Raw genomic sequence first — 42,610 nt, forward strand, 5'->3', positions numbered from 1 at the left:
CAACCTTGAACTCGCGACGCATACGGTCAACGAGAATGTCGAGGTGAAGTTCGCCCATGCCTGCGATGATCGTCTGGCCGGATTCCTGGTCGGTCTTGACGCGGAACGACGGGTCTTCAGCTGCCAGGCGGTTGAGCGCGAGGCCCATCTTTTCCTGGTCGCCCTTGGACTTCGGCTCGATCGCGATCTGGATGACCGGTTCCGGGAATTCCATGCGCTCGAGGATAACCGGCTTCAGCGGATCGCAGAGCGTATCGCCAGTCGTGGTTTCCTTGAGGCCAGCCAGAGCAACGATGTCGCCCGAGAAGGCTTCTTCGATGTCTTCACGGCTGTTGGAATGCATCTGCAGCATACGGCCGACACGCTCGCGCTTGTCCTTGACCGTGTTCATAACCGAGACGCCCTTTTCGAGCTTGCCCGAATAGATACGTGCAAAGGTCAGCGAACCGACGAAGGGGTCGTTCATGATCTTGAACGCGAGCATAGCAAGCGGCTCGCTGTCATCGGCATGACGCTCGATTTCAGCTTCGGTCTTGAAGTCGATGCCCTTGATCGCCGGGATGTCCAGCGGCGACGGCAGGTATTCGACAACGGCGTCGAGCAACGGCTGTACGCCCTTGTTCTTGAACGCTGTGCCGCAGAACATCGGATGGAACTTGACGTCGATGGTGCCGCGGCGAACGAGTGCGCGGATCTTTTCGTTGTCCGGCATGATGCCGTTCAGGTAGTCTTCCATCGCCTGTTCGTCGACTTCAACGATCTGTTCGATCATCTTTTCGCGATATTCGACGGCCTTTTCCTTCAGGTCGTCCGGGATTTCAACGACATCCCAAGCCGCACCCAAGGATTCATCGCGCCATACGAGCGCGTTCATCTCGATCAGGTCAACGACGCCCTTGAATTCGGATTCTGCACCGATCGGCAGCTGCATGACGACAGCGATGGCGCCGAGACGGGTCTTGATCATCTCTACCGAGCGGTAGAAGTCAGCACCGGTCTTGTCCATCTTGTTGCAGAAGATCATCCGCGGGACGTTGTACTTCTCAGCCTGGCGCCAGACGGTTTCCGTCTGCGGCTCTACACCGGCGTTGGCATCGAGAAGAGCAATCGCACCGTCGAGCACGCGCAACGAACGTTCGACTTCAATGGTGAAGTCAACGTGGCCGGGGGTGTCGATGATGTTGAAGCGGCGCATCGTGCCGTCGCGACCCTTCCAGTAGGTCGTGGTGGCAGCGGACGTGATGGTGATACCACGTTCCTGCTCCTGCTCCATCCAGTCCATCGTAGCAGCGCCGTCATGGACTTCGCCGATCTTGTGAGACTTACCGGTGTAGTAGAGGATGCGTTCGGTGGTCGTGGTCTTGCCGGCGTCGATATGCGCCATGATACCGAAGTTGCGGTAGTCTTCGATTTTATATTCGCGAGCCATAATGGACTGCCTTTCAATATTCGATCGGTTCAGATTACCAACGGTAATGCGAGAAGGCGCGGTTTGCGTCGGCCATCTTGTGCGTGTCTTCGCGCTTCTTGACAGCGGAGCCACGGTTGTTGGACGCGTCCATCAGTTCGCCCGACAGGCGGTCGATCATGGTGGTCTCGTTGCGCTTGCGAGCGGCAGCGATCAGCCAACGGATGGCGAGGGCCTGACGGCGCTCCGGACGAACGTCAACGGGAACCTGGTAAGTTGCACCACCAACGCGGCGCGAACGCACTTCAACATGCGGCGCGACGTTGTCGAGCGCCTGATGGAAGATTGCGATCGGCTCTGCCTTGGCCTTAGCCTGGACCACATCGAAAGCACCGTAAACGATGTTTTCAGCGACCGACTTCTTGCCGTGAAGCATGATGGCGTTCATGAACTTGGTGACGACGAGATCGCCGAACTTCGGGTCCGGATTGATTTCGCGCTTTTCTGCACTATGGCGACGGGACATACTAGTTTGTCTCTCAACGGTTAGGACGCTTTACCACGCGGAGAACCTCGCGCAGCGCCGTTAAATCTATAAGGCCGAATTACTTCGGACGCTTGGCACCGTACTTGGAACGGCGCTGCTTACGGTTCTTGACACCCTGGGTATCGAGAACGCCGCGGATGATGTGGTAACGAACGCCCGGCAAGTCCTTTACGCGGCCGCCACGGATCATGACGACAGAGTGTTCCTGCAGGTTGTGACCTTCACCCGGAATGTAGCCGATGACTTCGAAGCCATTGGTCAGACGGATCTTGGCGACCTTACGCAGAGCCGAGTTCGGCTTCTTCGGGGTCGTCGTATAAACGCGGGTGCAAACGCCGCGCTTCTGTGGGTTTTCCTGCAGAGCAGGTACCTTGTTGCGCTTTACCTGTGCCTGACGCGGCTTGCGGATCAGCTGGTTTACGGTAGGCATATAACCATCCCTTGCAAATTTAGTCTCTCAAGCCCTTGCGAGCCCACGGTTTTGCCGTTTCCGGCGGCGGCCGCACATTTTCTTCATGCGCAAAATGTGGCCCGATCCGTTTCAAGCGGATGGACCACAAAAGACAGAGGACGCATTCCGAAAAATGCGTCATGCGTGCAGCATTCGTGTCGTCAACGTGCGTAAAGAACCTTGTTTGAGGCGAACTTCAGGACGCGGCGTCCCAAAAAACCCGGCCTCACATGGGCTCTGATGGCCGGGGGAATACTGTTTTCCCCCTCTTGCGTCAAGTCTCTATCGAAAATTAATGGCCGGAAGGCCTGTAGAGCAGGCCTTTGGCGGTTATCCGCATGGGAAAAACGGCGGCGCCTGTCGAATTGGCTTGGCTTGATCCGGGAAACTTCTAGATAAGGAGTTGGGCAAGGTCAATTCACCCTACCCTGCCCCTGGACGATTCGATCCACAGAGAATCGTGACACTCGAACAAGAAGACCAGACGCCATGATCACCAGTCCCGACAACGACAACAATCGCGACGAGCCGATGGTGTTCATCATCATCGCAAAGGCATACGAAACCGAAGGCGGCGAGCCGATCGATCTGCATGTGCTGTTGACGGCGCCGGACGACGATTCAGCCGTGCGGCTGGCACTCAATGCCCTGTCGGAGGAAGGTTTCCTCGAAGCCGACCTCGACCAGATCGGCATGATCACCGGCGAACCGGATGAAGAGCCGCATGCATCCGCCTACCAGGGCGCGCTCGAAGGCGAAGTGGCGATCATCCGCTTCAACTGACCGAGCCGCAGTTTGCAGACATCGACAAGGCCACCCGGATGTTTCCGGGTGGCCTTTTTGCATTGGCGAGCGCGCAGAACGCGTTGTTTGCTGTGCGCCCATGACTGCGAGCGCCTGCTGCAGGTTTTACACCTTGCCGGGGTGGAAACAGCGCCGTCAGCGCCAGTGCCGACCACCTGAACGGAAAAAGGCGCCCGGGAGACCCGGGCGCCTATCATCTGTCAAACTGGCAGATGCGACGTAGTCGCACCGGCCGATTGCGGCTTATTCGGCAGCAGGTGCCGCTTCGCCTGCGAGGTTCTGCAGCATCGGTGTTGCAACGTCCGCGCCGGTGCCCTTCTTGCGTTCCTCGATGATGAGTTCATCGCGCGAAGTGGCAATGCGGCGGATCTGCGTCATGGTGCCACCGGTACCAGCCGGGATGAGACGGCCGACGATGACGTTCTCCTTGAGACCCTGCAGCGTGTCGGTCTTGCCGGCGATCGCAGCTTCCGTGAGAACCTTTGTGGTTTCCTGGAAGGATGCGGCCGAGATGAACGACGGTGTCTGCAGCGATGCCTTGGTGATACCGAGAAGAACAGGATCGCCGTAGGACGGCTTCTTGCCTTCTTCGATCAGGCGGTCGTTGTTGTCGTCCATTTCGATCCGGTCGACATTGTCGCCAACGATGTAATGGCTATCGCCAGCATCGGTGATTTCAACCTTCTGCAGCATCTGGCGAACAATCACCTCGATGTGCTTGTCGTTGATGACAACGCCCTGCAGACGGTAGACTTCCTGGATTTCGTTGACCAGGTACGAAGCGAGTGCTTCGACGCCCTTGATCGCCAGGATGTCGTGCGGTGCCGGGTTACCGTCGAGGATGTAATCACCCTTTTCGATATAGTCGCCGTCCTGAAGGTGGAAGGGCTTGCCCTTCGGGATCAGGTACTCGACCGGTTCGACACCGTCTTCCGCCGGCTCGATGATGACGCGACGCTTGTTCTTGTAGTCGCGGCCGAGGCGGATCGTACCATCGATCTCAGCGATGATAGCGTGATCCTTCGGACGACGAGCTTCGAACAGTTCCGCAACACGCGGCAGACCACCGGTGATGTCCTTGGTCTTGGCGCTTTCCAGCGGCGAACGTGCAAGCACGTCACCCTGGGAGACCTTCGTACCAGGTTCAACCGACAGGATCGCGTCCACCGAGAGGAAGAAGCGAGCATCGCTGCCACGCGACATCTTCAGGACATTGCCTGCAGCGTCCTTGATGACGATGGCCGGCTTCAGATCCGCACCGCGCGGGGTCGAACGCCAGTCGATAACCTGACGCTTGGTGATGCCGGTGGATTCGTCGGTGGCTTCGAGAACCGAGAGACCGTCGACGACGTCCTCGAAATGCACGATACCTTCGACTTCCGTCATCATCGGGCGTGTGTACGGATCCCACTCGGCCAGACGCTGGCCGCGCTTCACCTTGTCGCCGTCATCAACGAAGACCTTCGAACCGTAAGCGACGCGCTGCGAGGAGCGCTCGACGCCACGTTCGTCAAGAATGGTCACAGCCAGGCTACGACCCATGGCAATCAGATTGCCATCGGAATTGCGCAGCATGTTGCGGTTCTTGATCTGAACGGTGCCTTCGTACGAGGCTTCGAGGAACGACTGGTCGACCACGGTTGCCGTGCCACCAAGGTGGAACGTACGCATCGTGAGCTGGGTACCCGGTTCACCGATCGACTGCGCCGCGATAACACCAACGGCTTCGCCCATGTTGACAGGCGTACCGCGGGCCAGATCTCGGCCGTAGCAGATCGAGCAAACGCCGGTCTGAACTTCGCAGGTCAGGGCCGAACGGATACGGATCGACTGAATGCCAGCCTTTTCGATCTCGATGACATCGGGCTCAAGGATCATCTTGCCGGCATCGACGATACGCTCACCCGTCAACGGATGATCGATGTCGTCCAGTGCCGTACGTCCGAGAACGCGGACGCCGATGGAGGCCACGACCTGACCGGCATCGATGATCGCCGTCATGGTGAGGCCCTTGTCGGTGCCGCAATCCACGAGGTTGACGATGCAATCCTGCGCGACGTCAACGAGACGACGGGTCAGGTAACCGGAGTTCGCGGTCTTCAGAGCGGTGTCTGCGAGACCCTTACGGGCACCGTGGGTCGAGTTGAAGTACTCGTTAACGGTCAAACCTTCCTTGAAGTTCGAGATGATCGGCGTCTCGATGATTTCACCCGACGGCTTGGCCATCAGGCCGCGCATGCCGCCCAGCTGACGCATCTGGTTCGGAGAACCACGCGCACCCGAGTGTGACATCATGTAGATGGCGTTCATCTGCTTCTGGCGACCCGTTTCCGGATCGAACTCGACAGCCTTAATGCGGGCCATCATGTCCTCGGCGACCTTTTCGGTTGCCTTGCCCCAAGCGTCAACGACCTTGTTGTACTTTTCGCCCTGGGTGATCAGGCCGTCATTGTACTGCTGCTCGTATTCCTTGACCAGATTTTCGGTATCGCCGACGATCTTGGCCTTGGTTTCCGGAATGACCATGTCGTCCTTGCCGAACGAGATGCCGGCCTTGCACGCATGGCTGAAGCCGAGCTGCATGATCCGGTCGCAGAAGATGACCGTGTCTTTCTGACCGCAGTGACGATAGACCGTGTCGATCATCTTGGAGATGTTCTTCTTGGTCATTTCCTGGTTGCAGGTGTCGAAAGGCACCTTGAAGTTCTTCGGCAGAAGTTCGCCGATGAGCATACGGCCAGGCGTCGTTTCGAAAATCTTCGAAACGGGCTTGCCTTCTTCGTCAACGGTCTTGAAGCGGCCACGGATCTTCGAGTGCAGTGTCACGATCTTGTTTTCAAGCGCGTGATGCAGTTCCCCGATGTCGGAGAAGGCCATGCCTTCGCCCGGCTCGTTCTGGTTCATGATCGACAGGTAGTAGAGACCCAGAACCATGTCCTGCGACGGAACGATGATCGGTGCACCGTTGGCCGGGTGCAGGATGTTGTTCGTCGACATCATCAGAACGCGGGCTTCAAGCTGGGCTTCAAGCGACAGCGGCACGTGAACGGCCATCTGGTCGCCGTCGAAGTCGGCGTTGAAGGCCGTGCAGACGAGCGGATGCAACTGGATGGCCTTGCCTTCGACCAGCGTGGGTTCGAAGGCCTGGATGCCCAGGCGGTGGAGCGTCGGCGCACGGTTCAGCAGAACCGGATGCTCGCGGATGACCTCGTCGAGGATATCCCAAACTTCCGGCTTTTCCTTTTCAACCAGCTTCTTGGCCTGCTTGACGGTCGAGGAGTAACCCTTGGCGTCGAGGCGGGCATAGATGAACGGCTTGAACAGCTCGAGCGCCATCTTCTTCGGCAAGCCGCACTGGTGCAGCTTCAGTTCCGGACCGGTCACGATGACCGAACGGCCGGAATAGTCAACGCGCTTGCCGAGAAGGTTCTGGCGGAAGCGGCCCTGCTTGCCCTTGAGCATATCGGACAGCGACTTCAGCGGACGCTTGTTGGCACCGGTGATGACGCGGCCACGACGACCGTTGTCGAACAGTGCGTCCACAGATTCTTGCAGCATGCGCTTTTCGTTGCGGATGATGATGCCCGGCGCGCGCAGTTCGATCAGGCGCTTCAGACGGTTGTTACGGTTGATGACGCGGCGATAGAGATCGTTCAGGTCGGAGGTCGCGAAACGGCCACCGTCCAGAGGAACGAGCGGGCGCAGGTCCGGCGGGATGACCGGAACGACCTTCATGATCATCCATTCCGGGCGGTTGCCGGATTCCATGAAGTTCTCGACGATCTTCAGGCGCTTCATCAGCTTCTTCTGCTTGAGATCCGAGGTGGTCTCAGCCAGATCAGCACGCAGGTCGCCAGCGATCTTCTCGAGGTTCATCGAGGCCAGCATCTCGTAGATGGCTTCAGCGCCGATCATGGCGGTGAACTGGTCCTCGCCGAACTCGTCGACAGCGATCATGTATTCTTCTTCGGAAAGAAGCTGGTTTTCCTTGAGCGAGGTCAGGCCCGGCTCAGTGACGATGTAGTTTTCGAAGTAGAGAACGCGCTCCACATCCTTCAACGTCATGTCGAGAAGGGTCGAGATACGCGACGGAAGCGATTTCAGGAACCAGATATGGGCAACCGGTGCAGCGAGCTCGATATGGCCCATGCGCTCACGGCGAACGCGCGACAACGTCACTTCGACGCCGCACTTTTCGCAGATGATGCCCTTGTACTTCATACGCTTGTACTTGCCGCACAAGCATTCGTAGTCCTTGATCGGTCCGAAGATACGCGCGCAGAAAAGACCGTCGCGTTCAGGCTTGAACGTACGATAGTTGATGGTTTCCGGCTTCTTGATCTCGCCGTAGGACCACGAAAGAATCTTTTCCGGGCTGGCAATCGAAATCCGGATGGAATCGAAGTGCTGCGCCGGTACCGACGGGTTGAAAAGGTTCATGACCTCTTGGTTCATGCCTGTCTCCTTCATGGGGCAAAAGAGCCCTCAATTGGGTATCGGTTTCAGCAAATTCCCGGGATGCTGGACCGAACCCTTAAATGACAATAACCGCGAAATGCGGCAAAACTTCCCACCCTGTCCGGACCCGGCCAGGGAGGGAATGGCGTGCGAGAAATTCCCGCACGCCCTTGTCAACTTTTACTCTGCCGCGTCGGGCAGCTGACCGCCGGTCGCTTCGTCGAGCTTGGAATTCTCCAGTTCGACGCTGAGGCCCAGCGAGCGCATTTCCTTGACGAGAACGTTGAAGCTCTCGGGAATGCCCGCTTCGAAGGTATCGTCGCCACGGACGATCGCCTCGTAGACCTTGGTACGGCCGGCCACGTCGTCCGACTTCACCGTCAGCATTTCCTGCAGGGTGTAGGCGGCGCCGTAGGCTTCCAGCGCCCAGACTTCCATTTCCCCGAAGCGCTGACCGCCGAACTGCGCCTTACCACCGAGCGGCTGCTGGGTGACGAGCGAGTAAGGACCGATCGAACGGGCGTGGATCTTGTCATCGACCAAGTGGTTCAGCTTGATCATGTACATGTAGCCAACGGTCACCTGACGGTCGAAAGCTTCACCGGTACGGCCATCATACAGAACAGACTGACCCGACGGGTTGAGACCCGCTTTCGTCAGCATCTCGGACACGTCACTTTCATGCGCACCGTCGAAGACCGGGGTCGCGATGGAGACACCGCGCTTGGCTTCTTCGGCAAGACGAACCAGCGATTCATCGTCAAAGGACGAGACCTCGTTGTGCTGTTCCGAGGCATAGATCCCAGTCAGCTCGTTGCGCAGGTCGGTGATGTCGAGATGCTTGCGATAGTCCTCAAGCATCTGGCCGATCTTCTTGCCCATGCCGGCGCAAGCCCAGGCAAGGTGGGTTTCGAGGATCTGACCGACGTTCATGCGCGAAGGCACGCCGAGCGGGTTCAAGACGATGTCCACATGCGTGCCGTCTTCGAGGAACGGCATGTCTTCGACAGGCACGATACGCGAGACAACACCCTTGTTGCCGTGACGGCCGGCCATCTTGTCGCCTGGCTGGATCTTGCGCTTCACAGCGACAAAGACCTTGACCATCTTCATGACGCCCGGAGGCATTTCGTCGCCGCGCTGGACCTTCTCGACCTTGTCCATGAAGCGCTGTTCGAGGCGCGACTTGGATTCGTCATACTGACCGCGAAGGGCTTCGAGTTCGGCCTGGGCCTTCTCGTCCTCGACGGCGAACATCCACCACTGCGAGCGGGGATATTCGGAGATGACGGAGTTCGACAGTTCGCCGCCCTTCTTGTAACCCTTCGGACCGGCAATCGAGACGTGGCCACGCAGCATGTCGAGCAGACGCCCGTAGACGTTACGGTCGAGGATCGCCTGTTCGTCGTCACGGTCCTTGGCGAGGCGTTCGATTTCCTCGCGCTCGATCGCCATCGCACGTTCGTCCTTCTCAACGCCGTGGCGATTGAAGACGCGAACTTCGACGACGGTGCCGAACGTGCCCGGAGGCATACGCATGGAGGTGTCGCGAACGTCGGACGCCTTTTCACCGAAGATGGCGCGCAGAAGCTTTTCTTCCGGCGTCATCGGGCTTTCGCCCTTCGGGGTGATCTTGCCGACCAGGATGTCACCCGGCTGAACCTCGGCACCGATGTAAACGATACCGGCTTCGTCGAGGTTACGCAGCGCTTCTTCCGAAACGTTCGGAATGTCGCGGGTGATTTCTTCCGGACCGAGCTTGGTGTCACGGGCCATGACTTCGAATTCCTCGATATGGATCGAGGTGAAGACATCTTCCGAGACGATGCGCTCCGACATGAGGATCGAGTCCTCATAGTTGTAGCCGTTCCACGGCATGAATGCGACGAGCGCGTTGCGGCCGAGAGCCAGATCGCCGAGGTCGGTCGACGGACCGTCCGCGATGATGTCGCCCTTGTTCAGGATGTCACCGACGGTGACCAGCGGACGCTGGTTGACGCAGGTGTTCTGGTTGGAACGCTGGAACTTCTGCAGGCGATAGATATCAACGCCGGACTTCGACGGGTCGAGGTCTTCGGTGGCGCGGATAACGATACGCGTCGCATCGACCTGGTCGACCACGCCGCCGCGACGGGCACCGATGGCGGCGCCGGAGTCACGGGCCACGATCGGCTCCATGCCGGTACCGACGAACGGGGCTTCGGCACGCAGGAGCGGCACGGCCTGACGCTGCATGTTCGAGCCCATGAGGGCGCGGTTGGCGTCGTCGTTTTCCAGGAACGGGATGAGCGCTGCCGCAACAGACACGAGCTGCTTCGGCGAAACGTCCATCAGGTTGATGGTGTCGCGCGGCGACAGCATAACTTCGCCAGAGTGACGGCAAACGACGAACTCTTCGACGAACACGCCGTCGGCGGTCAGCTCGGAATTGGCCTGGGCGACGTAGTACTTCGCTTCTTCCATTGCCGACAGGTAGACCACGTCCTTGGTCACCTTGCCGTCGATGATCTTGCGGTACGGGCTTTCGATGAAGCCGTACTTGTTGACGCGGGCAAAGGTGGCAAGCGAGTTGATCAGACCGATGTTCGGGCCTTCCGGCGTTTCAATCGGGCAAATACGGCCGTAGTGGGTCGGGTGAACGTCGCGGACTTCGAAGCCGGCGCGCTCGCGGGTCAGACCACCCGGTCCAAGAGCCGAAAGACGGCGCTTGTGGGTGATTTCCGAAAGCGGGTTCACCTGGTCCATGAACTGCGACAGCTGCGAAGAGCCGAAGAATTCGCGGACGGCAGCTGCTGCCGGCTTGGCGTTGATCAGGTCCTGCGGCATGACGGTGTCGATCTCGATCGACGACATGCGTTCCTTGATGGCGCGCTCCATGCGCAGCAGACCCAGACGATACTGGTTCTCCATCAATTCACCGACCGAGCGAACGCGGCGGTTGCCGAGGTTGTCGATGTCGTCGATTTCGCCCTTGCCGTCGCGCAGTTCGACCAGCATCTTGACCACGGCCAGGATGTCGTCCTTGCGCAGGACACGAACGGTGTCTTCGACGTCGAGGTCGAGGCGCATGTTCATCTTGACGCGGCCAACGGCGGACAGGTCATAACGCTCGCTGTCGAAGAACAGCGAGTTGAACATGGCTTCGGCCGAATCCATCGTCGGCGGCTCGCCCGGACGCATGACGCGGTAGATATCGAACAGAGCGTCCTGACGGTTCTCGTTCTTGTCTGCGGCCAGCGTGTTGCGGATGTAGGCGCCCACGTTGATGTGGTCGATGCCCAGAACCGGGATTTCGTCGAAACCGGTTTCGAGGATCTGCGGCAGGGTCTTCTCGTCGATTTCCGCACCGGCTTCCATGTAGATTTCGCCGGTCGCCATATTGACCAGGTCTTCTGCGAGGAAGTTGCCGTACAGGTCTTCGTCGGCCGCGCGCAGAGCCTTGAGGCCCTTGTCGGTCAGCTGACGGAGAAGACGCGGGGTGAGCTTCTTGCCACCTTCGACCACGACTTCACCGGTGTCGGCGTCGATCATGTCGGTGATGGTCTTGGCGCCCTTCAGCGTTTCCGGGGTGAACGGAATGCGCCAGCCCTTGCCGTCGCGAACATAGTTCGACTTGGTGTAGAAGGTCGACAGGATTTCTTCGCCGTCCATGCCGAGCGCCATCAGCAGCGAGGTCACAGGGATCTTGCGGCGACGGTCGATACGAGCGTGGACGATGTCCTTGGCGTCGAACTCGATGTCGAGCCAGGAACCGCGATACGGGATGACGCGGGCGGCAAACAGCAGCTTGCCGGACGAGTGGCTCTTGCCCTTGTCATGGTCGAAGAACACGCCCGGCGAACGGTGCATCTGCGAGACGATAACGCGCTCGGTGCCGTTGACGATGAACGTGCCGTTGTTGGTCATGAGCGGCATGTCGCCCATGTAGACCGACTGTTCCTTGATGTCCTTGATCGAGCGGGCGCCCGTATCCTCATCAATATCGAACACGATCAGGCGCAGCGTGACCTTCAGCGGTGCAGCATAGGTCAGGTCGCGCTGGCGGCATTCGTCAACGTCGAACTTCGGCTGTTCGAATTCGTAGGAGACGAATTCCAGCATCGATGCACCGGAAAAATCGGTGATCGGGAATACGGACCTGAAAACGGCATTCAGTCCCTCGTCGGGACGGCCACCTTCCGGCTCGTCAACCATGAGGAACTGGTCATAAGATGCCTTCTGAACCTCAATAAGGTTCGGCATTTCTGCGACTTCTGGAATTTTTCCGAAAAACTTGCGTACGCGCCTGCGACCGTTAAAGGTAAGGGTCTGAGCCATCGTCGCTCCTTGTCAGTTTGCACCCGGGCCTGCAACAGACGGTGACCGCTGGCCAGGCGGTTCCGTCAAAAAATGGATCACTCAATCTCGTCTCGAGATCCGGGCGGCCGGCCGGTTTGCCGGGTGCGCGGGTCAAGACCATCCTCTTGAGAACCCATTACCCAGGAACCGTTTTCATACGGTTCCTGGGTAATATGTTCGGAGGAAACCGGCGAGAGAAGGAAACCTTCTCCCGCCGCATTCCGATATTACTTAACGTCGACCTTAGCGCCGGCGTCTTCAAGCTTCTTCTTGAGGTCAGCAGCTTCAGCCTTCGAAACAGCTTCCTTGACAGCCTTCGGAGCGCCTTCAACGAGGTCCTTGGCTTCCTTCAGGCCGAGACCTGTGATAGCGCGGACTTCCTTGATGACGTTGATCTTGTTTGCGCCGGCATCCGTGAGGATGACGTCAAACTCGGTCTTTTCTTCTTCAACAACAGCAGCAGCGCCGCCGCCAGCAGCAGCAACAGCTACAGGAGCAGCTGCAGAAACGCCCCACTTTTCTTCGAGCAGCTTGGAAAGCTCAGCAGCTTCCAGAACGGTCAGAGCCGAGAGGTCGTCAACGATCTTTGCGAGATCAGCCATTTTACTATTTCCTTATAGATGTTCGGTTCGAAACGAACGAGTTAGGGTATGAACAGCGAAAAACCGCCTTACGCGGCTTCGTCCTTCTTTGCATAGGCCGCAAACACGCGGGCAAGCTGAGCTGCCGGTGCCTGTACCACACCTGCGATACGCGTAGCCGGTGTCTGGATCATGCCCAGCAGCTTCGCACGCAGCTCGTCCAGCGAAGGCAGGGTCGCAAGCGACTTGACTGCATCGGCGGTGAGCGTGGTTGTTCCCATGGCGCCACCGAGAACAACGATCTTGTCGTTGGTCTTGGCGAAATCCATGACGACCTTCGGAGCCGTGATCGGATCATTGCTGAATGCAATCAGCGTCTGACCCTTGAAGAGATCGGTGATCCCTTCGGCTTCCGTGCCCTGAAGAGCGATCTTGGCCAGGCGGTTCTTCGCGACTTTGACGGTGCCGCCAGCAGCACGCATTTTTGAACGGAAGTCGTTCATCTGCGCAACCGTGACACCAGCATAGTGGGCCACAACAACCGAACCGGAAGCCTTGAAGACTTCGTTCAGTTCTGTGACGAATTCGCGTTTTTCCGCTCTTTCCACTGTCTGTCTCCAGTTGATGAGACCGCAATCTGCAGGCCTCACCGGGTTTGCCTTTTGCCTCAAGGGATCCAACTCATCAGATCCCGAGCGACGCTTGAGGATCCTGCCCCCTCGCATCAAAGCTTTGCTTCAATGCCAAGGCGAATAAGGCTCGAACCGAACTTCAAGACGTCTACAGACGTTTAAAATCGGGTCTTACCCCGTCTCATGCAGGTGAATATTAAGGCCACGAGGGCCACCCACAATCTCGGACAGGAGTGTCTGGTTTTAACGCCAGACATTCCCGGCCCCGAAAGGCCGGAAACTTGATTGACCGGGGCGCGAAGCCCCGGCCGAAATGGATTAAACCGTAACCGTCGAAGGATCGATCTTGACGCCCGGACCCATGGTCGAGGAGATCGCTACGCGCTTGACGTAGTTACCCTTGGCGCCAGCCGGCTTTGCCTTGACGACGGCGTCAGCAAAGGCCTTGATGTTTTCTTCGAGCGCCTTGGCGTCGAAGGAAGCCTTGCCGATACCGGCATGGATGATACCAGCCTTCTCGACGCGGAACTCGACAGCACCGCCCTTGGAAGCCTTGACGGCGCCAGCGACGTCCATGGTCACAGTGCCGACCTTCGGGTTCGGCATCATGCCACGCGGGCCGAGAACCTTACCGAGACGACCGACGAGCGGCATCATGTCCGGGGTTGCGATGCAACGATCGAAATCGATCTTGCCACCCTGGACGATTTCGACGAGATCTTCAGCGCCGACGATGTCTGCGCCAGCAGCCTTGGCTTCATCAGCCTTGGCGCCACGTGCGAAGACAGCAACGCGAACGTCGCGGCCGGTGCCGTTCGGCAGGTTGACAACGCCACGAACCATCTGGTCGGCGTGACGCGGGTCAACGCCGAGGTTCATTGCGATTTCGACGGTTTCGTCGAACTTGGCAACCGCACGTTCCTTGACCATCGAGATGGCGTCGGAAAGAGCAACGAGTTTGGTCGGATCTACGCCTTCGCGGATCTTCTGAATACGCTTTGCAAGCTTTGCCATGTTAAGCCACCACTTCCAGGCCCATGGAGCGGGCAGAGCCCTCGACCATTGCCATTGCGCCATCGACGTCGGCTGCGTTCAGATCCTTCATCTTACCTTCGGCGATCGTACGGACCTGAGCCTTGGTGATGGTACCGATCTTTGCACCCTTGCCCGGTGTCTTCGAACCGGAGGTGATCTTTGCTTCCTTCTTCAGCCAGTAGGTAACCGGCGGCTGCTTCATGACGAAGGTGAAGGACTTGTCCTGGTAATAGGTAATGACGACCGGGATCGGCATGCCCTTTTCCATTTCCTGCGTGGCGGCATTGAACGCCTTGCAGAATTCCATGATGTTAACGCCACGCTGACCAAGCGCCGGGCCGATTGGCGGGGACGGGTTAGCCGATCCTGCCTTGACCTGAAGCTTGAGCTGGCCTGCAACTTTCTTAGCCATATCTCTCTGCCTTTCATAAGGAACCGATTTCCCGGCTCCGGTGTGCCGGTTTTATCCGGCGGCTGCGGTTGCGTGGTACGTCTGGTCAGTCCGGCTTAGAGACTGCCATCCTCCCACGCGGTTCGGGGAGTTGCCTCCCCTTCTCCACTCAGACCTTTTCGACCTGAGCGTATTCGAGTTCGACCGGGGTCGCGCGGCCGAAGATGGAGACTTCCACCTTGAGGCGCGAACGCTCTTCATCGACATCCTGAACAACGCCGTTGAACGAGGCGAAGGGACCGTCGGAGACGCGAACCTGCTCGCCGATCTCGAAGGTAACGGAAGACTTCGGACGCTCGACACCTTCCTGGACCTGGCCCAAGATACGCTCGGCTTCGAAATCAGGGATCGGAACCGGCTTGTTGTCGGAACCGAGGAAACCCGTAACCTTCGGGGTATTCTTGATCAGGTGATAGGCTTCGTCCGTCAGATTCGCCCGGACCATGACATAGCCAGGAAAGAACTTGCGTTCACTATCAACCTTGCGGCCGCGACGAACCTCGACGACCTTTTCGGTCGGCACGAGGATCTTTTCGAACAAGTGAGTGAGACCCTTCTGACGGGCCTTGTTCTCGATGTCCTCAGCGACCTTCTTTTCAAAATTCGAGTATGCGTGGACGATATACCAACGTGCCGCCATGTCCGTCTCCGTCCGTTTTAGTTGCCGAGGCTCAGCACAAGGCTGAGAAGCCAGCCAATGAGCTGGTCAGCGCCGAAGAAAAACAGCGCGGCGAAAACGACCATCGCCAGAACCATGAGCGTCGAAATCACGGTCTCGCGGCGCGAAGGCCACGTGACTTTGGACGTCTCGGAGCGCACCTGCTGCAGAAACGCGAATGGATTAGACTTGGATGCCATTTAATGCCCACGCATTTACGGCGCGTAAAGCTGAATATCTCAGCCCCACGCACCGCGTGTCTGTTTGAACCCTACATAAAGACCGATTCCCTTTTTCACAAGAGGGAAACGGACCTTCAGCAACTTTTTGGCTTACGCCATCAATCATAGCACGTCGCGAAGCTATGCGCGCCGTGCTGAAAATGGCAGGGGCAGCCGGGCTTGAACCGACGACCTGCGGTTTTGGAGACCGCCGCTCTACCAACTGAGCTATACCCCTAAGCCGTCCTGCGGATTGAACATAACCGTTCTGTCCGAGGCATGGCGCACCCTTTAAGACGGCAAACTCCGATTGGCAAGAGGCTTTTTATGCCTTTTCGACAAAGCCCCCCCACTTCGCGCGCCACAATCACCACCGAATCCGGCCTGCACCGGTCCGGCGGCTGAAACGCACACGCATGGTTGACCAGCATGTCGCGACCGAGACCCGCTCCAGATCCGCCTCAGCACCGCCGTGAGTCGTATTGCCGCCTGTGCCGCAGCACCGGTCGCCGTCAAAATTTGATTCGAAGGCACCGCCCCACGCCCTCGCCTGCCGAATTCAAAAAACCACGCGAAGCGGAGAAACGCAACTGAGCCGAGGCACCAGCTGCTCGCCGACGTCGCCACCGCCCCAAGCCCAAGCCCAAGCCCGCAGCCTGCAGCCTGCGCAAACGGAGGCTTTTTTCGCCATCCATAATACTACTAAGACAATTAGATTATTTCCTAAATATCTACCAGATGGTGAAAATTGCACCCTATGGAGCGTTACCCACAGCATCGATGTCGTGGCTTTTCCGCGATCGTCCGCCTGCCCGGCGCGCGAACATGAGGCTCGCTTGCCTGCACGGCGCAATTGGCGAATAGTGAACGAATCCGATGCCCGATTGCCTGCGATGGGAGCCTTCATGATCCGTATCCACAATGCCGCCCTGCCCGCCTCGGAATTCGAAGACGCCAATCTCAGCGGGTCACGGTTCATCGACGTCAATCTGGAAGAAGCCGTGTTCAGCGACGTCAATCTCGACAATGTACTGATCAGCGATGCACGGGCCTATCATGCGACATTCCGCAAGACGTCGATGGAAAGCGCCACGTTCGAGAATATCGACATGCGCTCGGCGGCGCTGCGACATGTCGATCTTGATGGAGCCTCCATCCGTTTCGCCAGCCTGGTCAACCTGTCGATCGCCGAATGCGATGTCAGGGGCATGAGCATCAACGGCTATCTGGTCACGGATCTGCTGAAGCTGGTGGAGATGTCGCAGTCAGGAACTGAGGCAGACGAATAGCTGCAGGACTTGGTTAGACGTTCGCGCAGGGACGCATTGGCTTCCAATCGGCATTTTGATCGTTGCGACCATCCGCTGAAACACGCGTAGCCCAGAGGCGGCAATTTGCTCCGCCAAACCCATGGCCAAAACGAAAAAAGCCCCGCCGTTGCCGGCGAGGCTCTTCATTCATTGGGTCAATCGATTACTCGATGATCGAGGCAACGATGCCGGCGCCGACGGTGCGGCCGCCTTCGCGGATCGCGAAGCGCAGCTTTTCTTCCATCGCGATCGGAACGATCAGCTCAACCTGAACCGTGACGTTGTCGCCAGGCATAACCATTTCCGTGCCTTCCGGAAGCGACACGATGCCGGTCACGTCGGTGGTGCGGAAGTAGAACTGCGGACGGTAGTTGGTGAAGAACGGTGTATGACGGCCGCCTTCTTCCTTGGTCAGGATGTAGGCTTCTGCCATGAACTTCTTGTGCGGCTTGACCGAACCCGGCTTGCACAGGATCTGGCCACGCTCGACGTCGTCGCGCTGGATACCACGAACCAGGGCACCGATGTTGTCGCCAGCCTGGCCCTGATCGAGCAGCTTGCGGAACATTTCAACGCCGGTAACCGTCGTCTTCTTGGTGGCGCGGATGCCGACGAACTCGACTTCTTCACCAACCTTGACGATGCCACGCTCGACGCGGCCGGTCACAACCGTACCACGACCCGAGATCGAGAACACGTCTTCGATCGGCATCAGGAACGGCAGGTCGATCGGACGCTCAGGCGTCGGGATGTAGGCGTCAACAGCAGCCATCAGCGCGCGCACGGCGTCTTCGCCGATCGTCTTGTTGCTGTCGTTCAGAGCGGCCAGAGCCGAACCCTTGACGAACGGAATGTCGTCGCCCGGGAAGTCGTAGGACGACAGAAGTTCGCGCACTTCCAGTTCGACCAGTTCCAGCAGTTCTTCGTCGTCGACCTGGTCAACCTTGTTGAGGAACACAACGATCGCCGGAACGCCAACCTGACGGGCGAGCAGGATGTGCTCGCGGGTCTGCGGCATCGGGCCGTCGGCAGCCGAGCAAACCAGGATCGCGCCGTCCATCTGGGCCGCACCGGTGATCATGTTCTTGACGTAGTCGGCGTGGCCGGGGCAGTCAACGTGGGCGTAGTGGCGAGCCGGCGTCTCATACTCGACGTGTGCCGTCGAGATGGTGATGCCACGGGCCTTTTCTTCCGGAGCGGCGTCGATCTGATCGTAGGCCTTGTATTCACCGAAATACTTGGTGATCGCAGCCGTCAGAGACGTCTTGCCGTGGTCAACGTGGCCGATCGTGCCGATGTTAACGTGCGGCTTGTTGCGTTCAAACTTACTCTTTGCCATTTGAATGCTTCCTATGAACGAAAAGGGGTTTCCCCGGGCGAACCGGTTTGGTCCCGCCGTTTAAGGCTTTCGAGAGGATTGCGCAAGCGTTAAATGCTCGCTGCGGATGGGGGCAAAAAACCGCCAGATCGGGGCGCTCAGCGAAAAACGAAACCATGTTTTCCGTAACGGAAAGCGAATGGATAAAATCGTTTTATTTCAAGCTGCTGCGTAGAAAACTTGGAGCGGGTAACGGGAATCGAACCCGTGTATTCAGCTTGGAAGGCTGCTGCTCTACCATTGAGCTATACCCGCAGTGTGTGATCCGAGGACGAATGGTGGAGAGAGTTGGATTTGAACCAACGTAGGCTGAGCCAACGGATTTACAGTCCGTCCCCTTTAACCACTCGGGCATCTCTCCAGTTTTTCGTCCGGATCAAAGCGACCAAGCTTTTCATTCCAGACCGGTGGAGCGGCGCCCCCTCGGTCTGCGGCGGGTATATGACTGCCCAATTCCCTGATGTCAACACAATGACATAGGAAAAATTCCGAAAAATTTCGGAGCCCCAGAAATGCGCGGTTTTCGCGTCGGGTCTATCCCCAGATGCATCCGAGCGTTATAAGGCTGCATGGCAAAAGACACTCCCGACGACAAATCCTCCCGCGACACTCACTATGCTACGCTGCGCCGCCAGGTGCGCGATGCAAAGCGCGAGCGTGGCGAAATTCCAACCCCGCAGCCGCAGAAGCGACGCAAGAGCAATGCCGACTGGACACCGCCGCCGGTGGCGCCCGACCAGGTGCATCTCTACGGCCTGCATACGGTGCGTGCAGCGCTGGACAATCCCGAGCGCAAGCTGATCAAGCTCTCGGCGACGCAGAATGCGCTGGTCCGGCTCGAAATCGAATCGGTGGCCGCCCTCGGCTTCCCGGTCGAGATCGTTACCCCGCAGGATCTCGACAAGATCCTCGGTCCAGAAGCCACACACCAGGGCGTGATGCTCGAGACCCGCCCCCTGCCCGTGCGCCGGCTTGAAGCGCTGAAGGAAAGCCCGCTGCTTCTGGTGCTCGACCAGGTGACCGACCCGCACAATGTCGGCGCGATCATGCGTTCGGCGGTAGCCTTCGGCGCCGGTGCGGTGATCACCACCATGCGCCACAGCCCGACCGAATCGGGCGTGCTGGCCAAATCGGCCTCGGGCGCACTGGAAATGATCCCTTATATCCAGATCACCAACCTGTCGGATGCGCTGGCCGAACTGCACAAGCTGGGCTTCTTCTCCATCGGGCTTGATTCGGACGGCCCGCAACCGATGGAGAGCACGCTGACGGGCGACAAGATCGCGCTGGTGCTCGGCGCCGAAGGCAAGGGCCTGCGGCAGAAGACGCGCGATACCGTGTCTGCGCTGGCACGTCTCGACATGCCGGGCGCGATCAAGTCGCTGAACGTCTCCAATGCGGCAGCGATCGCGCTTTATGCCACGCGCCAGCATCTGGCGAAATGATTGTCGTCTTCGCCGTTCTCGACGGAACGCTGCTCCATCGCGACAGTCATTCCGTCGAGGCGGCGGATACGAAATCGCGTTCGCCGGCGAGCGCGGTATTCATCCCCGCGGTATTCATCCCATTGAAGCACCGGTCATGGCGAACCGGAAGCGGGCGCCAAACGCCCTGCCCGACCTAAATCATCCAGAAGGCGGTGCGCCTCGCAGCGGACGATCAGAACCGCGACCGCAAACCTGCCGCCAATCCGGGACGGAAGCGGACCGTCGCCAGATAGCCGAGACCGAGAAAAGCAACCAGCACCAGGCCTTGGGCGATGGCAAACGGCGGCTCCGAGCCGTTCGGCGCCAGAGCGTTCAGCGTCGGCACCTTGAGGAAGGCCTGCACCACCAGAACGAAGGTGTTCAGATAGAGCGAGACCACCGAACAGATGACAAAAGCCGGCCGCCAGTGGCCCGACAGATGCCCGCGATAGAGGGCATAGACGGCGACGATCAGAAACACTGCGGTGATGATGCCAACGCCGATGGCCGGCGTGAACACTGTGTAGGGAAAGAGAAAGCCGGTCACCACCGTTGCAATCGTGGTGGCGAGGAAAAGCGCTGTCCATCCGGAGCGCAGTTCGGACCTCAGCCAGCCCTGCAGCGCGACGAAACCCGCCGCGATGCCGATCAAACTGAGAAGAACGTGAAAAAACGTGAAAGGCGTCATACCGAAGATCATCATGAAGCTCCGTGCCAAGATTACCGCCGCTCCATTACGCACGCAATTTTGACGATTGTCTATTGCAAGACATCGCCCCTGCGTCACGTCTCTCGCAAGATCTTGATGGAGAAACAGGCCCTCTTGATAATCAGGCCTTCTTGAGAAACTCGGTGCGCAGCACCAGGCCCTTGATCTTGGCATGGCGGCATTCGACTTCATCTTCATTATCGGTCAGGTGAATGCCCTTGATCATCGTGCCGCGCTTTAGCGTCTCGGACGTGCCCTTGACCTTGAGATCCTTGACCAGGGTGACGCTGTCGCCCTCATTGAGAACCGTTCCATTTGAATCACGGACTTCCATCAGCCTTGCTCCTGTACGAGAAAGCCGGGCTCTAGCATGCCGGTTCGCCAGGCGTATATGACAATTGTCAAGGGATCATGCGGCGGCGACGTGTTGCGGAGGCTTTGCCCGTGCCAGCGTCGGCGAGCGATGCCAGACCCGACACCATCCCAGTTGCCGCATCCTGTCAAAATTCATTCAAAGATTTATGGTTAACTATTGGTCAACGGAATGCGTCGTAGACAGGGAACCGAGTGCGGCACGTCGTCGTTTCTGCGAGACCCTGGAGGAAACATCATGCTGGCATTGCTCACCTCACTCCGCATCGCCGAACGCGCTGTCGCAACGGCCAGTCCCGACACGGGAACATATGCCGATGGCGTGGCCCGCCCGGCCGTCATCGAGCTGCAGGTCCAGGGACGCAGCCAGAAAGCCTTTGCCCGCGACTACGGCGCCAATCGCCAGATTGCACCAGAATTCATCGGCTACGCCTGATCTTTCGATCCACGAAAGCGTCACCTTGGCGACAGTCAGCAGTTTGCTTTAAAACTGCATGGAAAAGCCGATCAGGGGGCCGTGCTGGGTCACATCCCACTTGAACGTGTCGCCGGTGAAATCCTCCGTTTCGAAATCCTGCGAGGTTACCCGGTAGCCGAGGCGCAACACCGTCGGATGATCGAGGACGAAGGTGCGATAGCCTAAAAATGCCTGGGCGCTGTAGGCGATCTTCGAACCTATATCGAAACCGCCAATGTCGGCCTCCGCCCACAGGTTCCAGCGTTCATCAAGATCGGCGGTCAATCGGACGCCGACAAATGGATCGGTCCAGGTCGCCTGCTTGGTCGCCGACAAGCCCAGGGCCTGCACGGTTGCTTCTAGTTTTGTCCAGCGCAGGCCGACCGTCGGCTCCAGGGCAAAAACGCGAGGTTTATCGAACACCGTGCGCCCGCCAAGTTCGTGCTCGTAGGCGCGGTAGAATGCGCCGACCGCCAGCGTCGTCGTGGTTATGCCGACAGCCAGCTCATTCGAGAACAGTTCTTCTTCCTGGCTCGTCTCCGCATACTGGCCGTCGAAGTAGAAGCCAAACTGCCCATTGGTGACTTCGACATTGCCCATGATCGCCAGATCGAGGTGTTTCAGTGTCTCGGAGAACGGCACATCGACATGCGTATCGAACCCCGCCAGCGACGCGTCGCCGTCCAGCGACAAAGCCCAGACATAAGGACTGACGATCAGCTTCCAGTCTCCGGGCAGAGCCGAGGCTTTGGCGGCATCGCCGGCTGTGTTGAGCGTGGCCTCCTGTGCTGTTGCCTCCTGTGCTTTGACCTCCTGTGCTTTGATTGGCGCCCCGAGCAACAGCAGGGCGGCAACGCAGGCAAGAGCACGAGACAAATTGGCGATACACCTGAACACAAGCCTAACCTCCCGATGAAACCGCGGCCAGTACAGGTCACCGCGGGCGACCTGCATTACATCGGTCCCGATCCTGAACACTAATTCGAGAAAATCAATCGCAACGGACAACAATAATAAAGATGAAAATATAATTTTATTTTTTGACAACAATCAAAAGACAGACGCAAATACACTCCGTCATTTATTGGATTGAAGACAAAAACAATATTGATATCATGCCGGGAAACCGGAGTAGTTCACGGTCCATAGGGGTGTCGACATGCCAGTACGCTTTGGACGTAAATATGGAACGCTGATCGAACCCGAGACCTGCAAGTGTTGCGATCCAAGTCTGAATGCGCTGACGATAAGGATGAATGCGGATCTGTCGAGGCGCGGCTTTTTCCTCGGCGCTGGCGCGCTTTTTGCTGCCGCTGGGCTATCGGGCATTTCCACCACCGCCGAAGCCCAGACGGGTGGAGCCGCGGGCATCCTGTTTGAAAATGTCCGTATTTTCGACGGTGTGTCCGAAAATTTGTCGGAACCGTCCAACGTCCTGGTTGTCGGGAATACGATCAAATCGATCTCGGCCGCGCCAATCGCTGCCCCTGCCGATATCTCGCTTACCCGGATTGCCGGTGATGGCCGGACGCTGATGCCGGGCCTGATCGATGCACACACCCACATCATGTTTGCCTCGGTACCGCAGGCGGCCGTGCTGACCTCCGATATCGGCTTCATCAATGTTGCCGCCGTCAAGGAAGCCAATGACACATTGATGCGTGGCTTTACCTCGATCCGCGACATGGGCGGCCCCGCATTCGGCCTGAAGCGTGGTATTGACGCAGGCTTGGCGGCAGGGCCACGCATATGGCCGTCGGGTGCATTCATCTCGCAGACCGGCGGGCACGGCGACTTCCGCATGCCCAACGAACTGCCCGCGCAACCCGGCGACTTTTCCTACAGTGAAAAGGTGGGCGCCGCGGCCATTGCCGATGATCCGGGCGTCGTCCGCAAGCGAACGCGCGAACAACTGGCGCTGGGTGCATCACAGATCAAGCTCATGGCCGGCGGCGGCGTGTCATCCTTCTATGACCCGCTCGATGTGACCCAGTTCACCCTGGAAGAAATGCAGGCGGGCGTCATCGCCGCCGAGAACTGGGGGACCTATGCCACGGTGCATGCCTATACACCGAAAGCGGTGCAGCAGGCGATCAATGCCGGGGTGCGATGCATCGAACATGGCAATCTGCTCGATGACACAACTGTCGCGATGATGGCTGAGAAGGGCATCTGGTGGTGCCTGCAGCCCTTTCTCGACGATCAGGATGCAACGCCGTTTCCGGAAGGCTCCGCCAATCGGAAAAAGCAGATCGAAATGTTCAGCGGCACGGACAATGCCTATGCACTGGCGAAGAAACACAAGATCAAGACCGGCTGGGGCAGCGACACGCTTTTCGACGCCAAGCTGGCCAAACGCCAGAATGCGCAAATGGCCAAGCTGGCCCGCTGGTACAAACCGGCCGAAATTCTCAAGATGGCCACAGCGGACAATGGCCAGATACTGGCATTGTCAGGATTGCGCAGCCCTTACGAAGGCAAGCTCGGTGTGGTGGAGGAAGGCGCGCTGGCGGATCTGTTGCTGGTCGATGGTGATCCGCTGGCCAATATCGGGCTGATCGAGGATCCCGCGCAGAATTTCGTCATCATCGTCAAGGATGGCAGGATACACAAGAACATCGCTGGCTAGAGCCGATTGCACAAGACGGCTATCGACCGGCGGTATTTCAGCGGAGATGACGTTGACGTGGGCTTCAGCTCCCGGCCGTCTGCAGCTATGCGCCGCCAAGCCGGCCAATGGAATTTCGGCCACGCCGCATAAGCGCAAATGCCAAAATACCCAGCCAAACTGAAGAGAAAAAGTGGTGCCCCCGACAAGGTTCGAACTCGTGACCCCCTGATTACAAATCAGGTGCTCTACCAACTGAGCTACAAGGGCAGTGGCGCCGTCTTTAAGGGCAAAATGATTGGCCGTAAAGCAAAAAATTGCAGGATGGTTAGAAGAAATGGTTAGCGGGCGCGATTGGCGCCCGAGGGCTAAAAGCCAGTCGGGAGAACTGTTTGGCGGAGCAAACGGCTTGTGGTTCCAACGGTTTGTCATGTACCACTTGCGCCTGTTCAAAAGGGTCTGCCATGTCTCGATCGTTCCGGTCACTGTCGTTTATCGCCTCCAACACGGACGAAGCGCAGGCTTCGCGCGATGAACTGATTCGGCTCTACGGCCATGTCGCCCCAACCGAGGCAGATGTCATCGTGGCGCTTGGCGGCGACGGCTTCATGCTGCAGACGCTGCATGACACGATGAACAGCGGCAAGATGATCTACGGGATGAACCGCGGTTCCGTCGGCTTCCTGATGAATGATTTTTCCACCGACCGGCTGGACGAGCGCATTGCGCAGGCGGTCGAGAATGATTTCCACCCGCTGCAGATGACCACCAGCAATGCCGACGGCTCGATTTCGTATGCGCTGGCGATCAACGAAGTGTCGCTGTTTCGGCAATCCTACCAGGCGGCCAAGCTTCGCGTCGTGATCGACGGCCAGGTGCGGTTGGAGGAACTGATCTGCGACGGGCTGATGGTGGCGACGCCGGTCGGCTCGACGGCCTATAATCTTTCGGCGCATGGACCAATATTGCCGCTGGAGGCGCCGCTGCTAGCGCTGACGCCGGTCAGCGCCTTTCGTCCCCGGCGCTGGCGTGGTGCGCTCCTGCCGAACAGGGCAAAGGTTGTTCTGGAGGTGCTTGAGCCGGAAAAGCGGCCGGTGAATGCGGTGGCAGATCATTCCGAGGTCAAATCTGTGCTCAGGGTGGAGGTGGAGCAATCGGAGGACACGACGGCGCATATCCTGTCGGATCCAGACCGTTCGTGGTCGGACAGGATTCTCGCCGAACAGTTTGCCAATTGATGGTGTCGATTTATGGTGGTCGTATGAAAATCTCTGTGCTCGTCCAAAGCTGCCTGCTTGCGCTGTTACTGTCAGTGTCGATGACGGTAGCCGTGCGGGCCGACGAGATCGGCCAATTGCCTGTGACGGCGACCTTCGTGGTCAGCGGCGGTTTCTGGATTACCGGGCCAGAGGGTGCAGCGGTTGCCGGGGCGGAGGCAACCGCAGACAACGCGTCGGATGCTGACGGCGCGCGCGGCTATTACAAGCTGGTGGCGATCCGCCAACCGGACCGGACGGCGAAGATCTACCTGCAGACGATTGCTGCTGACGAGGCCGGTCCGCGGCTGGTGCAGAGCGTCGAACTGGAAGAATTCACCGCTATTCGTCCCTATGTAACCGGCATCATGCCGGAGAGCATGACCGGCGTCGGCGAGGAACCGGGCTTCATGGCTACCGTCTACCTGAAGACCAGCCCGCAGGCCGACAGAGCCGAGGAATGGACCGTCCTGATCGATGACCTCGGCGATATCCGCGTCGAACGCGCCAGCAACTGATCGCAACACCGGATCCGATTCGATAGGCCGGATAGGGTCATCAGCGTGGACTATCAGCGTCGGGCAAAGGCGCGCAGAAAAGTCCTGACCGCATTGCGCGCCAGGCCGTCCAGTTCGGCCTCCGGGATCGGAATGCCCAATTGCAGGTCGGCACGCACATCCGACATGATCAGCGCCATGAACTGGCGGGCGGCAAGCGATGGATCATCAACATCGAGATAGCCGGCATGGGCCAGTTGGGCAAAGCGGGCGGCCATCGCGGGATGCTTGCGGCCCGGCCCGTATTCGCGCCATGAAGTGAACAATTCCGGATGGCGAACACCTTCCAGCGATAACAGGCGCAAAAGCCAGCGACCATTCGGCTCGCAGACGGCAACGCGCAGCAGGCGTCCGGCAAAACCGACGAGATCATCCTCGAGATTGGTCGGCTGGTCTGGAAAAGTCTCCAGCACCGAGAAAAAACCGGCACTGGAGCGCTGTGTCACTTCTGCGACCACGGCCTTGAAGACTTTCTCCTTGTCACCAATCTGATTGTAGACCGTCTGGCGGGACACATCGGCACGCACAGCGATCGCGTCGATGCTGGCGCCCTGGTAGCCGCTTTCGGAAAAAATAGCGGCGGCCGCATCGATGATGGCATCGCGCTTGGTGCGTGGTCCAGTTTCCAGTGCCGACAGATTCGGGGCATGCGTTCTTGTATCCATGGCTTACCATAGAGGTGCTTGACAGATTGGACAATTGTGTCCAATATTTTTTACATAGCGCCCCAACATATTCACGGACGGCGCTACGTCCTGCTCAACACCATACCCCTTTCCGTTTATGATCCTCCCCCGACGCTCCCTGACCGGGTGACGCAAAGGCTATTTCCTGATGTCTGACAAAACAACTGCTTCGCTGCCGATCGTGCTCGGTCTCCTGACCGCGGTCGGCCTCTTTGCCATCGACATGTATCTGCCATCGCTGCCGGAAATCGGCAACGCGCTGAATGCCGACGACAGCGCCGTGCAGGCCAGCCTGATTTCCTTCTTCGTCGCCATGGGCCTGTCGCAGCTGATCTATGGACCCGTGTCCGACATGATCGGCCGCAAGAAGCCACTCTATTTCGGGCTGGCACTGTTTGCTCTCGCCGGTGTCGGCTGCGCGCTTGCGCCGAGCATCGAGTGGCTGGTTGCGTTTCGCGCCCTGCAGGGTGTCGGTGCCTGCGCCGGTGCCGTTCTGTGTCGGGCGATCGTGCGCGACCTTCTGACCGGTGTTGCGGCTGCACACCTGATGTCGCGGCTGATGCTGGTGTTCAGCGTCTCGCCGATCCTCGCCCCGCTTGCCGGCAGCCTTGTGACCACCGTCGGTAGCTGGCGAGCGATCTTCTGGGTGATGGTCCTGGCGGCCGGCCTCGGCATCGTGCTGGTGGCGACGCTCTTGCCGGAAACACGCAACGCCGAGGCACGCAGCCAGAGCAGCTTCAAAAGCGCGATTGTCAGCTACGGCACGCTGCTGCGCGACCCGCACTATCTCGGGCTGGTGTTCATCGCCTCCTTCGGCATGTCGAGCTACATGATCTATGTCGCGAACTCGTCCTTCGTGCTGATCGACCACTACGGCCTGTCGCCCAGACTCTACAGCGTCGTCTTCTCGATGAACGCGATCTCGTTCATCGGCGCCTCGCAGATGAACGGCCGACTGTCGCGGCAGTTTGGCCTCAAGCGACTGATCCGCACGGCGGTGACCGGCTTCGCTCTGGCCTCGCTGACCCTGTTTGCCCTGTTCCAGCTTGGTCTCGGCAGCCTGCCGCTGATGTGTGCCCTGCTGTTTGTCGCCTATGGTTTCCTCGGCATGGTCATTCCGACCTCGGCGGTCCTGGCGCTCGACGGCCACGGCAAGATTGCCGGCACGGCCTCTGCCCTGATGGGCACACTGCAATTCGTCACGGCATCCAGCGTGATCGGGATAGCCAGCATCTTTGCCGACGGAACAGCCCTGCCGATGGTTGCCACGGTGGCGGCCTGCGCCACGGCGGTGCTGGTGCTTGCGACATTGACGCTGCGGGAAAGGCCGAAGCCGGCGACAACTCCTAAAGCAATTAGCGAAACGCCTTAGTATTCCGAAGAAGCACAAAAAAGAGCGGCGTGGTGAAGGCCCCGCCGCTCTTTTGTTTGACCCGGTGACCTTTCAGTCAATCCGATCAGTCGATATCGGAGACGGCATCCGCCTTGCCGCTGATGCGGTGGGCAAGTGCTGCTTCCATGAACTCGTTCAGGCCACCGTTCAGGACATAGTCCGGATCCGTGCTTTCAACGCCGGTGCGCAGGTCCTTGACCAGCTGGTAGGGCTGCAGGACGTAGGAGCGGATCTGGTGTCCCCAGCCGATATCCGTCTTCGAGGCGGCTTCGGCATTGGCGGCATCTTCGCGCTTCTTCAGCTCGGCTTCGTACATGCGGGCACGCAGCATATCCCAGGCCTTGGCCTTGTTCTTGTGCTGCGACCGTTCCTGCTGGCACTGCACGACGATGCCGGTCGGGATATGCGTGATACGCACGGCCGAGTCGGTGGTGTTGACGTGCTGGCCGCCGGCGCCGGACGAACGATAGGTGTCGATACGGCAGTCGCTTTCGTTGATGTCGATCTGGATCGAATCATCGACGACCGGATAGACCCAGACGCTCGAGAACGAGGTATGGCGGCGGGCGTTCGAATCGTAGGGCGAGATGCGCACAAGACGATGCACGCCCGATTCGGTCTTCATCCAGCCATAGGCGTTGTGGCCCTTGATATGCACGGTCGCCGACTTGATGCCGGCTTCTTCGCCGTCATGCACTTCGAGAACCTCGACCTTGAAGCCCTGTTTTTCGGCCCAGCGGATATACATGCGCAGCAGCATGTTGGCCCAGTCCTGCGACTCGGTACCACCTGCGCCGGAATGCACTTCGATATAGGTGTCGTTGCTGTCGGCTTCGCCCGACAGCATGGCTTCGACCTGGCGGCGGGCCGCTTCGACCTTGAGCAGCTTCAGCTGCTCCTCGGCATCCTTGACGATGCTTTCATCGCCCTCTTCCTCGCCCATCTCGATCAGCTCGATATTATCCAACATCTGCTGTTCGAGACGCTTGACGCCGGAAATGCTGTCATCCAGCTGCTGGCGCTCGCGCATCAGCTTCTGGGCTTCCTGGGCGTCATTCCACAGGTTCGGGTCTTCGGCCTTGTTGTTCAACCAGTCCAGTCGTCTTACCGCCTGATCCCAGTCAAAGATGCCTCCTCAGCAGGCTTATGGCCTGCTTGATTTCGTCGACTACATTCTCGATTTCATTACGCATAAGTCTGGTTCTCAACCTCGAAGGAAAACGGGTCCGATGGGGAGCGGTTAAAAAAACGTGGCCCTCGAATAGTTGCGCCCGGCCTTTCTGTAAAGGGCCGGGCGCAAGCATCCAGGGTCAATGGGTCAGAACAGGCCGCCGGAACCCGACGTCACGGCCTGGTTTGCCTGGGGCGACGCTTTCAGAATTTCCTCCGGCGGCGCGTAACCGTCCATGCCGATGACCGACAGCGTGTCAGCCGGCCCGGTTCCGGGCTTGAAGGCCTCCATGATCGTATCCGGCTCGCCTTCCAAGGCAAACATGCCGGTGGTGCGATTGACAGCGACAACACTCATGCCTTCGGGCACCAAGAACTTGCCCGCAGGCTTGCCGGCGACGGCGCCCTGCATGAAATCATTGAACACCGGTGCCGCGAGCGATCCACCGGTCGAACCACGGCCGAGCGGCGCCGGCGTGTCGAAGCCGATGAACACACCGGCCACGAGGTCCGGCGTGTAACCGACGAACCAGGCGTCCTTTTCGTCGTTCGATGTGCCGGTCTTGCCAGCGACCGGACGGTCGAGCTTGATCTTGCCGGCGGCCGTGCCGCGGGTGACGACGCCTTCCAGCATCGAGGTGATCTGGTAGGCGGTCATCGGATCGAGAACCTGCTCGCGGTTATCGACGATATTGGGTTCCTGCTGGCCGCCGAAGCTATCAGCATTGCAGCCCTCGCAGATGCGATCCTCGTGGCGGAAGATCGTCTTGCCGTGGCGGTCCTGGATACGGTCGATCAGCGTCGGCTTGATCTGCTTACCGCCATTGGCGAACACGGCATAGGCAGAGACCATGCGCAGAACGGTGGTTTCACCGGAACCGAGCGACATGGCCAGAACCGGGTTCATCTTGTCATAGACGCCGAAGCGTTCGGCATATTCCGCCACCAGGTTCATGCCCATGTCATTGGCAAGGCGCACGGTCATCAGGTTACGCGATTTTTCAATGCCCATGCGCAGCGTCTGCGGACCGGCGGAACCGCCGCCGTAGTTCTGCGGGCGCCAGACCTGGCCACCGGAGACAAATTCGATCGGCGCATCGAGGATGACCGAGGCCGGCGTGTAGCCGGTATCGAGAGCTGCCGCGTAGACGAAGGGCTTGAAGGAGGAGCCGGGCTGGCGCATCGCCTGGGTGGCGCGGTTGAACTCGGACTGGGCATAGGAGAAGCCGCCGACAAGGGCCAGAACACGGCCCGTGTGCGGATCCATGGCGACCAGGCCGCCCTGGACCTTGGGCGGCTGGCGCAGGCGATAGCGATTGCTCTCGCCGGCAACCGGCTCGACATAGACGACGTCGCCGACCGACAACACACCCTGCGGCGACTTTGCCGACTTGCGGTCCGCCGAGGCCGAGCGATAGGCCCATTCCATGTCCTCCGGTTCGATGCGACCGCGGGCGCGCTCGGCGACGACCTTGCCGCCGCCTTCCTTGGCGGGCTGCAGGCCGATGTCGACGCCATCTGTCGATGAATCCAGCACGATCGCGATCTTCCATTCCGGAACGTCGGCAAGACCTGCAACGTCTGCCAGCGGCACACCCCAGTCGCCCTCGACCGGGATCTGCTTGATCGGACCGCGGAAACCACGACGCTGGTCGTAGGTCAGAAGCGCCGACTGCAAGGCCCTGCGCGCCTGGATCTGCATTTCCGGGTCGAGCGAGGTGCGGATCGACAGGCCACCTTCATAAAGCGACTTGTCACCGAACCGTTCGATGATCTGGCGGCGCACTTCCTCGGAGAAGTAGTCGGAGGCGAACAGCGAGGAACCGGAGCGACGCAGATTGACGCCGAGCGGCTGCTTCTTCGCCTCGTCACCTTCTTCGCGGGTCACGAAACCGTTTTCGACCATGCGGTCGACCACCCAGTTGCGGCGCTCGATGGCGGCATCTGCGCGGCGGAAGGGATGATAATTGTTCGGCCCCTTGGGCAAGGCTGCCAGATAGGCCGTCTCGGCAATTGTCAGTTCGGTGACCGACTTGTCGAAATAGGTGAGCGCGGCGCCGGCGATGCCATAGGCATTCAGGCCGAAGAAGATCTCGTTGAGATAGAGTTCGAGGATCTTGTCCTTCGAATAGGCCTGCTCGATGCGGAAGGAAAGAATGGCTTCCTTGATCTTGCGGTCCATCGTCTGGTCGGACGAGAGCAGGAAGTTCTTGGCGACCTGCTGGGTGATCGTCGACGCGCCGACCGGACGGCGGCCGGACCCGAAATTCTGCAGGTTGACAAGAATGGCGCGACCGAGACCATAGATATCGACACCGGGATGATTGTAGAAATTCTTGTCTTCGGCCGACAGGAAGGCTGCCTTGACGCGGTCGGGGATCGCCTGGATCGGCAGGAAGAGACGGCGTTCGCGCGCGTATTCCGCCATCAGGGCGCCATTGCCGGCATGAATGCGTGTCGTCACCGGCGGCGCGTAGCTTGCCAGAACCTCGTAGTTGGGAAGGTCCTTGGTCATCCCGTTCAGATAGATGGCAACGCCCCCGGCCACAATAAGGGCCAGCACGGATGCCAATCCGAAGAGATATCCAATCAGTCTGATCATGTTTTCGCTACCGGCTTTTGCTTCGGGTTCAGCGCGCCGCGAAAAGCTTCGCACACCCCGTGGCGTTTTGCACGTCGAGCGATGCTTGGCAAGACATGCGAGGCTCCTGCACGGGCCGGACGATTCGCAGATCAATCCGGTCGCGCGTATTCGATTTCGAGTAACGGCGGGAATGTGAGGAAAATAGGGCCGTTAGCCAGACTTTGTCATGGCCTGCACCGCCGTCCACAGCCGCACCCTCATCCGCCATTGGCCAGAACGGGCGCGCGGTAGCGCCGGATCGCCTCGACCATCAGACCTGCAACCTTGTCGCGCCAGACCGGATCGAGCAGCAGTTTCTCGTCTTCGTTGTTGGACAGGAAACCGAGTTCCAGCAGGATCGAGGGCACATCATGGGCCTGAAGCACGCGGAAGCCGGCATAACGGTGCGGATTGTTGATCAGGCCGATCTGCCCTTCAAAAGAGCCGACAACCGCCTGGGCCATGGAGATCGAAAAAGCCTGCGTTTCGCGACGGGTGAGATCGAGCAGGATATCGGTGACTTCGGACGGCTCGTCGGAATGCGCGACGCCTCCGATGGCATCGGAGAAGTTCTCACGCTCGGCCAGTTGTGCCGCCATATGGTCGGATGCCTTGTCGGAGATCGTGTAGACGGTCGCGCCACGGATATCGCCCTGGCGCAGGGTGTCCGCATGCAGCGAGATCAACAGGTTCGCGCCCTTCTGACGGGCCAGCACGACCCGCTGGGACAGAGACAGGAACTGATCGCCGTCGCGCGTCATCACGGCGTGGATGCCCGGTTCTTTCTGCAGTTTTTCCAGCAGGATCCGCGCAAAAGCCAGCGTGATGTCCTTTTCCGGCGTCTTTGTCGTCGCACCTGCCGCACCGGCATCGATCCCGCCATGGCCGGCATCGATGGCAATGACATATTCGTCCTGAGGCGCACCTATGGCCGCGACCTCATCCGCCGCGACGGCCGTCGCCTCAGTCTGCGCATCCCAGGCCTGCTCCTTGACCAGCCGGTCGAAATCCTGCTGCGGGATCAGCTCGGCATCAAGCACAAGGCGAAACCCCTTGCCATCCTCATTGGCGAGGACTTCGGCCGAAACCAGCTTGGCGGGACGCTGGGCGGTGAGCACAAGGCGCGCGGAACTTGCGTCCATGGAGCCATAGCGGATGTCACGAAACAGGCCTGTTGCCTTCAAGTCACTTTCGGCAAACGCAAAGGCGGTCGCCGGCAAATCGACAACAATGCGATCTGGATTGGCGATATACCGGGCCTCGAATGTGGGTCGCGTGTCGAAATCAAGCACGACACGGGTGCGGGCATCGTCGCCGGCAACACGGGCAGCATAGGCGACCATCAGTGTGGACGCCTGCGCGGACACTGCGCCTGCAGTTTGCCCCCCTGCCCCGAATGCTGCGCCAAACATCAAGACGACGCCCGCGATTCGTCCGAAACGCGAGGCATTCTCCGCTGCCGATTGCACAAATGCTAAAATCAAGCCTGTTCCCCAGGTTGGCTGCCGCCGAAAGTGACACCCGTCACAGAAGCGCGACCGCCTCTTTTTACGCTAACGACCACCCGCAACACTCCATTCAGAATGAATTCACGACAGAAAATACGAATAAAAGGCCACTTTCGATCGGGAATCGCGGCACACGAGCGAATTGATCTAATTGACTGCCATTATGGCATAAATTCGTTTGCTCTTGCTATTGTGACACAGAAAACATACAAGTCACGTGAGGGAAAAAGTGCAAACGGGATAGAAATTCCGCCACGGCTGCCAACCTCTGACAATGGAATTGGCGCCTGTTTAGCCGGACGTTCATCTGCCGTCTCCGCATTTTTTCCTGAAACTGGTTTAACAACGCCGGCATATCCGGCAAACATCGGTGGCTCCCCACCAAAAGCTCTTGAATGAGCATCCATCGGACCCCGAGGGGTCCATATCATTGTCGTTGACGTACGGTTTTTGATGTTTTTGCAACAGGTTGACATGACCACGAACGGACCGGGATCGACAGATCACCCGATGCCCGTTCGGATGTTGCAAACCCGGTCCTCCGTGCGTCCACATTCATATCCGGCGCACAGTCCGCTTGGTTCCAGCCGCTTCCCAGTTCAGCGCGCGGATGGGCCACCGACCGAGGGCGCCGAGGAGCACAGCTTAAATGGCAGACAAAATGCTTATCGACGCGTCTCACGAAGAAGAGACGCGGGTTGTCGTCGTACGCGGTAACCGCATTGAAGAATTCGATTTCGAATCCCAGCACAAGAAACAAATTCGCGGCAATATCTATCTGGCAAAAGTAACGCGGGTCGAACCTTCGCTGCAGGCCGCCTTTGTCGATTACGGTGGCAACCGCCACGGCTTCCTGGCATTCGCCGAAATCCACCCCGATTATTACCAGATCCCGCTTGCGGATCGACAGGCTCTGCTTCGTGCCGAAGCCGAAGAGCATCGCAAGGAAAATGACGTCGAAGGCGACGAACCTATGGATCAGCCTGTGAGCGCTGATCCGGCATATCAGGATCAGCCCGACATCGGTATTCCCTCCAACGAAGCCCTTGCTGCGACCGACGCCAATTTCGAGGCTGTCGAAACCGTTACCGAAACTGAAGTCGTAGCCGTTGAAGCAGAAGCCGAGGTTGCCGAAGAGGCGCCGAAGGCAAAGCCGAAGCGTGTTCGCAAGCCGCGCGCCAAGAAGGCTGCCGCCGGCGAAGAGGCCGCAGCATCCGACGACACCGCCGGTGATGATGACGCCTCGGGCGGCACGATCGCCGCCATGGTCGAAATGGACGAAATCTCCGAAGAAGCCGGACGTCGCCGCGGCCGCGATGACGACGGTGATGATGATGATGATGACGACGATCACATCGAAGAAAAGGAAGAGATCGAATCCGTCGGCGCCGAAGATGCGATGGAAGAGGTTCCGGACCGCATTCAGCGCAAGCCGCGCAAGCTTTACCGCATTCAGGAAGTGATCAAGCGCCGGCAGATCCTGCTGGTTCAGGTTGCCAAGGAAGAGCGCGGCAACAAGGGTGCGGCTCTGACCACCTATCTGTCGCTGGCCGGCCGTTATTCGGTCCTGATGCCGAACACGGCACGCGGTGGCGGCATTTCGCGCAAGATCACCAATCCGGCTGACCGCAAGCGCCTGAAGGAAATCGCACGCGGTCTCGAAGTGCCGCAGGGCATGGGCGTGATCCTGCGCACCGCCGGTGCCAACCGCACCAAGGTCGAGATCAAGCGCGACTTCGAATATCTGATGCGCCTGTGGGAGAACGTCCGCACGCTGACGCTCGCATCGACCGCCCCCTGCCTCGTCTATGAAGAAGGCTCGCTGATCAAACGCTCGATCCGTGACCTGTATAACAAGGACATCAGCGAGATCGTCGTGTCCGGCGAAGAAGGCTATCGCGAAGCGAAAGACTTCATGAAGATGCTGATGCCGAGCCACGCCAAGGTGGTTCAGCCTTACCGCGACCTGCATCCGATCTTTGCGCGCTCGGGCATCGAAGCGCAGCTCGACCGCATGCTGCAGCCGCAGGTGACACTGAAGTCCGGCGGCTACATCATCATCAACCAGACCGAAGCGCTGGTCTCGATCGACGTCAACTCGGGTCGCTCGACCCGCGAATATTCGATCGAAGACACCGCGCTGCAGACCAACTTGGAAGCGGCGGAAGAAGTCGCCCGCCAGTTGCGCCTGCGCGACCTTGCCGGCCTGATCGTCATCGACTTCATCGACATGGAAGAAAAGCGGAACAACCGCTCCGTCGAGAAGAAGCTCAAGGATTGCCTGAAGAACGACCGCGCCCGTATCCAGGTCGGCCGGATCTCGCATTTCGGCCTGCTCGAGATGTCGCGCCAGCGCATTCGTGCCTCGGTACTGGAATCGACGACCCAGGTCTGCCCGCACTGCCAGGGCACAGGTCTGATCCGCTCGCAGTCATCGGTTGCCCTGCATGTCCTGCGCGGCATCGAGGAATTCCTGCTGAAGAGCACGACACACGACATCATCGTGCATTCCACGCCGGAAACAGCGCTCTACCTGCTGAACCAGAAGCGCGGCACGATCGTCGATTACGAACAGCGCTTCGGCGTTTCGATCGTCGTCGAAGCCGATCATGCCGACCACAGCGGTTCGCAGCACTTCACCATCGAACGCGGCGACGCTGTCGAAAATCCGGTGAAGATCGAAAGCCTGATGTCGCTTCTGCCGGAGCCGGAAGAAGACGAATACGTTCCGGAACCCGAGGACGAGGATGACGAAGAGCTGGTGGCAGCACCGGTTGCAGCTACGGTTGCTCCGCAGGCTGACGCATCGGCCAATGGCGACGAACAGGGCAATCGCAAGCGCAAGCGCCGTCGTCGCCGTCGCGGCAAGAACGGCCAGAATGGCGAAACCAACGGCAGCCAGGCTTCCGGCATGGATGACGAGGGTGACGAGGACGACAGCGACGAGGGTGACGACGACGCGGCCGAAGGCGGCAGCGAAGCCGTGGCCGCAGATGCCGACGCCAACGGCGACGACAGCCAGAAGCGCAAGCGCCGCCGTCGCGGCAAGCGCGGTGGCCGTCGCAACCGTCCGGGCGAAGAAGGCTCGCTCGAGGCCAGCGATGACAATGGCGAAGACGGCGACGACGGCGAAGAGACCGACGGCGTAACCGAAACCGCCGAAGAAGCAGCTGACGAACGGGTTGTCGAGATCTCTCCGTCGATGGCTTCTGTCGATGCGACGGAAGAGGCTCCTGCGGCCCCTGCCCCGAAGGCGCGCCGGACCCGCAAGGCTAAGGTTGCTCCAGAGACAGTCGAACCGGCCGTTGCCGAAGCCGCTCCGGCGGTCGTGGTTGCTGAACCGGTTGTTGCCGAAGTGGTGGCGCCTGTGGTTGCCGAGGTTGTGGAACCCGCTGCCGCTCCGATGGCTGCGCCAGCCGAGACCCCGGTTGCCGACGTGGCTGCCGAGGAAGCCGTTACCGACGAGAGCAAGCCGGCCCGCGCCAATCGTGAATCGAATGTCACGTCGTCACAGCCCGTCGTCACCTCGGTGAATACGTCGGACGAGAACGGCGAAGCCGCCAAGCCCAAGAAGGGCGGCTGGTGGCAGAAGCGCGGTTTCTTCTGAGCCGCAGCTGACTATCGAAACTGAAAAAGGCCCCAACCGGGGCCTTTTTCATGTCTTGCTGGCAGGTTGTCTCCATCCCTCAGGCCGGGCGGAAACGCTGCATGACCAGCGTCGGCTTATCCATGAAACTTGCGTCATGGCTACGAACATAGCCGCATTTTTCGGCAACGCGGACCGAGCCCTCATGCGACGGATCGAAGATGGCAACGGTGCGTTCGCCGAGGAAATTGGCATCGCCCCAGGCATGAGCCGCCTTGACGACTTCGGTCGCCAGCCCCTTGCCATGGGCGCTTGAAACCAGCGCCCAGCCGGCCTCCGGGACGTTGCCGAGCGGCGGAGTGATTTCGCGCTGATAATCTGCAAAGCCGGTATCGCCGAGATATTCGCCTGTCTGGCGATCCTCGACAGCCCAGTAGCCAAAGCCGAGCGCTTGCCAATGACCAATGTAGCGCAGCAGTCTCGACCAGGTTTCAGACGGTGCGGATGGCCGGCCGAGAATGAAGCGTACAACCGCCTCCTCCGCCCACATCGCAGTCATCGCCGGGAAATCCTCGACACGATGCGCACGCATCCGCGTGCGTTCGGTCAGAATTTCCGGTGGTGACATCAATGGCCGCGCGACGAGATGCTGAAACAACAGCCTGCTCCTTTCCGCGAGGATGGCTTGCTGCAAGTCGCCCTCAGGTAATGATTCAACACATTGGTAAACTGATTCCGCGAACGGGCCGAAGTCCCTGATGCGGAATCTTTTTCGCTCATTGCCTCAATGATCAAGCAAGCCATCCGGCGAGACGATCCGTTGCCTCGACCATCTCCGCCATGGTGCCTGCATAGGACAGGCGCAGCGCCAGATGGCCATCGACAGGATCGAAATCCATGCCCGGCGTGGTGGCGACATCGATCTCGGCCAGCATGCGTTTTGCAAAGGCCATGCTGTCATTGGTGTAGCGGCTGGCATCGACATAGGCATAGAATGCGCCATCCATCGGCGACAGCAGCGGCAGGCCGAGTTCCGGCAGGCGACGCATGAGGAAATCGCGATTGGCGCGGCAGCTGTCCTTGTAATGTTCCAGTTCGTCGGTTGCACCCAGGGCGGCGATCGCAGCAATCTGTGACAGTTCGGGCGCGGAAATGTAGAGGCTCTGGGCAACGCATTCGATCGGACGGACAAGTTCGTCCGGTAGCACCATCCAGCCGATCCGCCAGCCGGTCATGCAGTAATATTTGGAGAAGGAATTGATCACCACAGCCTGGTTACCGATGGTGAGGGCGGATGCCTCTTCGGCGCCATAGGTCAGGCCATGATAGATCTCGTCGGAAATCAGCGCGATGTCGTGCCCCTCGCAATAGTCATAGACCGCCTTGAGCTGGACGGCTGAGGTCACTGTACCGGTTGGATTGGCGGGGCTTGCCAGCAGAACGCCTTTCAGGCGGATACCAGCTGCCGACTGGGCGCGCTCCAGGCTTTCCGGCGTCAGAGTATAACCTGTCTCGGCGCTGACCGGCACTTCGATGACAATCAGCCCGAGGGCCGAGAGGATGCTGCGATAGGCGGGATAGCCCGGGCGGGCAATGGCGACCGCGTCGCCGGCATCAAAGAGTGTCAGGAAGGCAAGGTTGAAGCCGGCGGAAGACCCCGTGGTGATTACGATGCGACCGGCATCGACATCGATGCCATGACGGTTGCGATAATCATCGGCAAGCCCCTGGCGCAGGGCACCGAGCCCCAGGGCATCCGTATAACCGATCCGGCCCCCGACCAAGGCGGCCTGGGCAGCCGTCAGAGCGGCCTTGGGTGCCGGATGCCCGGGCTGGCCGACCGCCATGGAGATGACCGGCTTGCCGGCCTGGCGACGTCTTGTCGCCTCCGCGAGGATATCCATGGCATGAAAAGGCTCGACTGCACTGCGTTTTGAAATGGAAAGCACGGAAAGGACGCTCCTGTCATAGAATGCGCCTGACATTTGCCGCAAAGCTGCGGCCTTCACAATGGCGAGAGGGACAAAGCGCCAGCGATTTTGCGATTTCGCTTGCCTGAGGCAAGGGTTAGGTTAACCCCATGCCCACCGCCCGATAGCGCCTGGGCCGATTGCCGGCTGGCAAGATTCAAGACGAGGAAAGACATGGCTCTGAATTTCAAGACGATCGCCGCCACGGCACTGGTTCTCCTTCCGGCCATGCTGCCCAACCCTGCCAGCGCGCTCGACGAGACGCAGAAGAAGGAAATCGGCGAATTCGTCCGCACGTACCTGATCGAAAATCCGGAGATCATGCTGGACGTGCAGGATGCGCTGCAGAAAAAGCAGGAAGAGGCGCGACTGAAGAAGGCCTCCTCCGCCGTCGCCGACCACAAGGATGCGTTGTTTTCTTCCGAGAACGACGCGGTCATCGGCAACCCGAAGGGCGACGTGACGCTGGTCGAGTTCTTCGACTACAATTGCGGTTACTGCCGCCGCGCGCATGACGACATGAGCGCTTTGCTGGAGAAGGACAAGAACATCCGCTTCGTGCTGAAGGAATTCCCGATCCTCGGACCGGAATCGGTTGCGGCCCACAAGGTATCCGACGCGGTGCGCAAGCTTTCGCCGGAGAAATATCCCGACTTCTTCCACGCGATGATGACATCGGACGGCCGCGCCTCGGAAGAGAGCGCGATCGGGATTGCGGTCGGGCTCGGCCTGACGGAAGAGGCTCTGCGCGCGAAGATGAAGGACAGCCCGAACGACGCTTCGGTGCAGGAAGCCTATCAGCTGGCAACCAGCCTCGGCATTACCGGAACTCCGTCCTATATCCTCGGGAACGAAGCCGTCTTCGGCGCGGTCGGCTCCGAAGCCCTCGAAGCGAAGGTCGCCAATGTGCGGGCCTGCGGCAAGGCAACGTGCTGACCGCGTGACGGCTTCCGGCGACGGAAGCGGCGCCCGCCTTTAACCCTACCGGCATTTTCCGGGGAAGGTCCTTCGCTATTGTGGCAAAGGGCTTTCCCTGCAAGGCCGCGCGGTCTATAGGAGGCGGTTGAATGTCGACGGAACTGTAGATGAAAAAGACCATTTTTGTTCTGAACGGCCCCAACCTGAATGCCCTAGGCAAGCGGGAACCGGGGATCTATGGCGGGAAAACGCTCGCCGATATCGAAGCTGACTGCAAGGCAGCCGGTGTGGAAATGGGACTGGACGTGGATTTCCGCCAGTCCAACCATGAAGGCGTGCTGATCGACTGGCTGCACGAGGCTGGCGAAAAGGCCGCCGGTGTGGCCTTCAATGCGGGCGCCTATACGCATACGTCCGTCGGCCTGCATGACGCGATCCGCGCCATCCCGGTGCCGGTGATCGAAGTGCATATCTCGAACGTGCATGCACGCGAGGAATTCCGCCACAAATCGATGATAGCGCCCGCCGTCAAAGGGGTTATCTGCGGTTTTGGCCCACTGAGTTACATCCTGGCGCTGCAGGCGCTGAAAAACATCACGCAATAACAAGAATACAGGACATCATCCATGGCTGAGAAGAAATCGGGTATCGATCAGGCGCTGATCCGTGATCTGGCGAACATCCTCAACGAAACGGATCTGACCGAGATTGAAGTCGAGCAGGATGACATGCGCATCCGCGTTTCGCGCAACGGCACACAGGTGATGATGCCGCAGATGCAGGCCTATGCCCAGCCGGTTGCAGCCGCACCGGCGGCGGTCGCTGCCGCTCCGGTTGCCGCTGCGCGCGACCTGTCCAAGGCCCTGACTGCACCGATGGTCGGCACGGTCTATCTTTCGCCTGCTCCGGGCGCCCGCGCCTTCATTGAAGTGGGTGCGACCGTCAAGGAAGGCCAGACGCTCCTGATCATCGAAGCAATGAAGACCATGAACCAGATCCCCGCCCCGCGCTCGGGCAAGGTTGTCGAAATCCTGATCGAAGACGGCAGCCCGGTAGAATACGGCGAGCCGCTCGTCGTCATCGAGTAAGCCGATGACCGCTATTTCAAAGATCCTCATCGCCAATCGCGGCGAAATCGCCCTGCGCGTGCTGCGCGCCTGCAAGGAACTCGGCATCGCCACCGTTGCCGTGCATTCCACCGCTGACGCCAATGCCATGCATGTGCGCCTGGCCGACGAAAGCGTGTGCATCGGCCCGCCGCCGTCGCGCGACAGCTATCTCAACATCCACCAGATCGTCGCGGCTTGCGAAATCACCGGCGCCGACGCAGTGCACCCGGGCTACGGCTTCCTGTCGGAAAACGCCAAGTTCGCCGATATCCTCGACGCCCATGGCATCACCTTCATCGGACCGACCGCGGAACACATCCGCCTGATGGGTGACAAGATCACGGCCAAGAAGACCGCGGTCGAACTCGGCATTCCGGTCGTTCCGGGTTCGGATGGCGAAGTCCTGCCGGAAAACGCACTGGAAATCGCCCGGCAGATCGGCTTCCCGGTCCTGATCAAGGCGACCGCCGGCGGCGGTGGCCGCGGCATGAAGGTGGCCAAGACCGAAGAAGAGCTGGAAGAGGCCGTTTCGACCGCCCGCTCCGAGGCTCTGGCCGCCTTCGGCAACGACGCCGTCTACATGGAAAAGTATCTCGGCAAGCCGCGCCATATCGAAGTGCAGGTGGTCGGTGACGGTTTTGGCAATGCCATCCATCTCGGCGAACGCGATTGCTCGCTTCAGCGCCGCCACCAGAAGGTCTGGGAAGAGGCAAACTCCCCTGCCCTCAATGTCGAGCAGCGGATGAATATCGGCCAGATCTGCGCCGATGCGATGAAGAAGATGAAGTACCGGGGCGCCGGCACGATCGAATTCCTCTACGAAAACGGCGAGTTCTTCTTCATCGAGATGAACACCCGCCTGCAGGTCGAGCATCCGATCACCGAAGCGATCACCGGCATCGACCTCGTGCATGAGCAGATCCGCGTCGCGTCCGGCGCCGGTCTCTCGGTCACACAGGACCAGGTCGTCTTCTCGGGACACGCCATCGAATGCCGCATCAATGCCGAGGATCCGCGCACCTTCGTGCCGTCGCCCGGCACGATCACGCATTTCCATGCACCGGGTGGCCTCGGCGTGCGCGTCGACAGTGGCGTTTATGCCGGCTACAAGATCCCGCCTTACTATGACAGCCTGATCGGCAAGCTGATCGTGCATGGACGCACCCGCGTCGAATGCATGATGCGGCTTCGCCGCGTGCTCGACGAATTCGTCGTCGACGGGATCAAGACGACATTGCCGCTGTTCCAGGACCTCGTGTCCAACCAGGACATCGCCAATGGCGACTACGACATCCACTGGCTGGAAAACTATCTGGCCGAAACATCGGCCACATAACCACATGGCTGGGCGGCGCAGCAGGGACCAAGGGATAACACCGGAGCTCCTGCTGCGCGCCTATTCCATCGGGCTTTTCCCGATGTCGGATTCGGCCGACGACCCCGAACTGTTCTGGGTCGAACCCGATATCCGCGGCATCCTGCCGTTGGATGATTTCCACGTTTCCAAAAGTCTCGCCAAGGCGATCCGCCAAAAACCGTTCGAAATCCGCTTCGACACGATGTTCGACGCGGTGGTGGCCAAATGCGCCGAAGCGGCGGACGACCGCCCGAGCACCTGGATCAACCAGCAGATCCGCGAACTCTACGGCGCCCTGCACCGGCTCGGCCATGCGCACAGCGTCGAGGCGTGGGAGGGCGACGAACTCGTCGGCGGGCTTTACGGGGTATCTTTGGGATCGGCGTTTTTCGGCGAGAGCATGTTTTCGAGGCGCACCAATGCGTCGAAGATCTGTCTGGTGGCGCTGGTGGAGCGGCTGAAGGAACGCGGGTTCACGCTGCTCGATACGCAGTTCACCACCGAGCATCTGAAGACGTTCGGGGCGGTGGATATTGCGAAGGCGGATTATGGGGTGTTGCTGGAGCGGGCGATGGAGGGGGAGACGGTTGGGT

General features: G+C 59.5%; 36 protein-coding genes and 4 tRNA genes (1 of these 40 cut by a window edge). 14 read left to right on the forward strand and 26 right to left on the reverse strand.

The window, feature by feature from the left end:
- From fusA to rpsL, 3 genes are all read right to left on the reverse strand, one after another.
- Positions 1-1,429, reverse strand: partial view of an elongation factor G gene (fusA, locus tag GVK95_RS16435; RefSeq protein WP_159951511.1) — the 5' portion only. Its footprint begins 671 nt before the window's first position; the window shows 1,429 of its 2,100 coding nt (coding positions 1-1,429); its start codon is at positions 1,427-1,429; its stop codon lies off the left edge, out of view.
- Between the two features lie 34 nt (positions 1,430-1,463).
- Positions 1,464-1,934 (reverse strand): 30S ribosomal protein S7, encoded by a 471-nt coding sequence (gene rpsG, locus GVK95_RS16440; RefSeq protein ID WP_007608708.1) that lies wholly within the window; start codon positions 1,932-1,934, stop codon positions 1,464-1,466.
- Positions 1,935-2,013: 79 nt separating this feature from the next.
- On the reverse strand, positions 2,014-2,385 hold the full coding sequence (gene rpsL / locus GVK95_RS16445) for a 30S ribosomal protein S12 (RefSeq protein ID WP_003507760.1): 372 nt from the start codon (positions 2,383-2,385) through the stop codon (positions 2,014-2,016).
- A gap of 510 nt (positions 2,386-2,895) precedes the next feature.
- On the opposite strand from rpsL, the gene GVK95_RS16450 reads away from it, so the two are divergent.
- Positions 2,896-3,189, forward strand: coding sequence for a transcriptional regulator (locus tag GVK95_RS16450; protein ID WP_159951513.1), 294 nt, complete (start codon positions 2,896-2,898; stop codon positions 3,187-3,189).
- A 264-nt stretch (positions 3,190-3,453) separates the two neighbouring features.
- On the opposite strand, the gene rpoC is transcribed toward GVK95_RS16450, so the two are convergent.
- The 9 genes from rpoC to GVK95_RS16495 all read right to left on the reverse strand — a co-directional run bounded on the left by rpoC (position 3,454) and on the right by GVK95_RS16495 (position 15,822).
- Positions 3,454-7,665: a DNA-directed RNA polymerase subunit beta' gene (gene rpoC, locus GVK95_RS16455; RefSeq protein ID WP_007608726.1), complete on the reverse strand. Its 4,212-nt coding sequence runs from the start codon at positions 7,663-7,665 to the stop codon at positions 3,454-3,456.
- A 183-nt stretch (positions 7,666-7,848) separates the two neighbouring features.
- On the reverse strand, positions 7,849-11,985 hold the full coding sequence (rpoB, locus tag GVK95_RS16460) for a DNA-directed RNA polymerase subunit beta (RefSeq protein WP_159951515.1): 4,137 nt from the start codon (positions 11,983-11,985) through the stop codon (positions 7,849-7,851).
- Between the two features lie 248 nt (positions 11,986-12,233).
- Positions 12,234-12,608: a 50S ribosomal protein L7/L12 gene (gene rplL, locus GVK95_RS16465; protein WP_113144301.1), complete on the reverse strand. Its 375-nt coding sequence runs from the start codon at positions 12,606-12,608 to the stop codon at positions 12,234-12,236.
- Positions 12,609-12,676: 68 nt separating this feature from the next.
- The gene (gene rplJ, locus GVK95_RS16470) at positions 12,677-13,195 is read right to left on the reverse strand and encodes a 50S ribosomal protein L10 (RefSeq protein WP_054160245.1); all 519 of its coding nucleotides are present in this window, start codon (positions 13,193-13,195) and stop codon (positions 12,677-12,679) included.
- A gap of 342 nt (positions 13,196-13,537) precedes the next feature.
- Complete coding sequence (rplA, locus tag GVK95_RS16475) at positions 13,538-14,233, reverse strand: 50S ribosomal protein L1 (RefSeq protein WP_159951517.1); 696 nt, start codon at positions 14,231-14,233, stop codon at positions 13,538-13,540.
- Between the two features lies 1 nt (position 14,234).
- Positions 14,235-14,666 (reverse strand): 50S ribosomal protein L11, encoded by a 432-nt coding sequence (gene rplK / locus GVK95_RS16480; protein WP_159951519.1) that lies wholly within the window; start codon positions 14,664-14,666, stop codon positions 14,235-14,237.
- A 148-nt stretch (positions 14,667-14,814) separates the two neighbouring features.
- A complete protein-coding gene (gene nusG, locus GVK95_RS16485) occupies positions 14,815-15,345 on the reverse strand; it encodes a transcription termination/antitermination protein NusG (protein ID WP_007608736.1) in 531 nt (176 codons plus the stop codon).
- Between the two features lie 17 nt (positions 15,346-15,362).
- Positions 15,363-15,563, reverse strand: a complete 201-nt coding sequence (secE, locus tag GVK95_RS16490; RefSeq protein WP_007608742.1) for a preprotein translocase subunit SecE — start codon at positions 15,561-15,563, stop codon at positions 15,363-15,365.
- 183 nt (positions 15,564-15,746) lie between these two features.
- Positions 15,747-15,822 (reverse strand) — tRNA-Trp (locus GVK95_RS16495).
- A gap of 667 nt (positions 15,823-16,489) precedes the next feature.
- Between GVK95_RS16495 and GVK95_RS16500 the strand changes: the two genes are divergently transcribed.
- Positions 16,490-16,873, forward strand: a complete 384-nt coding sequence (locus GVK95_RS16500) for a pentapeptide repeat-containing protein (RefSeq protein ID WP_159951521.1) — start codon at positions 16,490-16,492, stop codon at positions 16,871-16,873.
- A gap of 184 nt (positions 16,874-17,057) precedes the next feature.
- On the opposite strand, the gene tuf is transcribed toward GVK95_RS16500, so the two are convergent.
- The 3 genes from tuf to GVK95_RS16515 form a co-directional block, all read right to left on the reverse strand.
- Positions 17,058-18,233, reverse strand: a complete 1,176-nt coding sequence (gene tuf, locus GVK95_RS16505) for an elongation factor Tu (protein WP_159951523.1) — start codon at positions 18,231-18,233, stop codon at positions 17,058-17,060.
- A 220-nt stretch (positions 18,234-18,453) separates the two neighbouring features.
- A tRNA-Gly gene (locus tag GVK95_RS16510) sits at positions 18,454-18,527 on the reverse strand.
- 21 nt (positions 18,528-18,548) lie between these two features.
- A tRNA-Tyr gene (locus GVK95_RS16515) sits at positions 18,549-18,633 on the reverse strand.
- 208 nt (positions 18,634-18,841) lie between these two features.
- On the opposite strand from GVK95_RS16515, the gene rlmB reads away from it, so the two are divergent.
- Complete coding sequence (gene rlmB, locus GVK95_RS16520; protein WP_159951525.1) at positions 18,842-19,717, forward strand: 23S rRNA (guanosine(2251)-2'-O)-methyltransferase RlmB; 876 nt, start codon at positions 18,842-18,844, stop codon at positions 19,715-19,717.
- A 214-nt stretch (positions 19,718-19,931) separates the two neighbouring features.
- Here rlmB and GVK95_RS16525 read toward each other — a convergent pair whose 3' ends face one another.
- Positions 19,932-20,438, reverse strand: coding sequence for a hypothetical protein (locus GVK95_RS16525; protein WP_159951527.1), 507 nt, complete (start codon positions 20,436-20,438; stop codon positions 19,932-19,934).
- A 130-nt stretch (positions 20,439-20,568) separates the two neighbouring features.
- Positions 20,569-20,781 carry an alkylphosphonate utilization protein gene (locus GVK95_RS16530; RefSeq protein WP_159951529.1) on the reverse strand — a complete coding sequence of 71 codons (213 nt, stop codon included), beginning with the start codon at positions 20,779-20,781 and terminating at the stop codon, positions 20,569-20,571.
- A gap of 276 nt (positions 20,782-21,057) precedes the next feature.
- Between GVK95_RS16530 and GVK95_RS16535 the strand changes: the two genes are divergently transcribed.
- Entirely contained in the window at positions 21,058-21,255 is a 198-nt protein-coding gene (locus GVK95_RS16535) for a hypothetical protein (RefSeq protein WP_159951531.1), read from the forward strand.
- 48 nt (positions 21,256-21,303) lie between these two features.
- Here GVK95_RS16535 and GVK95_RS16540 read toward each other — a convergent pair whose 3' ends face one another.
- Complete coding sequence (locus GVK95_RS16540) at positions 21,304-22,326, reverse strand: hypothetical protein (RefSeq protein WP_244618787.1); 1,023 nt, start codon at positions 22,324-22,326, stop codon at positions 21,304-21,306.
- A 109-nt stretch (positions 22,327-22,435) separates the two neighbouring features.
- On the opposite strand from GVK95_RS16540, the gene GVK95_RS16545 reads away from it, so the two are divergent.
- On the forward strand, positions 22,436-23,905 hold the full coding sequence (locus tag GVK95_RS16545) for an amidohydrolase family protein (protein WP_159951533.1): 1,470 nt from the start codon (positions 22,436-22,438) through the stop codon (positions 23,903-23,905).
- A 173-nt stretch (positions 23,906-24,078) separates the two neighbouring features.
- On the opposite strand, the gene GVK95_RS16550 is transcribed toward GVK95_RS16545, so the two are convergent.
- A tRNA-Thr gene (locus GVK95_RS16550) sits at positions 24,079-24,154 on the reverse strand.
- Positions 24,155-24,348: 194 nt separating this feature from the next.
- Between GVK95_RS16550 and GVK95_RS16555 the strand changes: the two genes are divergently transcribed.
- Both GVK95_RS16555 and GVK95_RS16560 read left to right on the forward strand, forming a co-directional pair.
- Positions 24,349-25,122, forward strand: coding sequence for an NAD kinase (locus GVK95_RS16555; RefSeq protein ID WP_159951535.1), 774 nt, complete (start codon positions 24,349-24,351; stop codon positions 25,120-25,122).
- A gap of 23 nt (positions 25,123-25,145) precedes the next feature.
- Positions 25,146-25,658, forward strand: a complete 513-nt coding sequence (locus GVK95_RS16560; RefSeq protein WP_244618788.1) for a hypothetical protein — start codon at positions 25,146-25,148, stop codon at positions 25,656-25,658.
- Positions 25,659-25,711: 53 nt separating this feature from the next.
- Here GVK95_RS16560 and GVK95_RS16565 read toward each other — a convergent pair whose 3' ends face one another.
- Positions 25,712-26,362: a TetR/AcrR family transcriptional regulator gene (locus GVK95_RS16565; protein WP_159951539.1), complete on the reverse strand. Its 651-nt coding sequence runs from the start codon at positions 26,360-26,362 to the stop codon at positions 25,712-25,714.
- Between the two features lie 169 nt (positions 26,363-26,531).
- Here GVK95_RS16565 and GVK95_RS16570 point away from each other — a divergent pair, with 169 nt between their 5' ends.
- The gene (locus GVK95_RS16570; protein WP_159951541.1) at positions 26,532-27,755 is read left to right on the forward strand and encodes a multidrug effflux MFS transporter; all 1,224 of its coding nucleotides are present in this window, start codon (positions 26,532-26,534) and stop codon (positions 27,753-27,755) included.
- An 85-nt stretch (positions 27,756-27,840) separates the two neighbouring features.
- Here GVK95_RS16570 and prfB read toward each other — a convergent pair.
- The 4 genes from prfB to GVK95_RS16590 form a co-directional block, all read right to left on the reverse strand.
- A protein-coding gene (gene prfB, locus GVK95_RS16575) for a peptide chain release factor 2 (RefSeq protein WP_159951543.1) occupies positions 27,841-28,969 on the reverse strand; the annotation gives its coding sequence in 2 pieces (ribosomal slippage) (positions 27,841-28,899 and positions 28,901-28,969; 1,128 coding nt in all).
- A 125-nt stretch (positions 28,970-29,094) separates the two neighbouring features.
- Entirely contained in the window at positions 29,095-31,548 is a 2,454-nt protein-coding gene (locus GVK95_RS16580; protein WP_159951545.1) for a penicillin-binding protein 1A, read from the reverse strand.
- 239 nt (positions 31,549-31,787) lie between these two features.
- Entirely contained in the window at positions 31,788-32,912 is a 1,125-nt protein-coding gene (locus GVK95_RS16585) for an N-acetylmuramoyl-L-alanine amidase (protein ID WP_244618789.1), read from the reverse strand.
- A gap of 326 nt (positions 32,913-33,238) precedes the next feature.
- Positions 33,239-33,445, reverse strand: coding sequence for a hypothetical protein (locus GVK95_RS16590; protein WP_159951549.1), 207 nt, complete (start codon positions 33,443-33,445; stop codon positions 33,239-33,241).
- Positions 33,446-33,726: 281 nt separating this feature from the next.
- Between GVK95_RS16590 and GVK95_RS16595 the strand changes: the two genes are divergently transcribed.
- A complete protein-coding gene (locus GVK95_RS16595; protein ID WP_159951551.1) occupies positions 33,727-36,684 on the forward strand; it encodes a ribonuclease E/G in 2,958 nt (985 codons plus the stop codon).
- 79 nt (positions 36,685-36,763) lie between these two features.
- On the opposite strand, the gene GVK95_RS16600 is transcribed toward GVK95_RS16595, so the two are convergent.
- Both GVK95_RS16600 and GVK95_RS16605 read right to left on the reverse strand, forming a co-directional pair.
- Positions 36,764-37,321: a GNAT family N-acetyltransferase gene (locus GVK95_RS16600; RefSeq protein ID WP_244618790.1), complete on the reverse strand. Its 558-nt coding sequence runs from the start codon at positions 37,319-37,321 to the stop codon at positions 36,764-36,766.
- Between the two features lie 133 nt (positions 37,322-37,454).
- Complete coding sequence (locus tag GVK95_RS16605; RefSeq protein WP_159951553.1) at positions 37,455-38,612, reverse strand: aminotransferase class I/II-fold pyridoxal phosphate-dependent enzyme; 1,158 nt, start codon at positions 38,610-38,612, stop codon at positions 37,455-37,457.
- Between the two features lie 195 nt (positions 38,613-38,807).
- Here GVK95_RS16605 and GVK95_RS16610 point away from each other — a divergent pair, with 195 nt between their 5' ends.
- The 5 genes from GVK95_RS16610 to aat form a co-directional block, all read left to right on the forward strand.
- The gene (locus GVK95_RS16610) at positions 38,808-39,569 is read left to right on the forward strand and encodes a DsbA family protein (protein ID WP_159951555.1); all 762 of its coding nucleotides are present in this window, start codon (positions 38,808-38,810) and stop codon (positions 39,567-39,569) included.
- 149 nt (positions 39,570-39,718) lie between these two features.
- Entirely contained in the window at positions 39,719-40,156 is a 438-nt protein-coding gene (gene aroQ, locus GVK95_RS16615; protein ID WP_159951557.1) for a type II 3-dehydroquinate dehydratase, read from the forward strand.
- Positions 40,157-40,177: 21 nt separating this feature from the next.
- Positions 40,178-40,639: an acetyl-CoA carboxylase biotin carboxyl carrier protein gene (gene accB, locus GVK95_RS16620; protein ID WP_159951559.1), complete on the forward strand. Its 462-nt coding sequence runs from the start codon at positions 40,178-40,180 to the stop codon at positions 40,637-40,639.
- A 4-nt stretch (positions 40,640-40,643) separates the two neighbouring features.
- Positions 40,644-41,996, forward strand: a complete 1,353-nt coding sequence (accC, locus tag GVK95_RS16625) for an acetyl-CoA carboxylase biotin carboxylase subunit (RefSeq protein WP_159951561.1) — start codon at positions 40,644-40,646, stop codon at positions 41,994-41,996.
- A 4-nt stretch (positions 41,997-42,000) separates the two neighbouring features.
- Positions 42,001-42,610, forward strand: a 610-nt coding sequence (gene aat, locus GVK95_RS16630; RefSeq protein WP_159951594.1) for a leucyl/phenylalanyl-tRNA--protein transferase, incomplete at its 3' end; no start/stop codon positions are given.

This window comes from Rhizobium sp. 18065 (assembly GCF_902706095.1).
GTDB lineage: Bacteria > Pseudomonadota > Alphaproteobacteria > Rhizobiales > Rhizobiaceae > Allorhizobium.

Bases quoted from the DNA above. Each gene is read 5' to 3' on its own strand.
- GVK95_RS16450 (WP_159951513.1), top strand. From the start codon at position 2,896: ATGATCACCAGTCCCGACAACGACAACAATCGCGACGAGCCGATGGTG.
- GVK95_RS16500 (WP_159951521.1), top strand. From the start codon at position 16,490: ATGATCCGTATCCACAATGCCGCCCTGCCCGCCTCGGAATTCGAAGAC.
- accC (WP_159951561.1), top strand. From the start codon at position 40,644: ATGACCGCTATTTCAAAGATCCTCATCGCCAATCGCGGCGAAATCGCC.
- GVK95_RS16525 (WP_159951527.1), bottom strand. From the start codon at position 20,438: ATGATCTTCGGTATGACGCCTTTCACGTTTTTTCACGTTCTTCTCAGT.
- secE (WP_007608742.1), bottom strand. From the start codon at position 15,563: ATGGCATCCAAGTCTAATCCATTCGCGTTTCTGCAGCAGGTGCGCTCC.
- GVK95_RS16595 (WP_159951551.1), top strand. From the start codon at position 33,727: ATGGCAGACAAAATGCTTATCGACGCGTCTCACGAAGAAGAGACGCGG.
- GVK95_RS16570 (WP_159951541.1), top strand. From the start codon at position 26,532: ATGTCTGACAAAACAACTGCTTCGCTGCCGATCGTGCTCGGTCTCCTG.
- GVK95_RS16545 (WP_159951533.1), top strand. From the start codon at position 22,436: ATGCCAGTACGCTTTGGACGTAAATATGGAACGCTGATCGAACCCGAG.
- GVK95_RS16590 (WP_159951549.1), bottom strand. From the start codon at position 33,445: ATGTTTGCCGGATATGCCGGCGTTGTTAAACCAGTTTCAGGAAAAAAT.
- rpsG (WP_007608708.1), bottom strand. From the start codon at position 1,934: ATGTCCCGTCGCCATAGTGCAGAAAAGCGCGAAATCAATCCGGACCCG.
- GVK95_RS16560 (WP_244618788.1), top strand. From the start codon at position 25,146: ATGAAAATCTCTGTGCTCGTCCAAAGCTGCCTGCTTGCGCTGTTACTG.
- GVK95_RS16530 (WP_159951529.1), bottom strand. From the start codon at position 20,781: ATGGAAGTCCGTGATTCAAATGGAACGGTTCTCAATGAGGGCGACAGC.
- rlmB (WP_159951525.1), top strand. From the start codon at position 18,842: ATGGCAAAAGACACTCCCGACGACAAATCCTCCCGCGACACTCACTAT.
- rplL (WP_113144301.1), bottom strand. From the start codon at position 12,608: ATGGCTGATCTCGCAAAGATCGTTGACGACCTCTCGGCTCTGACCGTT.
- rpoB (WP_159951515.1), bottom strand. From the start codon at position 11,985: ATGGCTCAGACCCTTACCTTTAACGGTCGCAGGCGCGTACGCAAGTTT.
- rplK (WP_159951519.1), bottom strand. From the start codon at position 14,666: ATGGCTAAGAAAGTTGCAGGCCAGCTCAAGCTTCAGGTCAAGGCAGGA.
- GVK95_RS16555 (WP_159951535.1), top strand. From the start codon at position 24,349: ATGTCTCGATCGTTCCGGTCACTGTCGTTTATCGCCTCCAACACGGAC.
- rpsL (WP_003507760.1), bottom strand. From the start codon at position 2,385: ATGCCTACCGTAAACCAGCTGATCCGCAAGCCGCGTCAGGCACAGGTA.
- GVK95_RS16610 (WP_159951555.1), top strand. From the start codon at position 38,808: ATGGCTCTGAATTTCAAGACGATCGCCGCCACGGCACTGGTTCTCCTT.
- nusG (WP_007608736.1), bottom strand. From the start codon at position 15,345: ATGGCGGCACGTTGGTATATCGTCCACGCATACTCGAATTTTGAAAAG.
- GVK95_RS16580 (WP_159951545.1), bottom strand. From the start codon at position 31,548: ATGATCAGACTGATTGGATATCTCTTCGGATTGGCATCCGTGCTGGCC.
- rplA (WP_159951517.1), bottom strand. From the start codon at position 14,233: ATGGCAAAGCTTGCAAAGCGTATTCAGAAGATCCGCGAAGGCGTAGAT.
- rpoC (WP_007608726.1), bottom strand. From the start codon at position 7,665: ATGAACCAAGAGGTCATGAACCTTTTCAACCCGTCGGTACCGGCGCAG.
- GVK95_RS16585 (WP_244618789.1), bottom strand. From the start codon at position 32,912: ATGGTCGCCTATGCTGCCCGTGTTGCCGGCGACGATGCCCGCACCCGT.
- aroQ (WP_159951557.1), top strand. From the start codon at position 39,719: ATGAAAAAGACCATTTTTGTTCTGAACGGCCCCAACCTGAATGCCCTA.
- GVK95_RS16535 (WP_159951531.1), top strand. From the start codon at position 21,058: ATGCTGGCATTGCTCACCTCACTCCGCATCGCCGAACGCGCTGTCGCA.
- tuf (WP_159951523.1), bottom strand. From the start codon at position 18,233: ATGGCAAAGAGTAAGTTTGAACGCAACAAGCCGCACGTTAACATCGGC.
- accB (WP_159951559.1), top strand. From the start codon at position 40,178: ATGGCTGAGAAGAAATCGGGTATCGATCAGGCGCTGATCCGTGATCTG.
- GVK95_RS16565 (WP_159951539.1), bottom strand. From the start codon at position 26,362: ATGGATACAAGAACGCATGCCCCGAATCTGTCGGCACTGGAAACTGGA.